This is a genomic window from Paenibacillus timonensis, from assembly GCF_022427145.1.
In the GTDB taxonomy this organism is placed as follows: Bacteria; Bacillota; Bacilli; order Paenibacillales; family Paenibacillaceae; genus Fontibacillus; species Fontibacillus timonensis.
The window spans coordinates 1-43,767 of the sequence record NZ_JAKSXN010000048.1 but is presented as its reverse complement, the minus strand read 5'-3'; the positions used below and the strand labels follow the sequence as shown (position 1 = coordinate 43,767).

At 56.6% G+C, this 43,767-nt stretch carries 34 protein-coding genes; 15 read left to right on the top strand and 19 right to left on the bottom strand.

Translation table 11 applies throughout. The features are described from left to right. Positions 1–276 precede the first annotated feature (276 nt). Positions 277–1,521 (top strand): phosphodiester glycosidase family protein, encoded by a 1,245-nt coding sequence (locus MJ257_RS18015; protein WP_240270535.1) that lies wholly within the window; start codon positions 277–279, stop codon positions 1,519–1,521. Between the two features lie 131 nt (positions 1,522–1,652). On the opposite strand, the gene MJ257_RS18010 is transcribed toward MJ257_RS18015, so the two are convergent. From MJ257_RS18010 to MJ257_RS17980, 7 genes are all read right to left on the bottom strand, one after another. Next, positions 1,653–2,846, bottom strand: coding sequence for a sugar ABC transporter permease (locus MJ257_RS18010; protein WP_240270534.1), 1,194 nt, complete (start codon positions 2,844–2,846; stop codon positions 1,653–1,655). Between the two features lie 2 nt (positions 2,847–2,848). Beyond that, the gene (locus MJ257_RS18005) at positions 2,849–4,360 is read right to left on the bottom strand and encodes a xylose ABC transporter ATP-binding protein (RefSeq protein WP_240270533.1); all 1,512 of its coding nucleotides are present in this window, start codon (positions 4,358–4,360) and stop codon (positions 2,849–2,851) included. Between the two features lie 137 nt (positions 4,361–4,497). After that, on the bottom strand, positions 4,498–5,604 hold the full coding sequence (gene xylF / locus MJ257_RS18000) for a D-xylose ABC transporter substrate-binding protein (protein WP_240270532.1): 1,107 nt from the start codon (positions 5,602–5,604) through the stop codon (positions 4,498–4,500). Between the two features lie 232 nt (positions 5,605–5,836). After that, a complete protein-coding gene (locus tag MJ257_RS17995; protein ID WP_240270531.1) occupies positions 5,837–7,402 on the bottom strand; it encodes a helix-turn-helix domain-containing protein in 1,566 nt (521 codons plus the stop codon). A 23-nt stretch (positions 7,403–7,425) separates the two neighbouring features. Continuing rightward, positions 7,426–8,865 carry a sensor histidine kinase gene (locus MJ257_RS17990; protein ID WP_240270530.1) on the bottom strand — a complete coding sequence of 480 codons (1,440 nt, stop codon included), beginning with the start codon at positions 8,863–8,865 and terminating at the stop codon, positions 7,426–7,428. After that, on the bottom strand, positions 8,862–9,845 hold the full coding sequence (locus MJ257_RS17985; protein ID WP_240270529.1) for a sugar-binding protein: 984 nt from the start codon (positions 9,843–9,845) through the stop codon (positions 8,862–8,864). Before MJ257_RS17985 ends, MJ257_RS17990 begins: the two co-directional genes overlap by 4 nt. A 413-nt stretch (positions 9,846–10,258) precedes the next feature. Continuing rightward, positions 10,259–11,242, bottom strand: a complete 984-nt coding sequence (locus MJ257_RS17980; protein WP_270406683.1) for a Gfo/Idh/MocA family protein — start codon at positions 11,240–11,242, stop codon at positions 10,259–10,261. Between the two features lie 226 nt (positions 11,243–11,468). Between MJ257_RS17980 and MJ257_RS17975 the strand changes: the two genes are divergently transcribed. After that, complete coding sequence (locus MJ257_RS17975; RefSeq protein WP_240270527.1) at positions 11,469–12,227, top strand: SGNH/GDSL hydrolase family protein; 759 nt, start codon at positions 11,469–11,471, stop codon at positions 12,225–12,227. A 36-nt stretch (positions 12,228–12,263) separates the two neighbouring features. Here MJ257_RS17975 and MJ257_RS17970 read toward each other — a convergent pair whose 3' ends face one another. After that, the gene (locus tag MJ257_RS17970) at positions 12,264–12,770 is read right to left on the bottom strand and encodes a CYTH domain-containing protein (RefSeq protein WP_240270526.1); all 507 of its coding nucleotides are present in this window, start codon (positions 12,768–12,770) and stop codon (positions 12,264–12,266) included. Positions 12,771–12,895: 125 nt separating this feature from the next. Here MJ257_RS17970 and MJ257_RS17965 point away from each other — a divergent pair, with 125 nt between their 5' ends. Continuing rightward, positions 12,896–14,686, top strand: coding sequence for a methyl-accepting chemotaxis protein (locus MJ257_RS17965; protein WP_240270525.1), 1,791 nt, complete (start codon positions 12,896–12,898; stop codon positions 14,684–14,686). An 89-nt stretch (positions 14,687–14,775) separates the two neighbouring features. Here the strand turns inward: MJ257_RS17965 and MJ257_RS24840 are convergent, their stop codons facing one another. Together MJ257_RS24840 and MJ257_RS17960 are read right to left on the bottom strand one after the other, a co-directional pair. Beyond that, a complete protein-coding gene (locus tag MJ257_RS24840; RefSeq protein ID WP_270406679.1) occupies positions 14,776–14,904 on the bottom strand; it encodes a hypothetical protein in 129 nt (42 codons plus the stop codon). Positions 14,905–14,955: 51 nt separating this feature from the next. Further along, on the bottom strand, positions 14,956–15,915 hold the full coding sequence (locus MJ257_RS17960) for an alpha/beta fold hydrolase (RefSeq protein WP_240270524.1): 960 nt from the start codon (positions 15,913–15,915) through the stop codon (positions 14,956–14,958). A gap of 201 nt (positions 15,916–16,116) precedes the next feature. Between MJ257_RS17960 and MJ257_RS17955 the strand changes: the two genes are divergently transcribed. Together MJ257_RS17955 and MJ257_RS17950 are read left to right on the top strand one after the other, a co-directional pair. After that, positions 16,117–16,899 carry a Cof-type HAD-IIB family hydrolase gene (locus MJ257_RS17955; RefSeq protein WP_240270523.1) on the top strand — a complete coding sequence of 261 codons (783 nt, stop codon included), beginning with the start codon at positions 16,117–16,119 and terminating at the stop codon, positions 16,897–16,899. A 189-nt stretch (positions 16,900–17,088) separates the two neighbouring features. Beyond that, a complete protein-coding gene (locus MJ257_RS17950) occupies positions 17,089–18,021 on the top strand; it encodes an S-layer homology domain-containing protein (RefSeq protein ID WP_240270522.1) in 933 nt (310 codons plus the stop codon). A 77-nt stretch (positions 18,022–18,098) separates the two neighbouring features. Here MJ257_RS17950 and MJ257_RS17945 read toward each other — a convergent pair whose 3' ends face one another. Both MJ257_RS17945 and MJ257_RS17940 read right to left on the bottom strand, forming a co-directional pair. Then, complete coding sequence (locus MJ257_RS17945) at positions 18,099–19,466, bottom strand: MATE family efflux transporter (RefSeq protein WP_240270521.1); 1,368 nt, start codon at positions 19,464–19,466, stop codon at positions 18,099–18,101. Between the two features lie 5 nt (positions 19,467–19,471). Continuing rightward, on the bottom strand, positions 19,472–20,404 hold the full coding sequence (locus MJ257_RS17940) for an aldo/keto reductase (RefSeq protein WP_240270520.1): 933 nt from the start codon (positions 20,402–20,404) through the stop codon (positions 19,472–19,474). A 192-nt stretch (positions 20,405–20,596) separates the two neighbouring features. Between MJ257_RS17940 and MJ257_RS17935 the strand changes: the two genes are divergently transcribed. From MJ257_RS17935 to MJ257_RS17925, 3 genes are all read left to right on the top strand, one after another. Further along, on the top strand, positions 20,597–21,160 hold the full coding sequence (locus tag MJ257_RS17935) for a TetR-like C-terminal domain-containing protein (RefSeq protein ID WP_240270519.1): 564 nt from the start codon (positions 20,597–20,599) through the stop codon (positions 21,158–21,160). 179 nt (positions 21,161–21,339) lie between these two features. Then, complete coding sequence (locus MJ257_RS17930; protein ID WP_240270518.1) at positions 21,340–22,707, top strand: oleate hydratase; 1,368 nt, start codon at positions 21,340–21,342, stop codon at positions 22,705–22,707. Beyond that, entirely contained in the window at positions 22,704–23,045 is a 342-nt protein-coding gene (locus tag MJ257_RS17925; RefSeq protein WP_240270517.1) for an oleate hydratase, read from the top strand. The genes MJ257_RS17930 and MJ257_RS17925 overlap by 4 nt, the downstream gene beginning before the upstream one ends. Before the next feature lie 409 nt (positions 23,046–23,454). Here MJ257_RS17925 and MJ257_RS17920 read toward each other — a convergent pair whose 3' ends face one another. Next, the gene (locus MJ257_RS17920; RefSeq protein WP_240270516.1) at positions 23,455–26,208 is read right to left on the bottom strand and encodes a glycoside hydrolase family 2 protein; all 2,754 of its coding nucleotides are present in this window, start codon (positions 26,206–26,208) and stop codon (positions 23,455–23,457) included. A 199-nt stretch (positions 26,209–26,407) separates the two neighbouring features. Here MJ257_RS17920 and MJ257_RS17915 point away from each other — a divergent pair, with 199 nt between their 5' ends. Beyond that, the gene (locus tag MJ257_RS17915) at positions 26,408–27,337 is read left to right on the top strand and encodes an ArsR/SmtB family transcription factor (protein WP_240270515.1); all 930 of its coding nucleotides are present in this window, start codon (positions 26,408–26,410) and stop codon (positions 27,335–27,337) included. 156 nt (positions 27,338–27,493) lie between these two features. Here MJ257_RS17915 and alr read toward each other — a convergent pair whose 3' ends face one another. Then, positions 27,494–28,672, bottom strand: coding sequence for an alanine racemase (gene alr / locus MJ257_RS17910; protein ID WP_240270514.1), 1,179 nt, complete (start codon positions 28,670–28,672; stop codon positions 27,494–27,496). A 65-nt stretch (positions 28,673–28,737) separates the two neighbouring features. Between alr and MJ257_RS17905 the strand changes: the two genes are divergently transcribed. Then, on the top strand, positions 28,738–29,985 hold the full coding sequence (locus tag MJ257_RS17905) for a PucR family transcriptional regulator (RefSeq protein ID WP_240270513.1): 1,248 nt from the start codon (positions 28,738–28,740) through the stop codon (positions 29,983–29,985). 165 nt (positions 29,986–30,150) lie between these two features. Further along, positions 30,151–31,284, top strand: a complete 1,134-nt coding sequence (gene ald, locus MJ257_RS17900) for an alanine dehydrogenase (protein ID WP_240270512.1) — start codon at positions 30,151–30,153, stop codon at positions 31,282–31,284. 152 nt (positions 31,285–31,436) lie between these two features. On the opposite strand, the gene MJ257_RS17895 is transcribed toward ald, so the two are convergent. The 5 genes from MJ257_RS17895 to MJ257_RS17875 form a co-directional block, all read right to left on the bottom strand. Further along, positions 31,437–32,381: a D-alanine--D-alanine ligase gene (locus tag MJ257_RS17895; RefSeq protein WP_240270511.1), complete on the bottom strand. Its 945-nt coding sequence runs from the start codon at positions 32,379–32,381 to the stop codon at positions 31,437–31,439. A 63-nt stretch (positions 32,382–32,444) separates the two neighbouring features. Continuing rightward, on the bottom strand, positions 32,445–33,929 hold the full coding sequence (locus MJ257_RS17890; protein WP_240270537.1) for an aminotransferase-like domain-containing protein: 1,485 nt from the start codon (positions 33,927–33,929) through the stop codon (positions 32,445–32,447). A gap of 112 nt (positions 33,930–34,041) precedes the next feature. Further along, positions 34,042–35,922: a molecular chaperone HtpG gene (gene htpG, locus MJ257_RS17885; protein WP_240270510.1), complete on the bottom strand. Its 1,881-nt coding sequence runs from the start codon at positions 35,920–35,922 to the stop codon at positions 34,042–34,044. A 121-nt stretch (positions 35,923–36,043) separates the two neighbouring features. Beyond that, a complete protein-coding gene (locus MJ257_RS17880; RefSeq protein ID WP_240270509.1) occupies positions 36,044–37,222 on the bottom strand; it encodes a PstS family phosphate ABC transporter substrate-binding protein in 1,179 nt (392 codons plus the stop codon). Beyond that, the gene (locus MJ257_RS17875) at positions 37,219–38,508 is read right to left on the bottom strand and encodes an ATP-binding protein (RefSeq protein ID WP_240270508.1); all 1,290 of its coding nucleotides are present in this window, start codon (positions 38,506–38,508) and stop codon (positions 37,219–37,221) included. Before MJ257_RS17875 ends, MJ257_RS17880 begins: the two co-directional genes overlap by 4 nt. A 207-nt stretch (positions 38,509–38,715) precedes the next feature. On the opposite strand from MJ257_RS17875, the gene MJ257_RS17870 reads away from it, so the two are divergent. From MJ257_RS17870 to MJ257_RS17855, 4 genes are all read left to right on the top strand, one after another. Then, positions 38,716–39,366 (top strand): YitT family protein, encoded by a 651-nt coding sequence (locus MJ257_RS17870; protein WP_240270536.1) that lies wholly within the window; start codon positions 38,716–38,718, stop codon positions 39,364–39,366. 126 nt (positions 39,367–39,492) lie between these two features. Beyond that, positions 39,493–41,229 (top strand): cellulase family glycosylhydrolase, encoded by a 1,737-nt coding sequence (locus MJ257_RS17865; RefSeq protein WP_240270507.1) that lies wholly within the window; start codon positions 39,493–39,495, stop codon positions 41,227–41,229. 125 nt (positions 41,230–41,354) lie between these two features. Next, positions 41,355–42,179, top strand: coding sequence for a methyltransferase domain-containing protein (locus MJ257_RS17860; protein WP_240270506.1), 825 nt, complete (start codon positions 41,355–41,357; stop codon positions 42,177–42,179). Positions 42,180–42,667: 488 nt separating this feature from the next. Then, positions 42,668–43,570: a transposase gene (locus MJ257_RS17855; protein WP_240270505.1), complete on the top strand. Its 903-nt coding sequence runs from the start codon at positions 42,668–42,670 to the stop codon at positions 43,568–43,570. Positions 43,571–43,767 lie beyond the last annotated feature (197 nt).

Genomic DNA, 43,767 nt, shown 5'->3' with positions numbered 1-43,767 from the left:
ATTAGGGCGAGGATGTTGCACCACTCCCCCTGCCCCAAATGTTTGCGAAAAATCGAATAGATTTCGGCATTTCCGGCCTTTTTAGCGGAATGTATATGAAAATTCATATAGATTTACACACTAGCGAGAGGTTTGCCCGAAATCTATATGAAAAACCGAATAGAATGCGGAGTTTTAGTCGCTGGATCCAATTTGTATATGAAAAATCGAATATATTTCCGATATTACATAAAGAAACCACCATCATTACCCTACATAAAAGGAGAAACCATCTTGATGAACCGAACTAGAACCACTAGCACAGGCACCTGCACCAGTAATCGCACTAGAACGCCCCTTCGCACCCTCGCGAAACGCCTGCTCCCTTTGGGGCTCGCCCTCGTTTGCCTGATCTCCGGCGGCAACTGGCCCACCGCCTCCACCCCCGCCTCTGCCGCAGGCACGGCGCCCGCCAAGAACGTCGTCCTGCTGGATCCCGCCAGCGGACATGCCTTCGTGCCCGGCCGGGCCTTGAACGGACTGGACGGCATCCAGGTCCAGTGGGATGCGTCCCGGCAGCAGCTAACGATCGCGCAAGGCGACACCGCCGCCGCGATCTTGCGGGTCGGCTCCGCCAAAGCCGAGGTCAATGGCGAGCCGATCACATTAGCCGATGCGCCGTTTAACGAAGCCGGCGCCGCCTACGTCCCGCTGCAGTTCATCAGCGCGACGTTCCAGCTCCCGGCGGAATGGGACAAATCCGCCGGCGCAGTCCGCCTCGGCCAAGGCGACGCCCGCTTGACCCTGCCGTACGCAAACCGCGGCGCGGCCAGCAGCGCCGGCGTCGGGAAAGCGATCGTCAGCGCGCGCAAGACGTTCAAAGCAGGCGGACGCTCCTTTTCCGTGCAGATGGTCACCATCTCGCTGATGGATCCGAAGGTCCGCCTGAAGGTTGCGCTGGCCGGGGACACGGTCGGCAAGGTCGAGGAGCTGAGCAGTCTCGCAAAGCGCCATAAGGCCGTCGTCGCCGTGAACGGCACGTTCTTCAACGCTTATACGGATGACGCGTACAAAGCTCCCTACGGCTACATCGTCAGCGGCGGCGAGCTGAAGATGAAAGCTTCCGGCGACAAGCGCGCTATTTTCACCTATGACTCCAACCTGCTTGCAAGCTTGATTCCCGGCGCAGACTTCAACGACGCGTTTGCCGCAGGCACGATGGAAGGCGCGCTTCAAGCCGGGCCGCGCCTCGTAGTGAATGGCAAAGTTGCGGTCGACGTCAAGGCGGAGGGCTTCAAGGATCCGAAGATTCTCACCGGAGGCGGTGCCCGCAGCGCCTTAGGGCTCACGCGCGACCATAAGCTGATCCTGCTGACCTCCGGCGGCGCAACGATCCCGCAGCTGGCGGAAATCATGAAGCAAGCTGGCGCGTACCAGGAGATGAACCTCGACGGCGGTGCCTCCAGCGGCCTTTACTATAACGGCAAATACCTGACTCAGCCGGGCCGCAAAATCAGCAACGCGCTAGTTGTCACCTACTAATAAGCAAACAAATACGCCAATCAACAGCCAACGAATGATCGTCAGCAAACCGAAACGGCACTTCCGAGGAGATCCTCCCGACTGGGAACGGTCTCCAAAGAAGTGCCGTCTGTTTTTTTCGAAAACTCTTCTTATCTCAACCCTTTGCGCCGATTCGAAATGTCCAGCCAAACGGCGAAGACGAGGATCGAACCTTTCACCACGTATTGCCAGAACGACTCCAGCCCCATCAGCGACATCCCGTTGTCGAGCGAAGTCATGACAAGCGCGCCGATCAGGGCGCCCAGCACCGTACCCGCGCCGCCCATCAGCGACGTTCCGCCGATGACGCAGGCCGCGATGGCGTCCATTTCCGCCATGTTCCCGGCGGTGATCGTCGCCGAGGCGAGGCGCGACGTCAGGACGATCGAAGCGATCGAAGCGAGCAGGCCGCTGAGCAGGAAGACGCTCATCGTTTTGCGGCGGATGTTGATGCCGGACAGGCGGGCCGCTTCCAAGTTGCCGCCGATCGCGTAAATGTGCCGGCCGAAAGTCGTTTTCGTGGACAGGAAGAAGAAAATGGCCGCCAGCGCGATGACGAAAATGATAGGGAAAGGAATCCCCTTATAGGCATTCATGACGAACACGAAGGCGACGACCAGCAGAGAGAGCGCGGCCATCTTGATCACGTCCACGGCGAACGGCGCCACTTCGAAGCCGTATTTCTGCCGGGAGCGGCGCTTGCGCAGCGTGCTCCAGACAATCAGGCCGATGGCTAACACGCCGAGGATAATGCCGAACCCTTGGGCGAAATACGCATTGCCCAGCAGCGCCAACACCTTGTCGGAGACCGGAATCGTCATCGATTCGGTCACGCCCATGAGCGTGCCGCGGAATACCAGCATGCCCCCCAGCGTCACGATAAAGGCGGGGATCATTTTATAAGCGACCAGCCAGCCTTGCAGCAAGCCGAGTACAGCACCGGCCGCCAGCGTACCGATAATGACGACAATCGCCGGCAGCTCCAGCCAATTGCTGAAGATCGCGGCAATCCCGCCGGTCAAACCGACGATCGAACCGACCGACAGGTCGATGTGTCCCGCGACGATGACCAGCACCATGCCGATCGCCAGAATCGAGGTCACGGACATTTGCGTAAAGAGGTTGGACAGGTTCCGCGCCGTCAAAAATGTCGGGTCGAGCAGGCCGAACAGTACCCAAATCAACACCAGCGCCCCCACCATCGTGTAGGCCCGCACGTCCATTTTGCCGAACAAGTTGCCCCACAGCGTCGACTTTGCGGCCGAGCCGTCCGTTTGTTTTCCCATTTCCTTTTGAAGCTCCATGTTTATTTCCCTCCCGTAGCGGCTTGCATGATATTTTCTTGGGTCGCTTCTCGCCAGTCGAACTCCCGGACGAATTTGCCTTCGCTCATCACTAGAATCCGGTCGCTCATGCCGAGCACCTCCGGGAGCTCCGACGAAATCATGATGATGGCCACGCCCTGGTCGACCAGCTGATTCATCAGATGATAAATCTCGTATTTCGCCCCGACGTCAATGCCGCGGGTTGGTTCGTCCATGATCAGGATTTTCGGGTCGGACATCAGCCATTTGCCGATGACGACCTTCTGCTGGTTCCCGCCGGACAACGTGCCGACAGGGGTTTCCAGAGACGCGGTTTTCGTCTTCAAATCATGCACATATTTAAGGCCCCAGCGGATTTCCTCGTTGTCATTAATCAAGCCAAGCTTCGAAACTTTGGCCATCGTGGCCATCGTCGTATTCGTCTTGACGTCCATCCCCATGACGAGCCCTTGGCGCTTCCGGTCCTCGCTGACGAGGGCAAGCCCGGAGCGGATTGCGTCGGCGACGGAGCGGATACGCACCGGTTTGCCGTCAACAGAAACCTCCCCCGTCGCCCGTCCGCCGTAAGCGCCGAACAGGCTGCTGACCAGCTCGGTCCGACCGGCGCCCATCAACCCGGCGATGCCGAGGATTTCGCCTTTGCGCACCCGGAAGTTGACGTCCTTGATCACCTTCTGGTTCCGCTTCTCCGGGTGCCACACGTTATAGTTTTTAACCTCCAGCACGGTATCCGATGGGTGATGCTCCACCCGCGGGTACCGTTCGGTCAGCTCCCGCCCGACCATCAGCGACACGACCTGGTCGTCATCTGTTTCCTTGCGGTCCAGCGTCGCCACCGTATGCCCGTCGCGAAGCACCGTAATCGAGTCGGCCAGAGCAAACACCTCCGGCATTTTGTGCGAGATATAAACGCAAGACACGCCTTCACTCCGCAGTTGGTTCAGGATGCCCATGAGGATCGCCACTTCGCTTTCCGTCAAAGCGGCCGTCGGCTCATCCAGAATCAGGATCTGCGTATGCTTGGACAATGCCTTGGCGATCTCCACCAGCTGCTGCTGGCCGATGCCGAGACTGCCGATTTTCGTTTCGGGGGAAATATGCAGCCCGACCCGCTTCAGCCACTGGGCCGCATTGTGATACAGCTCATCCCATTGGATCACGCCGCGTTTGGTCGGTTCCGCCCCGAGGAAAATGTTCTCGCCTACCGTCATCTCCTTCACGAGCGCCAGCTCCTGGTGGATGATGGCGATGCCGGCCTTTTCCGCATCGGTAATATTGTGGAACTGCTTCTTCTCGCCGCCGATGACGATGTCTCCGCTATAAGTGCCGGCCGGGTACAACCCGCTCAGCACTTTCATCAGCGTTGACTTGCCCGCCCCGTTCTCGCCGCAGAGCGCGTGGATTTCCCCTTTGCGCACCTTGAAGTTCACGCGGTCGAGGGCCTTCACGCCCGGAAACTCTTTGCTGATATTCACCATTTCCAATACATGCATAGGCTTTGCTCTCCTTCTTTAGCCTAAGGATCGGCGGAAAGGGTGAAACCAAGGAGACGCCGAACGCTCCCTGGTTTTCGCCGCTTCTGCCCGTTTCTATGTCCAGTTCTTCTCTATCCGCTTTATGCTACATGCTTTTATTGCTTAGGCCATTGATCCTTCGGCACGTTTTTGTACACGTCCTCCAGCTTGTGGAACCCGTCTTCGATCACGACGTTCAGGCTGTCCTTGTCGACCGGAATCGGATCAAGCAGCACGGAAGGCACGTCGATTTTGCCGTTGTTGACGGTTTTGTCGGCTTTGACTTCTTCGCCTTTGGCGGCCGAGACGGCCATTTCCGCAGCGGTGTTGGCGATCGATTTGATCGGTTTGTAAACGGTCATCAACTGAGTGCCTTCGGCGATCCGTTGAACGGCCGCCAAGTCGGCGTCCTGCCCGGATACCGGGATTTTGCCGGCCATGCCTTGGGCGGTCAACGCCTGGATGACCCCGCCGGCCGTGCCGTCGTTCGCAGCGACGACGCCTTGCACGTCATTCTTGTTGGCGGTCAGCGCGTTTTCCATGTTCTTCAGCGCTTCTTCCGGCTTCCAGTCCTTGGAGAATTGGTCATATACGATCTTGATGTCGCCTTTCTCCTCCAGCGGCTTCAATACGCTCATCGCGCCTTCTTTGAACATGTGCGCGTTGTTGTCGGTGTCCGCGCCGCCGATGTAAACGATATTGCCCTTCGGCGCGGCATCGATTACGGCGCGGGCCTGGAACTCGCCGACCCGGACGTTGTCGAAGGAAATGTAGTAGTCGACGTCGGAGTTTTTGATCAGCCGGTCATACGCGATGACCTTAATGCCTTCTTTATGCGCTTTTTCCACGATCGGCGCGGTTGCCTCCGCGTTGTGCGCGATGACTACCAGGACGTCAACGCCTTGAGAAATCAGTTGTTCCGCTTGGCTCAGCTGCGTCGCGTCGTCACCGTTGGCCGCAAGCACCTTCACCTCGCCGCCGAGTTCTTCGACTTTGGCGGTGAATATATCCCGGTCCTTCTGCCACCGTTCCTCCTTCAAAGTGTCCATCGACATCCCGATGACGATTTTGCCGTCGTCCTTGCCGGCCGCCGAGCTGCCCGCATTGTTTTTCGCGTTGCCGCTGTTCGAGCTGCCGTCCGATACAACCCCGCAGCCTGCCAGGGAGGAAGCCAACAAAATGGCCGCCAAGCTTAACCGTACAAAATGACTGTGTTTTTTCACTATGCCTACGCCCCTTCTTTAAATGATCATGAATGATTGCGCTTACAAATCTATCTTAGCATCACGCGCTCCCCCGCGGCCCGGTCATTGCCTGCACTTCTTTGCGCTCTGCCTTCACTCCCTTGCTGCGGAATGTAAAGGCTTTCAACGCCGCCGCTTTCACTGGATTTTTTTGTGCAGAAAAAACAAAAAAGTCCTTGTCTGGGACAAGGACTTAAAGAACGCACAAGCTTTATTCGTTTTGCTGGCGATACTCGCTGGGGGTGATGCCGACGGATTTCTTGAACACCCGGCTGAAGTAATTCGGGTCCTTGTAGCCCACCTCATAGCAGATCTCCTTCAAGCTTAAGGAACGCTCGGCGATCAGCCGCTTCGCCTCCTCGATCCGCAGGCGGGTTAAATAATCACTGAAATTTTCTCCCGTCTGCAGCTTGAACAACTTGCTGAAATAGTACGGACTGAGATTGACGTATTCCGCGGTTTGCTCCATCGAGATCTCTTCCTTGAAGCGCTGGCTGACGAACAGGATGGCCCGCTGCAGCACATGCGAACGGCTGCGTTCCTTCCGCTCCCGCAGTCCGTCGATCCAGCCGCCAAGCCGGCGCAACGCGCTCGCGCGCAGCGTCCCCGGATCCTCGCAGGCGCTTAAGTCCTCGATCAGGTCGGGGCCGTCTCCCGCTTCCACGCCGCGGCTCAAATACAGGAGCAGCCCGATCACGTCGCCCCGCAGGCGCGGATAATGCCGCGGCTCGGCCGCCTCCAGGCGTTCGAACAGCAGGGCGAAATGTTCGGTGACTTCGGGCTTGTCGTGCCGCAGCAACGCATCGAGCAGCTTCTTCTCCTCGTCCAGCGGAATCGCCGGGCGCCCTGAGCTTTCGGCGATATCGTCGTAATGCCGGACGCTGACGATATCCTGCTCATCCGCGCAGACGCGCACGGCTTCCCGGTACGAGCGGCTCAGCCCGTCCCAACCCTCTCGGACCCCGCCGATGCCGACGGATAGCGGCAGTCCGAACCGCTCCTCCACCTGGCTGCGCAGCCGTTCGCCCCATTCCAGGGCGATGACCCGCTGCGTATAGCCCGGCCGCCCTGGCGGAAACGGGATAAACAATGCCATCTGATGGCCAACGACCGGACTGACAATGCAGGACAATCCCGGCTTCACCCATTGCTTGACGGCGTCGTAAATCTCCTTCTTGGCCACCTGGAAGCTGGCCCATTCCTTCGGCGTGTGTTTCGCGAACGACAGCACCATCGCGTAACCCTTCCGCCATTGAAGATTCAGCATCCCCGCCAGTTGGTCGGCCTCGACCTCCTGCGCGTATTCCAGCATCAGCATCAGCGACAGCTCGTTCTCCGCCAGCGGCAGCAGCTGGGACAATTTCTCCTGAAGAGCCAGTTGCTCGTCCCGGGCACGCTTCGCCTCTTCGGTTTCGGCGATCAGGCTCTTCAGCACGTCCAGCACTTCTTCCCGCCGCGCCGGCTTCAGCAGATAATCCCGCACGCCAAGCGCCAGCCCCTCCTTCGCATAGGCGAAATAATCGTGGGCGGTGATCATCACGACCTTGGCTCCCGGCTGCCGGGCCATAATTTCCCGCACGGCCTCCAAACCCTGAATCCCCGGCATTTTGATATCCATAAAGATAAAATCAGGCCGTCCTTCCTCCGCCAGCTGAATCGCCCGCCGCCCGTTCTCTGCATGAAGAAAACGGAACGTATCCGGCATCGCATGCCTGATCATCATTTCAAGGCCTTCCCGCTCCAACGCTTCGTCGTCCGCAATCAACAAAGTATACACCTTGGCTTCCTCCATTCCCCGTTCTATTCCATGCCCGTGCGAAGAGGCAGCGTAAACCTGACGGCCGTTCCGGCCCCTTCCTCGCTGTCGATGGCGATGTCTTCCTGTCCGTCGAAAAATAAATGCAGCCGCTTGAACACATTATGCGTGCCCAGGCCCGTCGATTGCCCTTTGCCGCCAAACCGCGGCGCCTCCTCGCGCACCGATTGCAGCAGCTTGTTCACCGTCTCGCGGCTCATGCCGACGCCGTTGTCGCGGATCTCGATCTCGACCTGATCCTCCTTGCCGAGACGAATCGCCAGCTCCAGCACGGCCCCTTCCTCCATCTGCTCAATCCCGTGCACGAAGGCGTTCTCCAGAATCGGCTGCAGAGTCAAGCAAGGGATCCTCCCGTCCAGCGCGCGCTCGTCGATGTTGATTACGAAGGCGATCCGATCGCGGAACCGCGCCTTCTGGATGTTCATATATTCGGTGACATGGGCCACCTCCTCGCGCAGCGGTACCGCCTGGTCGAGCTTCTGCAGGTTGTAGCGCAGCAACCGCGACACGGAAACGGCCAGATCGCTCGTTTTCGAAGCCCCTTCAAGGTAAGCCAACTTCGAGATGGAGTTCAAGGTATTAAAAAGAAAATGCGGGTTGATCTGGCTTTGCAGCGTCTTTAGCTCCAGCTCCTTGACCAGCCGGTCCTTCTCCAGGTTATTGATGTTCTCGGCCATCAGCTGTTGGATGTTGTCGATCATCCCGTTAAACGCCCGGCATAAAATGCTAATCTCATCGTTGCTGTCGCTCTCCGGCGCTTTGGTGTCCATCCGCCCCTTGGAAATTTGCTTGGCGGTGGCGACCAGCCGGCGAATCGGCCCGGTAATGCTGCGCGACAGCCAAATGGCGAGCAAAATGCTAAAGGCCGCCGCGGTTACCACCAGCAGAATGCCCAGCTTGTTCAACTTGCCGGTCGTAAACATCATATCCTCGTAGATCGGCTTGTATTGCTCCAGCTCCAAGTCGACCAGTTCCTGGGCTTCCTCGCGGATAAAGCGCTGGGTCTGCTCCGCTTCGATGTAAGCCCCGGCCATCGTATCGGAATCCTCGTAGCTGATCTTCTCGATCATCGCCTCGGCCTGCTCCAGGAACGTATCGATGAGGTTGCGGTAATTGGCCAGGGCCAGATCGCTCCCGCCGATCGTCCGAAGCCCGTCCAGATCGGACCTCAAGGTCTTGACGGCGTTCAAGTGCTTCACGACTTCGGGCAAACTTTCGGTGTCCATCTGCATGATGAAACGGTTCATCGACCGCATGTTTTCCCCCACTTCGTAGGAGATCTCCTTGTACAGCAAAATGCGCTTCATCATCAAGTGGTAGCTTTCCTGTACGTTTTTTCCGCTTTGGAAAAGAAAAAAGGACACCGAGCTCATCACCAGCACCAAAAGGGGAATGAACAGAAACAGCTTGCGGCGGATGCTCATAAGCTTTCGCCCTCCTCCACATTACGCGAATCCAGTACTTTCACTTCCGTGAAGTACTCCTTCTTAAGCGGTTTCCCCTCGAAGTGCTCATAAAGCAGTCGAACGGCCGTATCTCCCATCAAAAAAGGCTGCTGTGCGACCGTCGCCTCGATCTCTCCCTTGCGGATCGCCTCCAGCGTTTCCTTCTGATTGTCAAAGCCGATGATCGTCAGGTCGTCGCGGTTTTTGGCGGCCTGCAGCACGCCGAGGGCATCGGTCGCGCTCGTGCCGACCATAATGTTGATCTCCGGATGATTTCGGAGCATGTTGGCCGCTTGCTGGATCGCCTCCATATGAGAGATGTTCGAGCTGCGGACGTCGACGATCTCCAGCCCCTCGTGCTCGGCGACGATTCTTTTCAGCCCGTCCAATCGCTGCAGCTGGTTGGCAGCCTGATCGCTGCCGATGATCACGCCGATCTTCCCGGTGCCGCCGGTCGTCTCCACGATAAGGCGTCCCAGGCGTTCACCGGCAGCCAAATTGTCGGTGCCGACATAAGCGAGCCGCCGGCTGTCCGGCGCGTCGGTGTCGATCGTCACGACGGGAATCCCGCGTCGGACCGCCTTGTCGATCACCGGCGTGAACCGCTCTTCGTTCAGCCCCTGCACGATGATCGCGTCGACGCGGGCGGCGACCGCTTTTTCCAGCAGGTTCAGCTGCTCTTCCATGTTGTTGCGCACCGGGCCCGTGAACTCGATGTCGATGCCGTATTTTTCCGCCGCCTCCGCCGCGCCTTTCTCCACCATTTCCCAATAAGGGTGGTAACGCTCCTGCTCGATCAATACGATATGATAACGCGACTCGCCGCTCGCGGGCTGCCCTTGCAGCTCTTTGACGATGCTGCCGATTTTCCCGGAATAGCGGGCAAAGCCGATAAATAAATAGACCAAAACGACGATGCAAATCATCATGCCGGCCAGCCATTTTTTGTCCTTCATCATCCTGTTCACCTCTTCGATTATCCTATCTCAAGGGTGTAAACGGTTGCAATGAGAATTTTAGGGAGATGCCAGGACAGGCAAATTTCAGGGTTTACTCTGCAGGCCGCTTTGCACGATTATCCCTTTCGTTCAGGGGCATCCGTGGCATGGGAGGGGAGATCGGATCGTGTAAAATGCCAAGCAATCAAGCCCTTCCAACCCACCAATCTAGTCTGCTCCGCTCAACCTGAGCAAAGGGGATAATGGTGCAAAGCGCCCCAAAAAAGTATCGACCGGCCCCCCGCTCGCTTCAGTCGACAGGATCAAACGCAAAAACCCAACCCGGATCGTCCGGCTTGGGTTTTCGGATATCTTTAATGATGCGTTGCTTCCGGGAATCGGATCGCCTGCTCGTCCAGGCAAAGCACGATGTCTTAGTCTACGTCCGCCTCGTACCGAAGCCCGAACTGGCGTCTTGCATCCTCCATCAGCTCGGCGACGGCCAGCGAACGGGCATGCGTATTGATCTGGCTCTCCCGCTGTCCGCTTTGGACCAGCTCAATGAACTCCAGCGCTTCGTAATACATCGACTCCTGCGGCTGGGAGCGCGTCAACTCCTCGGTCGTCCCGTCGCGGTACAGGATTTTGGCCTCATAAGGCTGGTTAATCCGATCGATCACGATCGTCCCGTTCTCCCCCTGGATTTCCGTCGGCAGATAGGAATCGGTGATTTTCGAATACATGATCACGCCGTCCATATCCGGGTACCGCGCGATCAGGCTGCCCTCTCCATCCACGCCTGAAGACAACATCACGGCGGAGGCCTGCACGGATTCCGGTTTACCGAAAAGCGTCACCATCGGGTAGATGCAGTAGATGCCGAGATCCATTAAGGCACCGTTGGAAAACGCGGGATTAAAGGCGTTCAGCACCTTGCCCTGCTTAAACGCGTCAAACCGCGAAGAATACTGGCAGTAACTTGAAAAATAACGCCGTACCCGGCCAATTTTGTACAAATTGTCATGGACTGCCCGGAAGTTCGGCATCAGCGTGGATTTGAGCGCCTCCATCAGCAGCACGTCGTTGCGGCGCGCCGCTTCGATCATCCGCCGGACCTCGGCCGCGTTGGAAGCCATCGGCTTCTCGCATAACACATGCTTGCCATGATCCATCAGCAGGATCGCCTGCTCCGCGTGTAGTGAGTTCGGGCTGGCGATGTATACGGCATCGATATCGGTGCTGGACGCTAAGGCCACTAAATCGGTATACACCTTGGGGTCGCCAAACTTGGCCGCGAACTCCCTGCCCTTTTGCTCGGTCCGGGAGTAAACCGCCGTGAAGGCAAATTGCTCCGTTTCCAAAGCCGCCTGAATAAAACGCTCCGTGATCCAGTTCGTTCCAATCGTGGCGAAACGTATCAAAGTGATTTCCTCCCTTTGTTATGATCGCTTTACCCGTATTCTCTCATTCCCTGTCACCCTTGTCCACTTTCGAACGCTAAAACAAATTCCTTCCGATCGGAACAACTTACTTGCACTAGGCGCGAGAACTAATCTACAATAGATGTAACGAAATGAAACGTCATGAAATCCATTCATTTTACCTTGAAACTTTAAGGTTTCGAGGCTTGAGAGAGGTGAGACTGTGATCTACGACAGCAAGTTTTTTTCCAAAAATGAAATCAAGTACATGGTCAGCGGGGACTCCATTTCCAAAGGCGTCATTTATGACGAACAACGCCATAAATACGTCGTGTTGGAGAACAATTACGTTTCGCTCTTGCAGCAGAAACTGAAGGGCGCGGTTCACAATACCGCCCGTTTCGGCAACACGTTGATGAAGGGGCTCACGAACCTCAAAAAGGACGTGGAGAAGGATAAACCCCACGTCGTGCTGATCGAATACGGCGGCAACGACTGCGATTTCAACTGGAACGAGATTGCTGAACGTCCCGACGGAGAACACAGCCCGAAAACCGACTTTAATTTGTTCGAAAAAATGCTGACCGAAGCGATCCAATTCGTCAAAAGCCAGCAAATCGTCCCGGTCCTGATGAGCTTGCCGCCGCTGAACGCCGACAAGTATTTTCAATGGGTCAGCCGAAACGACCCGGAGGCGGAGAAGAATATCCTGAAGTGGCTTGGAAGCGTCACGAAGATTTATTGGTGGCAGGAACGGTACAATTCGACGATCCTGAAGGTGTCGGAGATGACCAAGACCAAATTCATCGACGTGCGCGGCGCGTTTCTGGAGCATCCCGACTACACGAAATTTCTATGTTCGGACGGCATTCACCCGAACGAAGACGGCCACCGGATCATCTGCGACAAGGTACTAGAGTTCATTCGCAATAACTACCGCTTTTTGCTGCGTGACGGCAACGGCGGATTGGCGCTGGAATAGACGATACCCTGCATGAAACGAAGAGACCTGAGGATTTCAGGTCTCTTTTTTGCTGCGCTGCAAATCGCTCCACACTTTCTTGTTGCTGTATCGCTTGTCGGTGCTGATGTCCGGCCCGAACCAGTCCGGGGCCACAAAAGCCCGCGCTTCTTCTTCCGACCCGAACTCGACTTCCAGCACGATAAAATCGATCTGGTCGTAGACGTCGATTTCCACCGTATGCTTGTCCCAAGCGGCGGTCACCCGTCGTTTGGTCAGAGGAACCGCCTGATGAATCCCGGTGATCTGCGCATACAGCCCTTCCGAAATGGACACCTCCACTTCTTCCCGGGACAAGCCGAACCCTCGTTTGAACGTATGCGTATATCGAATCTCTCCGGTACGCAAATCCTCAATTCTGCGGACCCGCAGCTCCTGATCCTCATGCAGAGCCAAATACGTCTGGTCGATCGCATGTTCCGACCGGACGATAAGCTCCCCCTCCCGAATCAAATGCTCCGGATACGCCGGCAGCAGAAACTTGCGTTCAATTTCCAGCGGCATCAGAACAACCTCCTTGCTTTTCTTTTCAGTAAACTTTCAGTCGTCATTCATACTGGATTCAGTCGTCCCAGCTACAATGAGCTACATCATCCATTATACGAGTACATACCTAGGGGGACAATCACGTGAAGCTCATCCAGAACCTGAAGATTGCCATGAAAATCCGGCTGCTTGCCTACTGTTTTTTCGTTTTCCTGCTAATCATCGGCTTGGTCGGCATCCGGCAAATATCCAACGTCAACGCCAAGCTTGAGGAGTTAAACAACGCGCGGCTTGTGCCGATCGTAAACCTGGAGGATCTAAAATCCGATATGGAAGCGACAAGAACGCTGGCCAGCAGCTACATGGACGCCTCCGATGACGACGAACGCACGGCGCTGACGGAGGAAATCACGACTGCCCGCGCTCATATTGACGAAACCTTGTCCGGATACAAAAACGAGACCGCAAACGCGTTCGTTGAGCACGTATTTACCCAATACGAAGCCTATACCGCAGCGCTGGACAACTTTCTGACCACGTTTCTGAACGGGATGACCGGCCCTAACGGGCCGCAATCGGCTGCGAGTGGCGAAGTGACAGCGGATTCTTCTGCTTCGGAAACGGCCGGGGAGAGGCAGCAACAAGGGGGGCCGCCGGCGGAGGTGACCGCCCTCGACGAATCCAAGGCGGCGTTGATCGAAGCGATGGACGGCTGGATCAGCCAGCATATCAGCGAGGCGCGGCAGACCTATGAAGACAGCAAAGCCGTGTACCGTTCCACCTGGATCAGCATGTTGATTTTGCTGGTGGTCTCTGCCGCCATCACGCTGGTTTTGGCCACGATCATCATTCGCGGAGTCGTAGGTCCGATTCGGAAAGTGACCGCCAAGCTCAAAGAAATCTCGGAAAGCAACGGTGATTTGACCGGGCGAATCGGTTATCGCAGCAAGGATGAGCTCGGCGTGCTGAGTCAGAGCTTCGATGCCTTTATCGCTAAACTCCATGCGATCATCGGGGAAATCATCAACTTAACTGGCACGATTTATTCCGCAAGCCAAATGCTCAGCCGGGCTACCGGCGAAACGACCTCTTCGCTGGAGAACATCTCCGCCACCGTACAGCAGATCACGTCAGGCACGTCGGAGAATGCGGCCGTTGCCGAGGAGACGTCGGCAAGCCTGACCGGAATGGCCGCCTTCTCCGAGTCGACGGCCATCGCCAGCAACAACACCGCCGAATCGAGCCGGGCCGTTGGAGAGGCTGCCGCCAGCGGCGCGGACAAAATCACGGAAATCGAAGCGGCCATTACCGATATTGAATCGTCGACCCGCCTGGTGTCCTCGACGATCCGGCAGCTCAGCGATTCCTCCCAGCGAATCGCCGACATGACCACGATGATCACGGGGATTTCTGCGCAGACCCATTTGCTGGCCCTAAACGCGGCAATCGAAGCGGCCCGGGCTGGCGAAGCCGGTCGGGGCTTCTCCGTGGTAGCTGACGAAATCCGCAAGCTGGCCGATGAGAGCCGAGTCGCCGCCCAGGAAATCGCCGATGTCGTTGCAGACAACCAATTGAAATCGGCTGCCGCCGTAGCCTCCGCGGAAGAAGTGTCCGGGAAGGTGCAGGAAGGCGCGGAGAAAGCCGCCGGCGCCAAGCAAAGCATCCACGATATCCTTACCGGCGTGCAGGAGATTATCGGGCAGATCGCCCGCATCGACGAGGATAACGACCGGCAGGCGCAAAGTACCCGGGAAATGGAGAAAGCGATCGGCAGCATCGCCTCCGCCACCAGCGAGATCGCGGAGGGCACGGAGCAGATCAGCGCCGGCATTCAGCAGCAGCTTAGCACGATGAACGAAATCGACGGCACGGCGGACCAGTTGTCCCGGATGGCGCATAAGCTGCAGGACATGACCTCCGGCTTCACGGTGTGATCCTCGCTCTATCACGAAAGCGGAAAGCCGCCCAAGGAGTTGCAAACTCCTGGACGGCTTTTTCGTGCTTGTTCATTCGTTATCTTTCGTTAAGCTTGGTAACCGATCTCCCCGTTGACCACGGTCATGCGCACTTGCGCTTCCAGCAGGTGCTGCGGATCGCCTTCGATTTCCCGGTCGATGACCGTAAAATCGCCGGCTTGGCCGACCGCGATCACGTAACGTCGCTCCCTTCGCTTGCCTGTCTGCCTACTTTCCTTCCGCTGGCCCTACAAACCAAGCATAAACTGAACAATCTTGTCGGGCATGCCGGGCAGTCCTTCATGACCGAAGTCCGGGAAGATCTCCAGCTTCTTCGGCGAAGAAATCGCGTTGTAGGCGGCAAATTGGGTAGACGGCGGGCAAACCTCGTCCATCAATCCCACCCCCATCAGCACTTCCGCTTGAATGCGGCTTGCCAGATGGTGCACGTCGATATACCCCAGCTTGGCGAACAGTTCTTCCTCCCGCTCATGCTGCGGATCGAAGCGGCGGAAATACAGCCGCAGCTCCTCGTAAGCGTTCCGGGCCAAGTCCATCTCCCAAACCCGGCGGTAATCGGACAGGAACGGATAGACCGGGGCCGCCCGTCGAATGCGCGGCTCGAGCGCGGCGCAAGCCAGCGTGATCCCGCCGCCTTGCGACCATCCGGTCACGCCAACGCGGCTCTCGTCCACCTCGGGCAGATCCATGACGATGCCCGTCAATTGCACGGCATCCAGGAAAATATGGCGGAACAGCATATTTTGCGGATCCCCGTCCACCCCGCGGATGATATGGCCTTGCAGCGTATTTCCGATCGTCCCGCCGACATCCTCCGACTTGCCGCCTTGTCCGCGGCAATCCATGGCGAACACGTGGAAGCCCAACGAAGCGTATCCCAGCTTTTCGCTCCAGTCGCCGGCATTCGCGGAATAACCGTGAAACAGAACCACGGCCGGGGCGGGACCTTCGAATTTCGCCGGACGTACGTATTGAGCATGAATGCGCGCTCCCTTGACTCCGGTAAAATAAAGATGATAACATTCCACGCCCGGCAGCTGATAATCGGCTTTTTCGATTCGCACCTGCGGGTCAACGGCGCGCATCTCGCGCAGCGCGACTTCCCAGTAAGCATCGAAATCCGGAAGCTTCGGGTTGATTCCTTTGTACTTGCGTAATTCGTCCAAAGGCATGTCGATAACCGGCATTGATCTCTTCCTCTCTCCACAATAGGGTCTGATTTCACCGTCCGGCTAAGCTGCCGCAGCAGTCGCCGGGCCATCGCTCACAGTATAGCTTGACAACGCTTTCTGTACAAGAGGAATGGGTGATTATGACCGGTTTGCGCCTGCATGGTACACTATTTTTATAGATAGATCATAATAAACGAACGGATAGGAGTTTTTCAGATGAACCACAACTACAAAATCGTCTTTTTCGATATCGACGGCACGCTGGTGAACGAGGAGAAACAGGTTCCTCAGGACACGATTCAGGCGATCGCCGAATTGAAAGCGAGCGGCATCGAGCCGGTCATCGCGACCGGGCGGGCGCCGTATTTTTTTGAACCGATCGCGAAGCTGCTGCACATCGAATCCTTCGTCAGCCTGAACGGCGCTTACGTCGTATACCGGGGCGAGCCGCTGCTCCAGCGGACCCTGCCCCCGCAAAGCCTCAGGAAGCTGGTCGAGCTGGCTGCACGCCATCGGCATCCGCTGGTGTTTCAGGGTCATGAACGTTATTACGCCAACGCCGACGCCCATCCGTTTATCGTGGAATCCATCGATTCCCTGAAGGTGGAGCATCCGGGATTCGATCCCGAATTCTGGAGCAAATCGCCGGTATATCAAGCTTTCCTGCACTGTGAGGAGCAGGACGAAGCGCTGTACAAAGGGCAATTCGACGACCTGCGCCTCATCCGCTGGCACCCGAAGGCCATGGACGTGACGATCCGCGGCGGTTCCAAAGCCGTAGGTATCGCGGCCATGCTGGAACGCCTCGGCATCCCGCTTTCCGACGCGGTGGCTTTTGGGGACGGCTTGAACGATAAGGAGATGCTGCAGGAGGTCGGCTTAGGCATCGCCATGGGCAATTCCCATCCGGACCTGCTGCCTTATGCCGATTATGTCACTTCCGCCGTGGATGAGGGCGGCATCCGTCAAGGGCTGCGTTACGCGGGATTGATTTCCTAAGGGCTCTCGCAAAAAAATTGGATAAAAAGTGAAACATCCACAACCCTTCCTGCGTCAAAGGGTTAAACCAAACCGTATCCGGGAGGAGGGAAATGATACCTTATGCCTCGCCGGGCGCTGCTGAACAGCAGGGCGAACCCGGCGGATATGATGCGTTTAACTCACTATTGTTGCAGGAGGGACTTGCAAATGAAAACGAAAAAGACGTTATCCAAATTTCCGAAACTGACGCTGCTGATGGTCATCGTGTTCACGCTAATGTTCGGCGGCACCGCTTCGGCTTTTAGCGACATTAAAGGCGACAAGGAACAAAAGGCGATTGAAAATCTCGAGAAGCGAGGGATTATCAAAGGCGACTTTCACGGCCGTTACTACCCGGCCCAGAAGCTGACGGGCGCTTCCGCCGTCTCCCTGATCGTCCAAACGCTGGACCTGAATTTCGATACGATCCGGTTCATCCAAATGCCGAAAGCCAGCGATTATTACACCAAGGTCAACGATAATGCCTGGTATGCCCAAGCCTTCATCATCGCCAACTACTACGGGCTGGACATTCCCAAGGACATCAACCCGGCCGCCAAAGTGACGAAGGAGCAGTTCAGCCATTGGCTGTACAAAGCGCTGAGCACGAAAGGCGAATACGCATGGACCATGCAATATTTGTCCATCAACGACGAGAAACAAATCAACAAGGATTATATGAACAGCATTCAAGCGCTTCTGAAAGCCAAAATCGCCACCCTGGATAAGAAAGGGAACTTTGGGCCGAAACAGCCGGTTTCCCGCAGCGAAGCCGCCGGCATGCTCGACCGGACGCTGCAATTTATCAAAGACAACCAGCCTGTCGTCAATCCGGCTCCCGGCAGCCTGTACGATTTCGGTCTGAACACGGACAAAATCTCCAGCGACGTAACCAAGGTAACGATCACGGCAATGGCGCCGAACCCGGGCTACGGCTTGGAAGTTTCGAGCATCTCGTTTAAGGACGGCAAGGCCGTCATCGACTATCGCGTCGTGACCCCTCAGCCAGGGCAATTTTACCCGCAGGTCATTTCCGAGGTGAAGGCCGTGACGTACATTCCGGCAGGATACCAAGCGGTGCTTGGCGCCCAATCGAAATAAACGGCTCGATACGAAAAAAGAATGGAAGCGTTTGTCCGGCAGGCAGCCGGATGATCGCGGTCCATTCTTTTTTTCGTTCATCCTTGGGTCTCTGGAGTTCCAAACGTCCGAATCCAGCGATAGCGGTTGACCTTCACGACGGCCACGAAGCATTTCAGGATCTGGTCGGATTTGAGGCAGATAAACGTCAGCAGCGGCGACAGCTGGAACACCGCGGCGCAGAGAAAAGCCGAGGGCAGCACGATCAGCCACATGAAAATAAAATCGTTGTACAACACGAACCTCGTATCGCCCCCGCTTCGCACGATCCCCGTCAGCGCCGGCATTTGGTAAGCCGTGCCTACCGCCGTAATCGAGAGCACCGTCATAAACTGCAGGGCCAACGCCTTGGATTCAGGGGATATCGCGTAGAAGCCCAGCACCACGTCCTTGATCAGAAAGAGCACCGCTCCCGTCCCCAAACCGATGATCAAATAAAGCAACTGCAGCGTTTGGGCGTAAGGCTTGATTTTCTCCGGATGGCCGGCGCCGATCGTCTTCCCGATGATGACGGCCGTCGCGCTGGCGGAGGCGTACGTCACGACCGACACGATTTGGAACACCGTCGTTGCGATGCTGTTCGCGGCGATCGCCGCTTCCCCCATATGCCCCAAAATCCCGGACTGTACCGCCATAGCCAGCCCCCAGAGGGCATTGGACATCAGGATCGGCGAGCCGACGCTTAGGTATTGCTTGAACGTTCCCCGATCAAATTGGAAGAAATCCCGCAGGGCGAACTTTATTTTCTGATCCACCCGCTTCAGGTATCCCGCCACGATCGCGAGCTCGATGATCCGGGCCGTTAACGTCGCTGCAGCCGAGCCACGCACACCCCATGCAGGAAAGCCGAAATGCCCGTAGATCAGCAAATAGTTTAGGCAGACGTTGATGATTAACGTCGACAAAGAGAGGATAAATCCCACTCTGACCGTTTCCACGCTGCGCAGGGAAGCCAGCAGCAGGTTGGTCGCCGCAAAGAAGAGATAGGAAAAACCGATGATCCGTAAGTATTGAGCCCCTTCGGCGATCACGTTGTCCTCGTTCGTGAACAAGGACAGACACCCGTGGGGGAACAAGAACACGGCCAGCCACAGCAGCAAGGCGAGGGCCAGCGCGAGGCGCATCCCGATACTGGCAACCTTCTTGATGGCCTTCATGTCCCGGGCGCCCCAGGCCCGTGATGACAGGATCACCACACCTTCACCTACGCCCATGACGAGCATCTGCAGCAGGAACTGGAGCTGATTGGCGAGGGCCACCCCGGACAAAGCCGATTCGCTGTAACCGCCAAGCATGATATTATCCGAAAGGTTGACGCCAAAGGAAATGACGTTTTGCAGTGCAATAATCCAAGTCAGTCTGAAGAAGCTGCGGTAAAAAGCTTTATCCTGCACCATAAACTTCATGTGGTTTACCAGCCAAGCGATTTAAAACGGATGTCCCGTTCCCAGAGATCCTGCAGTTTGCGCAGCGATTCGTTCGGCAGCCCGGCGTCGCACGCGGCGACATTCTCGCGGAGCTGGGCGCTGTTCCGGACGCCGGGGATGACCGTCGCCACCTCCGGGTAAGCCAAAATAAAGCGCAATGCCGCCATCGTCATCGTCGTTTGGTCATCTTCAAGGAAGCGAATTTGCTTCAGCAGCTCCGCGCGGGCCTGAATGACTTCCGGAGACCAGCGGCTTCGGATGCCCGAGAACGAGCTGTTTCCGTCGTATTTGCCCGACAACCAGCCGGAATCGAGCGGTACCTTAATGATCAGCGCGACATCCTTCTCTTTGGCCGCCTGGAACGCCAGCGCCGTCTCCTGGTAAAAGATGTTGAACATCACTTCCATGACGCCAAGCCGGGCATGCTCCAACGCCTCCAGCATTTCGCGGCTGGAATCGACGGACACGCCGTACGCCAGGATTTTCCCCTCCGCTTTCAGATCCTCCAGCACCTGATAGTGGCCATATTTGCCGTCCAGGTGATCGAACGGCGGGTTATGGATCAAGACAGAGTCCAAATAGTCCGTTTGTAGCCGCATCAGGCTGCGTTCGATTGAATTCCGGATTTGCGCGGCCGAATAATCGGTCCCCTCCGGGGAATGGCCGAATTTCGTATTGATGACCGCTATGTCGCGTTTTCGTTCCAGCGCTTTGCCGAGCAGCACCTCGCTTTTGCCTTGGCCATAATTGGGAGCGGTATCAAAAAAGTTGACTCCAATGTCGAGCGCTTCATGCACCAGACGGATGGCCTCGTCGTCCTCCATCCCCTCCCAATCCTGCTTGTTGCCGAGCTGCCAAGCGCCAAAACCGATCTCCGACACCTGCTTGCCGGTCGTTCCGTACCTTCTGTACTTCATCCTCTCACGCTCCTGCGATGTTTGGATTTGGGGAACCGTGACTCCTGCCCCATATTCTAGCTCGAATCCCGATAAGTCGCAATGCAATTCCCTCCTGTCCCCTTCAGTAATATGGTATACTGGTTAAACTCAATTACCATATTTTCTCTTTTAATTCCTGATAATAACATCTTTCCGGGAGGGGGATAGGTCGTGTCGTACTCCCAAATCACCAAAAATGCGCTGGCCCGTTCTTTGAAAAAGCTGATGCTTACCGTTCCGCTGAACAAAATCACGATCCGGCAGATTACGGCGGACTGCGGCGTCACCCGGCACACCTTTTACAATCACTTTCGGGACATTTACGAATTGCTCGGCTGGGTATACCGGACGGAAGTCATCGAAGGCCTTGAGCCGTACCGCAATGTTGCCGGCTGGAAGCAAGGGTTTTTGAGCGTGCTGCGTTATACGCAGAAACAGAAGACCATGTGCCTGAACTCCTTTCATTCATTAGGGCGCGAGCATCTGGAAAAGTTTCTGTACGATGTGATTTACGGCGTTGCGATCGAAGTCGTGCGGGAGTTGGCGCAAGATCGGGATGTGAGCTTACGCGCCCAACAGGAGGTTGCCGATTTTTACACGCTGGCCGTCCGCGGGCAGGTGATCGAATGGCTGAATGCTGGGGCCAACACGGATCCGGTCGAAATCGCCGACAAGGTCGGTAAAATCCTCGACGGCAATCTGGCCCGCAGTTTGGAAAACTATCGGCACGGGTAAACCAGGTCCCCTTGCTTGCTTAAATTCACACGTTGCTCACAAACGACACAATGTTTCCCGCATGTGCAAACCATGGACATTTGCCTTCAAGTGTCCATGGTTTTGTTTTTTTTCGGCGGATATATTGGAAGCAGCTCATGAGCAGGGAACCTACTCTATTAGAGAAAGGAAGACGACTTATGGGAACGTATCAAAGAATTCATCCGCGGGTTCCGGAAGGCATCGCGGCGAAAAAGGCGTATTTGGTCGGCGGAGGCATCGGCTCTTTATCGGCCGCGGCTTTCCTGATCCGCGACGGGCACATGCCGGGGAAAAACATCCATATCCTGGAGGAGTCCGCCGTATACGGCGGTTCGATGGACGGCGCGGGCAACGCCAAAGACGGCTACAGCGCGCGCGGCGGACGCGAAATCGAAGAGCATTTCGAATGTTTTATGGAGCTGTTCGGCTTCATCCCGTCGTTGACCAATCCCGACCGGACCGTGTTGGACGAATTCCGCGAATTGAATCTGGCGGAGCCGATCGAATCGCATTGCCGGCTGGTGGAGAACGCCGGACAACAAGCGGATTTTTCCACGCTGGGGCTGTCGACGGCGCATGCTTTGCAGCTTGGCAAACTGGCGATGCTGACCGAAGAGAAGCTGGGGAGAACGACGATTGAGCAATTTTTCGACCTGAGTTTCCTGGAAACGAATTTCTGGTATTTCTGGCGCTCCATGTTTGCGTTCGAGAACTGGCACAGCGTCGTGGAAGTGAAGCGTTACATGGAACGTTTTATGCATCTGATTTCCGGCATGAACCGCTTGAAGGGCATTTTGCATACGGAATACAACCAATACGATTCGCTGATCCTTCCGCTGGTGAAATGGCTGGAAGCGCAGGGCGTCCGCTTCAACAAGGGGCATCAGGTCGTCGACCTGGAACTCGATGTGTCGGGCGGCGAAAAGATCGTCACCGCCATCCACCTAAAGGTAAACGGGGCGGCCAAGACGATTCCCGTCTCGCGGGGCGATCTGGTCATGGTCACGAACGGCTCGATGACGGAAAACTCCACGAAAGGCGACCTGAACCGGCCTGCCGTTTTAAATCGGTCCGTCGATGAACGCGGCTGCTGGAGCTTGTGGGAGAAGCTGGCCGTCAAATCTCCCGATTTCGGCCGGCCGGAGGTGTTTTGCGGGGATATCGACAAAACCAAATGGCTGTCCTTTACGATTACCCTCACCGATGACGAGATTGTATTCCCGCATTTGCTTGAGTTAACCGGCGATTTGCCGGGGATGGGCGGCGTCGTGACGATCAAGGATTCCAACTGGCTGATGTCGTGGACCGCGCCGAAGCAGCCGCATTTCCTCAACCAGCCGGACAACGTCAAAGTCCTGTGGGCCTATGGATTGTTCCCCGATGCGGTCGGCAACTACGTCGGCAAGAAGATGGCCGATTGCACCGGACGCGAGCTGCTGGAAGAGCTCTGCTACCATATGGGGTTGAAGGACCGCATACCGGAAATTCTGGCCCATACGACCAACGTTATTCCATTCCCTGTATGATGCCGTATATCACTTCGCAGTTCATGCCGCGCGTGGCTGGCGACCGTCCGCAGGTCGTGCCGCAGGGCAGCGTCAACCTCGCTTTCCTCGGGCAGTTTGCCGAGGTCCCGGACGACTGCGTGTTTACGGTGGAATATTCCGTCCGTACGGCGATGATGGCGGTATACCGGCTGCTGAAGCTGGAGAAGGAAGTGATCCCCGTGCACCCCAGCCGATACGACGTGCGCGTCCTGCTGACCGCGGTGCGGACCTGCCTCGGCAACAAGCCGATGCCGCTGGACAAATCGCTGGGCGAGTTACTGTCCGGCACGGAAATCGCCAAGCTGCTGAACGGGTAGGAGCCGGATAACAGAGATTAAGGTTCTACTAGAGCTAAAGCTCAGGGTGTGCCTTTCCCTTCTTTCGCCCAGGAGACACGAATAAGGGTAATTTATGCCCTTATTCGGCTCTGAGCGCTGCTGCTCGGAAAAATAAGGGAACTTTTTGCCTCTATTTTGTGACTTCCGCCCCCAAAATAGGCATTTCTAGCATTTCGCTCGAAAATAAGGGCGAAAATGTCCTCTATTTTCGGGCAATGCCGGTTTTTGGGGCAAATAAGGGCATTTTTTGCCCTTATTTGTTTAGGGCCCCGAAAATTGTAGACCACCCCATAGGGGTGGCCATTGTTCACAAGCCCGACGGCCTTTCATTTGGCCGGTAGCGGGGCCCATGTTAGCGGTGACGTACCGTTAATGGCCGTGTATCGTCTTAACGGCAGCGCACCTGAATGTCCAGCGGATAGCGCCCGGCGTTCCGGCCGTACAACGCCAGCCCGCCTTCCCCGGCACGCAGCTCCAGCCGGAAGCGGCGGTTACGATCCAATTTGGCGGCGATGCGCCCGGGTACCTTGATGCGGCACAGATACCCGTACGAACCGGCTTCGTCCAAGCGGTTATCGACCGGCTGGTAATGCCAGGACAATAATCCGCGGGCGTCCGCCGGATCGTCGGGAAGGTGTACGCTTCCCACAGGCTCGCCGTCGATACAAACCGTCACCTTGGACTCATGGCGCATTTCATCCGTCATGTAGTAGGTGTTCGGGTTGTATTCGACGTTGGCGGAGGCCCCATGCATGTAGCCGATCCCGTGATCGCTCGTTTTGACGCCTTCGAGGTTGCGGGCGAGCACCCTTTTGGCGCCGGCTTCGAAGGCGATTTCGATGTCGCCGATCAACGCCAGCTCCTCCCGTTCCGGCAGCCGAACCTCATACGTGAAGGCGCCTGCGCCCGCGCCGCTGACCTTCGTTCCTTGGATTGCCTCCCATTGCACCGCAAACGTCTGCTGCGCGAAGCCGCCCACCGGGACGCTCACCGTGCGGATGCCGCCGGTGGACTCGGGAACGCTGCCGTCGCCGCGCACGTCGAACGCGACGAAGTTGCGCGACACCGTCTCGCCACCCTCGGCGACCAGCCGCAAGGCCAGCACCGCAACAGCGTCTTGTTTAGGCATCGCGACCTCGAGCGGAGCCAGCTCCGCCACGCCGTAATCCTCCCAGGCGACGGCACGCTCGCCGCGGTCCGCTACAACGCGGACGCCTAGATCGTCGTGCCACAGCTCCCAAACGAGTGTGAGCGCGCGGCCGTGGTACCGGTCCGAAAAGCTGGACCGCAGCAGGGGCACGGACACCTTCGCCCCGGCGGCGGCCGTTTGCGAAGGAGGCGCGTCGATAACGATGAAGTCCGGCGCATGCAGGTCGACGAGCGTCATGCCCGGTACGAATTCGCCGTAGCCGAAGTCTTTTTCTGTTCCGTCCAGCCGGTAATACCCGTTGAATTCGTTCGTCACGTCCCGGAATTCCGTAAACACGAAACCGCACATTTTGTCATGGCGGCGGAATTCGTTCAGCATGTAATGGTAATGCCAAGCCAGGTCGCTGTCCCCCGCGCTGTGCTCGATGCCCCACACGTTGCCGCATTCGCTGTTCATCAGCGGCGCGTCCGTCTGCGTTCGACCGCCGATGTAGTTGAACGTCGACCCCGGATACGTGTTGGACACCACATTGTCGATATGCTCGCGCACCTTTTCATACCCGTTCACATAAAAATGCCACGTGTTCAAGTCCGTTTCGACATGGTCCCAGTTGCAGGCGGAATTGTCCTCCACGAGACGCGTCGGGTCCGTTTCTTTAGCCCAGCGGTAGATCCCTTGGACCCATTCCTGGGTCTCGGGCAAATAATTCATGTTGCCGAATTCATCCCCGGTCAAGCTGCCTGCCGCTTTCCCCGATTTCAACCCCCAGGTTTCATTAAACATGATCCAGGAAAAAATCGACGGGTGATTGTAGTCCCGCTCGATGACCTCGCGAGCTTCGCTTTCGTAAGCCGTTCGCGCCGATTCGCCGGGTTCACCCCAGAAGCAGGGCATATCCTGCATGATGAGCAGGCCAAGCTTATCCGCCCAATACAACTTGCGGGGTTCTTCCGGCTTGATGTGGATCCGCGCGAAGTTCAGCCCAAGGCGCTTCATCAAGAAAATTTCGTCCCGCATGTCCTCGTCGGTCGGATAGGTGAAATAGCCGGTGGGGTGAAAAGATTGGTCCAGCGTACCGTTCAGGTAAATCGGCTTTCCGTTCAACGTGATCCAGCGGTAATCCCGCTGCCCGAAACGGGCGGTGCTGATTTCGCGAATGCCGAAATACGTGGCGACCGCGTCCTCCCCGGAAGCCGCCGTCAGTCGCAGCTCCCCTTCGTACAGATGCGGCGTTTCCGGGCTCCACAGCCGGGGCTCTGCCACCTGAAACGAGGTATGGACCGTATTCTCGCCGGCGGCCAGCGTCAATTCTTCCGCATGCTCTACGGTCCCGTCTTGAAACCGCAGGGCGAGCGTAGCCGCCGAGGCTTCCTTGGCAACGATGCGGGCCGTCACTTCTACCCGGCCGTCGAGTGACGTGCGGAACTTCGCGTCCCGCACATAGACCATCGGCCGCGCCTCCAGCCAGACCGGCTGCCAAATGCCGCGAATCTCGCCGTACCCCTGCTTGCCGCGCGCTTGATTATCTCCGTCCGCATCCTCCGCGCGAACGAGGATCACATTTTCCCCTCCCGCGTTCCAACGGTCCGTCACCTCAAACTCGAAGTTGCCGTATCCGCCTTGGTGCGATCCGGCATGGACGCCGTTAACCCAAACGTCGCACCGATAATCGACGGCGCCAAAATGGAGGAAAATCCGCGACCCTGCCGCTTCCGGTCTCCAGGCGACGGTCCGCCGGTACCAACCGATGCCCGCTTCGTTTTTGCCGATGCCGGACAACGGGCTGGACCAGGAAAACGGCACCTCGATCCGTTCCGGAAAGTCCTTTGCTTCTCCATCCTCCCAGGACGTGCCGGCCCCTTCGCCGATCGGCTCGAACCGGAACGACCAGGTTCCGTTCAGATTGAGCCAATCCGTCCGCTGCCAATCCGGCCGGGGGTGCTCCGGGCGCGGAATCGCGGGCGCTCCCGCCGTTAACGATTGATTCGTCATCAAGTTTGCACACCTTTCATTTTCAACTGGATCCTGATTATTGGATTATTTCGCCCCCATGATAGCATATATATTATCTATTCACAATGTATATTATAAATTTACAATACACCATTTTTGATGTACACTGGCTACAGGTTTGATTCTAATACGTGTGTTGACTTAATTGGGGTTACCCGTTGAAGAAAGGAATATTAAGATGAGTGAATCGCACCGTCAGGACACCCAACGCTATCCGGCTTCCCGGATTCTCGACGTGGCCAAAGCGCTGTCCGGGGACGTTCGCGTCCGCATTCTCGAAGCGCTGGGCAGGCAGCCGATGAGCATCAGCCAGTTGGCCGAAGCGCTTGGCGTCGCCCAGCCGACCATATCCATCAACGTGCAGATTCTGGAGCAAGCCGAGCTGATCGTCTCCGCCCCGGGGGCCAACCGGGAGAAAATCTGCTCGGTTACCTGCCGCTCCATTCTCCTGGAACTCCCGACCCAGCCGGGGGAAGGGCTCCATCAGGTCGAGGAAATTCACATGCCCATCGGCATGTATTCCATCTGCTCAGTAAGCCCGCCTTGCGGCATGGTCGGGCGCGACGCGGGCCTGATCGGCTCCCAGGACGATCCCCGGGCGTTTTATATGCCGGAACGGACCGAGGCCGCGCTGTTATGGTTCGCCGAGGCGGGGTACGTCGAATATTATTTTGCCAATCCGCTGCCGCCGAGCGTAGAACTGGAGGAGCTCTGCATTCGGGCGGAGGTTTGCTCCGAAGCCCCGGGATTCCGGGAAGATTGGCCTTCCGACATTACGGTCAGCGTGAACGGCTTGCCGGTGGGCACCTGGACCAGCCCCGGCGATTTCGGCGAGCGCCAAGGCAAACTGACGCCCGAGAAGTGGAAAGGCGGCACCCAATACGGGCAGCTTACCGAATGGCGCGTGACCCGGGAAGGCAGCTTCGTTAACGGCGTTTCCGCCGGGCCTACCGCGATCCCCGGGCTGGGCTTGGCGTTCAACAAGCCGATCCGCGTCCGATTCGAGGTCTGCGAGGATGCCGCCAATCAACGGGGGCTCAACCTGTTCGGCAGCGGCTTTGGCGATTACCCGCAGGACATCGTGTTATCTTTCACCCGCCGTTCTTGATCGTTTTCCAGCACAAAACCCCTGCTCTGACAAACAGAGCAGGGGTTTTGTGTTAGGTAACATAACGCGAAGGGGTTATATCGCGACTGAAACGAGTAAAAACTCTTTACGAAACCCAAAACTTGGATTATGATGCCAAAGGTATGGTACCTTTTGTCACACGAATTTCGAAGCGTCATGATAGACGCGCGGCACTCTTGAACCGATTAAACAAACGACTTCATAATTGATCGTGCCCATCCAGGCGGCCACTTCGTCGATCGAGATCGATGCCTCCACCCCATTGCCGCCGAAGATCACGACCTCGTCGCCCGCGCGGATGCCTTCCGCCTCGGTCACGTCCAGCATCGCCTGATCCATGCAGATCCGGCCGATAATCGGGACCCGCTGCCGGCGCACCAGCGCGTAGCCGCAATTGGACAGCGCCCGCGACAAGCCGTCGGCATAACCGACCGGGATGGTAGCGGCGATCCGTTCCGTTGCCGCCCGGTACGTCCGGCCGTAACTGACGGTGCGGCCCGGCTCGATCCGCTGGAGCGAGGCGATTTTCGTCTTCAGCTGCATCGCCTGACGCAACGGGTATTCCGGCAGCCGCAACCGCGCGGATGGGTATAACCCGTACAATGCGATCCCGACCCGGATCATGTCGAGATGCATCCGCGGAAAGCGCATCGCCGCGGCGCTATTGCAACAATGCTTGATCGGGATGTGCAGGCCGTGGGCTTCCAGGGCGTCGATACAGGCGCTGAACCGGGCGAATTGCTCCAAGGTAAACGCCGGATCGGGACCGTCCGCATCGGCAAAATGCGTAAACAAGCCTTCCAGCGCGACGAAGGGCGCGGCGGCGGCGGCTTGTTCGGCCATCCCGATCACCGCTTCGGCGGAAGGCAAGCCGATTCGGGTCATCCCGGTATCGAATTTCAAATGAATGCGAGCCTCGCGCCGTTGTTTTTTCGCGCAAGCGATCGCTTCCCGTAGCACGTCCTCGGTATAAACCGTTAAGGTTATCCCGTGCCGGACGGCCGCTTCCACCCCACGCGGTGGCGTGTAGCCGAGCACGAGAATAGGCTGTGATATGCCGGCGGCCCGAAGCTGCAGCGCTTCGTCGACGAGGGCAACGCCCAGGTATTCGGCGCCAGCGCGGATCGCGGCTTGCGCCGCTTGTACGGCACCGTGCCCGTACCCGTTCGCTTTGACCACGGCCATCACCCGGCAGCCCTGGGCCGCTTGTTTGCGGAACAGGCCCGCATTATGGGCGATCGCATCCAGCGATACTTCCGCCCAGGTTTCGCGGTAACCGATGGATGAGGAATCCTTCGTTTGCGTTGTCGTCATCGCGTTTAACCTCTTTCCGTTATCAAATGATGGTTTTGAAAATACCATGTATCGGAGGTGCCCCTATGCGAGAAGATCAGGACGACCCGTTCGAACCTTACTCCGACAATCTGGAACTGCTCGCGGAGAAGATCAGCGACGCGCTGGGGCGTCCGGTCACGATCGAAGACGCGAACCACCGGTTGGTCGCCTACAGCTCGCATGTGCCGGAGACCGACGCGGCGCGTCTGGCCACCATCGTCGGCCGCCGCGTGCCCGATCAGGTCATCGGCAGCTTGTGGCGGGACGGCGTCATCCCTCGCCTGCTGGAGAGCGAAACGCCGATCCGTATCGCCGCGATCCGCGAGGTGGGGTTGAGCGAACGGGTCGCGACCGCCATCCGCTCGGGCACCCGGGTTGTCGGATTCATTTGGGTGCTGGAGACCGAAAGGCCCTTTTCGGATCGGGAAATGGCCTTATTAATGAAAGCCGCCCGAGCCGCCCGCACGAAAATGGCGCAATGGCAGCTCCAGCGCCATAAAGAAGATGAGGCGCATCGGGATTTTTTTTGGCAGCTGCTGACCGGGCATCTAACCAACGAAACCCTTATCCGGGATAAAGCCCACCGGATCGGAATCGCTCTTCCCTTGCATTTCCATGTGGTCATCCTGCAGTTTGCCGTCGAGGTCAAAGAAACCTGGCAACAGCAGGCGCAGGAGAAATTTGCCTCCGTCTGCAGCTACAGCCGGATCGTGCTGCGCGCCGTCGATAAGAACCAGCTGATTCTACTGTGCGCCCCGCTCGTGACAGGCACCTACGAGGGGATTGCCGGTCAGCTCGAACTTCTCCAGCGAAACTTGCGTTCCTTTTTCAAAGCGGATTATGACGGGCTGGCCAGCGGTTGTCTCTATAGCGAATACGGACGGCTGGAGGACAGCTACCGCGAAGCGTTGCTCCTGCTTCAGGTGAAACAGCGCTTCCCTCGGGAAACGGGAGACCTGGTGATGTACGGCGATCTCGGTTACTATCGCTATCTGCCGCTCATCTGGCAGGAAACGCGGAAGCGCGGCAACGTTAACGCCCAGTTGGCCAGGTTGCGTACGTACGATTTGGAACACCGCAGCGAGCTGCTGCATACGTTGGAAATTTTTTTGACGCACGACAGCAATGCCAAGACGGCCGCCGATGCGCTGCACATTCATGCGAATACGTTGAATTACCGGCTGAAGCGAATCGCCGAAATCGGCCGGATCGACCTGGCCAGCATGGAGCAAAAAGTAACGTTATACCTGGACCTGAAAGCCGAGCGTTTCGGCGGCAGCCGCGATTTGTGAAATTTCACAAACGCGGCGGTTTTTTTTCTTCGATCTCCACAAACAAAACCCGCCGTTCCTGTCCTATACTGATGTCAAATCCATTGACAGGTTTTGCCGATTTCTGGACAAAATAGGCTTTATGTCGGAATCGTCGTCAGCAAAATGGACGGAGGAGGAAACTTCATGATCGTTGGAGTGCCGAAAGAAATCAAAAACAATGAAAACCGGGTAGCCCTGACCCCTTCGGGCGCCTTCTCGCTGGTGAATGCGGGACATCAGGTGCTGATCGAATCGAACGCCGGGGCCGGCAGCGGCTTTGAAGATTCGGAATACGCGGCCGCCGGGGCTAAGGTGGTCGCGGGCGCGGCGGATGCCTGGTCTACCGATCTGGTGATGAAGGTAAAGGAGCCTCAACCGTCGGAGTACGGCTTTTTCCGCCAAGGTCTGATCCTGTTTACGTATTTGCATTTGGCGCCGGAGCCGGAGCTGACCCAAGCGTTAAAAGACCAGGGCGTGACGGCCATCGCTTACGAAACGGTCGAAGTGAACAAAACGTTGCCGCTGTTGACGCCGATGAGCGAAGTCGCCGGGCGGATGTCGGTGCAAATCGGGGCGCAGTTCCTGGAGAAGCCGCACGGAGGTAAAGGCATTCTGCTCGGCGGCGTGCCCGGCGTCAAGCGCGGAAGGGTAACGATCATCGGCGGTGGCGTTGTCGGGACGAATGCGGCCCGCGTGGCCATCGGCCTGGGCGCCGACGTAACGATCATCGATCTGAACGCGGAGCGTCTGCGGCAGATCGAGGACATCTTCGGCGCGAGCGTACAGACGCTGATGTCGAATCCGCAGCACATCGCCGAGGCGGTCGGCGAATCCGACCTGGTGATCGGCGCGGTGCTGATCCCCGGCGCCAAAGCGCCGAAGCTGGTCACGGAAAGCATGGTGAAGGCGATGCGCCCGGGTTCGGTCGTGGTGGACGTGGCCATCGATCAGGGCGGCATTTTTGAAACGGTGGACCGGATCACCACTCACTCCGATCCGACTTACGTGAAGCATGGCGTCGTCCATTACGCCGTTGCGAACATGCCGGGCGCGGTGCCGCGCACCTCGACGCAGGCGCTGGCCAACGCCACGCTGCCCTACGCGCTGGAGATCGCCTCGAAGGGCCTCTACACGGCGCTAAGCGAACGGGCCGCCCTCCGCAAGGGAGTCAACGTCGCCGGCGGCGCGATTACGTACGCCTCCGTCGCGCGGGACCTGCACTTCGAGTATGTGCCCGTCGAGCAAGCGCTGGAGCTGGCCGGCAACCTCGCCAACTAGGCGACTTGCGCAGCAACTGTGATCCAAGAGATCCGTCCCCTCGGGGCGAGTCTTTTTTGTGTCGGTTGCCTACTGGCGGGTCTTTTTTGGGAGTTGGCTGCGCTGCTGAGAATACCCCCCAAGCGGGAAATGTTGTACGAAATGCAACATTTTTACCGTTGCGCCGCCTCGGCAGTAACGCCCTTACCCCGCTCGGCAAGCGACAGCTCGATGATCCGGTCGAGGAGCTCGCCGTAACTCATGCCGGCGGCAGCGGCGCTGCGAGGCAGCAAGCTGTTTGCCGTCATCCCCGGCAGCGTATTTACCTCAAGCACGTAAGGAACGCCGTCTTTGAGGATCATGTCGACCCGAGCGTAAACGCGGCACTGAAGCAGCCGATAGCAGCCCAGCGCCGCTTCCCGCACCCGCGACTCCACCTCGGACGGCAACGTGATCGGCCGCTCCTCCGCCCCGCCGTCGCTGTACTTGGCTTCGTAATCGAACCACTCCGCCCCATTGGCCCGGATGCCCAGCACCGGAAGCAGTTCCCCGTTCAGGATCGGGCAGGTGATTTCCTGGCCGGACACCATGGACTCGACGAGCACGGATGCGTCCCAGCGGAGCGCCTCCTCCAGCGCGCCTCGCAACATCTCCGGCCGGTCGACGCGTTGTACGCCGATGCTCGAGCCTCCCGCGTTCGGCTTGACGAACAGCGGATAAGCTAGTCCCGCGAGCTCGGCTTCCCACGTTCCGTCAACGAACATGGCCCGCTCGAGATAGACCCCGTCCGGCGTCAAGATCCCTTCAACCTGCAACAGCCGCTTCGTCAGGTTCTTATCCATGCACAAGCTGCTGGATAACACGCCGCTCCCGGAATAGGGGATCCCCAACGTCTCCAGCACCCCTTGCACCGTACCATCCTCGCCAAACGCGCCATGCAGCGCGAGCAAAGCGAAGTCGATGCCCCGCACCCGGTCGATCAGCTCCTCCCGTTTCGTCACGTCAATCGGCACCACTTCATACTTGCTTGGATCCAGCCGCCCTACGATTTCCTTCCCCGTCATCAGCGACACCTCGCGCTCCGAGGAGACGCCGCCCATAATTACCCCTATTTTCATCCGATTCCTCTCCTTCAACCGTTGTTTGAGTCCAAGCACACTCAAGCGATCCGCAGCTTACTCTTATTCGTGAACAGCTTCTAACAGCTTCGCGGCCATTTCGCCGATCAGGCGAATCCCCTTTTCGATGTCTTCCTCGGACACACGCGAGAAACCGATCCGCATCGTGTTCCATCCTCCTCCGTCCACGTAAAACATATCTCCGGGCGTAAACAGCACGCCCTGATCCGCGCAAAGCTCCAACAGCTTCCACGTATCGAACCCGTCCGGAAACTCCAGGAACAGATGCAGCCCCCCGCTGCCCGACAGCCGGGAATACGGCACCTCACGCTCGCAGCAGGCTTTCGTCCATTCGTATTTTCGCCGATATTCGGCCCGGGCCCGTTTCAGATATTTCTCCAGGTTGCCGTTAAGCAAATATTGATATAGCAGCGACTGGTCCAGAGTAGACGTGTGTATGCTGCGCGCCCGTTTGACGCTTTCCAGCACCTCAATCAGCTCCCGGTCCGCCAGCACCCAGCCAACGCGTATCCCCGGGAACAGCACTTTCGAGAAACTTCCCAGGTATACCACTCCGTTCCCCTGCCCTGCCATCGCGATCAACGGCGCAACATGGGAACCGGAGTATCTCAACTCCTCATTAAAACCGTCCTCGATGACCGGCACCCGGTAGCGGCCAAGCAGCTCCAACAAGGCCATCCGCTTCTCGGCGGAAGTCACAATGCCGGTAGGGTTGTGATAGGAGGGCACCAAGAACGCACCGTCGAACGGCTGCATTTGAAGCTCCCGCTCCAGCGCGGCCAAGTCAAGGCCGTCCGGCTCCATCGGAATGCCGGTGATCTCGAACCCGTGCCGCCGCAAATTTTTGATGGCGGTCTGATGCGTCGGATTTTCGCAAAGCATGCGCCCGCCTGCGCCGCCGTCCCGCCCGATCGCCGACAGGACGATGTCCAGCCCCTCGGTGAATCCGCTGGTGATCAGCAGATCCTTGCCCGTCAGATCCACGCCCTTGCGTTCCATATATTTCAGCAAAAAATCAATGAGCGGTTTATATCCTTTGGCGTAACCATAGTTCAACAGAACGCGGCCTTCCACCGCCATCCGATCCAAAAAAGCGCGTTTCACGTTCTCCAAATCAAACAGCTGCTCGTCAGGGGCGATGCTCGTAAACAAAATTTTGCCTTTACCCGCCCGCAGGCCGGGCCTGCCGCGTTTCATATGGTCGAGCTCCACGGACAGCCGGGCTTGCCGATTCATCCGCTCGCGCCAATCCATCCGCCATTCGGGAACCGTATTGGGCCCCGGCGCGGCAACCTCGGCAACGAAGTTGCCTTTGCCGGTAACGGCATAAGCGAGCCCTTCTTCATTCAGAGCCTCGTACGCGGCAATAATGCTGCCCCGGCTGACGCCCAGCAGCTCCGCCAACTCCCGTGTCGACGGAAGCCGTTGGCCGGCCCGCAGTGCCCCTTGCATCATCAGCCGTTTGATATAATTACTCACCTGCACATAGACCGGCGTTTCGGCCACGAGCTTGAAATCATTAAACACCATGTATCGCCCCCATCCTCATGATGGCATATTCCAGGCCAAAAATAAAAGAACCACCCTCCCGCGTTTTTCGGAAGAAGGTGGTTCTCATCCTCTCGGGCTCCCGGCCCGCTTACACCATCACTTTGCAAATGTCGTTCGTAAATTCGACCGGATCGCTCACCGGCAGTCCTTCGATCAACAGCGCTTGATTGTACAGCAGGTTCGTGTACAAAGCCAGCTTCTCCTTGTCGCTGTCGTAAGCTTTCTTCAGCGACTGGAAGACATCGTGGTTCACGTTAAGCTCCAGCACCTTGTCGGCTTTGACCGACTGGCCGTCCGCGCCCGGCATCGAGTTCAGCACCTTTTCCATCTCGATCGTCAGCTCGCCTTCCGTCGACAAGCAGACCGGATGGGACTTCAAGCGTTTGGACGCTTTGACTTCCTTCACCTTGCCCGCAAGCAAGTCCTTCATCGCCGCGAACAATTCCTTGTTCTCGTCCGTATCGGCCTTCTCTTCGGACGTCTCGGCTTCGATGCCCAAATCGCCGCTCGACACCGACTTGAATTCCTTGTCCTTGTATTTCATGATCATCTTGATCGCGAACTCGTCGATATCGTCGGTGAAATACAGGATCTCGTACCCTTTATCAAGCACCAGCTCGGTTTGCGGCAGCTTCTCCAGCCGTTCCACCGATTCGCCGGCGGCATAATAAATATATTTCTGATCCTCCGGCATGCGGGAGACGTATTCGTCCAGCGTGACGAGCTTCTTCTCCTTGGACGAAGTGAACAGCAGCAGATCCTGCAGCACGTCTTTGTTCATGCCATAGTCGTTGTACACCCCAAACTTCAGCTGACGGCCAAACGACGCATAGAACTTCTCGTAGTTTTCGCGGTCATCCTTGAGCAGTGTTTGCAGTTGGCTCTTGATCTTGCTTTGGATGTTCTTCGCAATCGCCTTCAACTGGCGGTCATGCTGCAGCATTTCCCGCGAAATATTGAGCGAAAGGTCCTCGGAATCGACCATCCCTTTGACGAAACTGAAGTAGTCCGGCAGCAAATCGGCGCATTTGTTCATGATCAGCACGCCGTTCGAGTACAGCTCCAGCCCTTTTTCGTATTCCTTGGTGTAATAATCAAACGGCGTTTTCTCGGGAATGTACAAAATCGCGTTGTACACGACCGCGCCGTCCGCCTTAATATGGATATGCGAAACCGGCTTATCGAAACCGTAGCGTTTCTCCATGTAAAAGTTTTCGTAATCCTCGTCCGTCAGCTCGGATTTATTCTTGCGCCAGATCGGCACCATGCTGTTGACGGTTTGCTCTTCCGTATACGACTCGTATTCGCCTTCGCTGCCTTCCTTCGGCCGGCTGTTCGTGACGTCCATTTTGATCGGGTACCGGATGAAGTCGGAATATTTCTTCACGATCGATTTCAGCCGGTATTCCTCGAGGTATTCGTCGTATTGGTCGTCTTCGGTATTTTCCTTGATATGCAAAATAATATCCGTGCCGATCTCCGCTTTTTCGCACGGCTCGACCGTATATCCGTCAGCTCCCTTGGACTCCCACTTGTAAGCTTCGTCCGAGCCCAGCGCCCGGCTGACGACGGTAACCACGTCCGCGACCATGAATGCGGAATAGAAGCCGACGCCGAACTGCCCGATGATGTTGTGACCGTCCTTCAACTCGTTTTCGTTCTTGAACGCAAACGAGCCGCTATTGGCGATGATGCCAAGGTTGTTCTCCAGCTCGTCCTTCGTCATGCCGATGCCGGTATCGGAAATCGTCAAGGTGCGTGCCTCTTTGTCCGCCTTGATCTTGATGAAATAATCGTCCTTGTTGAATACCAGCTGATCATCGGTTAACGCCCGGTAATAAATTTTATCGATGGCATCGCTGGCGTTCGAGATCAGCTCGCGCAGGAAAATTTCTCGCTGCGTATAAATCGAGTTGATCATCATTTCCAGCAATCTTTTCGATTCGGCTTGAAACTGCTTTTTTGCCATGAAACAGATCTCCTTTCGCCGCATGGGGGAACTTGTCTAACCATATGTTAGCACTCTATATGACAGAGTGCTAATTCCTATTTTTTAGTTTATCGATCCTCCATAAGAGTGTCAATACGTTCTATGGGGAGACCGGCGTATAGCCCGTTTGCTCCACTATATACTGACCCTGCGGGGACAAAATCCACTCGATCAATTGCTCCACGTTGGGGTTGTCGCTTCCTGCCGTTACCGCGTAAAATTCCGCCGCAAACGGGTATTTGCCGCTAGCGATCGTCGTTCGGTCCGGCTTCACGCCGTCGATGTCCAGCAAGCGGATATTCCCGTTCTTGACCATCTCGGTGGCGTAAAACAGGAACGAATAACCCAGAGCGTTTTTGTAATTGCGGTAATCCGCGGTCCGCGAAATGATGCCGCCCATCCCGGAAGCGACATCCTCCTTGAGAGGTTCCGCCAGCTCACGACCGTCCATGACCCGCACCAGCATCGTCTGGCTTCCGCTGTCCTTCGGGCGCTGGAACGCGCGGATACGCGCATCGCCGCCCCCAACATCGTTCCAGCGGGTAATTTCTCCCGAGTAGATCCCGCGGATTTGTTCCGTCGTCAGACCCGTCACCGGATTCGACGCATTCACGAAAAAGACGAACGCCTCACGGCCGATCGGGGTGAGCTTCAATTCCTTGCCTTGCTTGCGGGCGGCGGCCTTTTGGCCCTCCGACGGCGCCGCAGCGAAGATTATGTCCGCCCGGCCTTCGATTAGATTTTTATATGCCTCGGGCGTTGTATTCACCATGACTTCGCTTTGGTAAAGGTCATATTCCTGGCGCGGATACACCGCCTGCGCAAACGCGGCATACAAGGGATAGAGTGCCGTTGCCCCGTCAAGACGCGGCAGATCCTTCGTCATCGTCAATTTGGACGGTTCCGGAAGCACCGCCAGCTTGCCCGTGTCTGCGAACGGCCGGTATGGCTCCATATTCACCTCATGATCGCTGACGACCGGAATGCTGTTATGGTACGCCTCGCGAAGCTCGTACACCACCGTCGTCAACCCGCCCAAGACAACGACGGAAAACAGCAATACATACAACTTGCGCCGGTGCCGTTCCGGCAAGAACATGAAGAAAGCCAGGAATACGACCATCACGGCCGATGCCGCCAGTACCAAAGGCGTATAGAACATCGCTCCGCCCGATAACGAGACGAACAAGCCGGCAAAAAAACCAAAAAACAGAATCACGCCGGATAAAAACACGCATAGCACAATTTTCACCACAAGCTCTCCGCTTTGTCTGCTCATCCTTCAACCCTCTCCCTTGCTTCTTCGTTTCGGGTGTAAATCGGCAAACTAATCGTAAACTTCGTCCCCGCTCCGGGTTCGCTTTCCACGTTTACCGTGCCGCCAAAAGAGAGGATCGCCTGATAGGAGAAGGTCATGCCCAGCCCTGTCCCGGAGGATTTGGTGGAAAAGTAGATCGATCCGAGACGTTTGGCCTGTTCATCAGTCATGCCGACCCCGTTATCCTGAATCGTTAAAATGACCCGACGCGACTCGATCTGCAGCCGCAAAGTAACCTTGCCCCGAGAATGCGGCACTTCGGCACAGGCTTCGACGGCGTTCTTGATGAAATTCACTAGCACCTGCTTCATTTTATCGGGATTGGCCAAAATCCATACCGGCTCCGGCGGATGGCTGATTTCGAGCAACACGTTATGCATGTTCGCATACGGGCTCATGACATCCTTCGTGATCCGCAGCATTTCCTCCAGGTCGGTAGGCTCTTGCTTATCGCCGATCGGCTTGGATATGGCCAGATACTCGGATAAGATGTATTCCGTGCGGGCGATTTCGCTCATGCAAATTTCAATGTAGCGTTCAATCCGCCCCCGATCCGCCGCTCCGTCGCGGATCAACGTAAGAAACCCTTTCACCGCGGTCAGCGGATTCCGTACCTCATGGACCAGCGAAGCCGCCACGTGACTGATGGCCCGAACCCGTTCGTTTTGCCCATAGCTGATGAACAACTCTTTATCGGTAACCGCTTTTCTGAACAAAGTAATCAGCAGCCAGCAGCCTACCAAGTTCTGCATCGGGATAACCAATAAATGAAAACTCAGATTGCGGATGACCGATTCCGGATTTTCCAGATAAACGAACAGAAGCGGCGTTACGGAAAAAAACACGCCCGCCAGCAATAAAATCAGCGACTTTTTTTCGGATTTCCGGTACATGCGGTACAGCAAGTAAGAACCTGGGAACGTCACCAGCATGATCACCATCGCAATGAACGTCCCGTCGCCCCCAATATATAAACGATACATAAGAAACTCCGCCAATAGGGCGAACCCCGTCTGAAGTCCCCCGAATATCAACCCGAAAAACATGATGGTATACCTGATGTCGTAAAAATAACCGTTAACCACGCTGGCCCCGAAGGTCATCGAAAGGAACAAACAAATCATGCTGGAAAACGCGATGAATTTCTGCGTGTAGTTCCGGGATTGATCGCGATAGTACACGCTAAACATGACGAACGGCATATGGGCAAAGAACAGCTGAAGAATAATATCCTTAAGAATGGTCATGCATGCTCACCCTTCATCGGCTGATTGGGTTTCACCCTGTTATGTACAACCCTTTTATTCCATATTTCTCCCCCTAAACCCTTTTTCTCCGGCAACAAAACATGGATTGGGCAGGTGTCCTTGGCATGCCCGCCTGCTCGGGCGCATAGGCTGTATAAGCAGGACTAGCCTGCCATTCCATCTTCTTGAAGGATGATTTTCGTGTCGATGAAACGTTCCCCCGTCCGGGCTTATTTTCTGCGCCGCTTATGGCAAAAGAGCTCCCATATCATCGCCGGCTCGCTGATCCAAGGCTTCGCCATGGGCGTATTCCTGTTCCCCCATTCGATCCCCTCCGGCGGCGGCGCAGGCATTGCCGTGCTGCTGAATTATTGGTTCGAGCTGCCGATGAGCCTTGGCTTATGGCTGACCAACATCTCGTTTCTCCTGTTTGCCGTCCATTACTTGGGGCGGATCAGCGCGATCGGGACCATCATGGTCATCACGGTAACTTCGGTATCCGTAAATTATTTTGAAGTGTACTTCCATACCCCCTTTGCCAACGTTTGGGTCAACCTGCTTGCCGGTTCCCTGTTTCTGGGCATCGGCATTTCCATTCTGTTCAAGGAACGGGTAACGAACGGCGGAATCGGCTTCGTTGCGCTCGCCATTGCCAAGCGGAAGCGGGTGAACCCCGGCTCGGCGTTATTCTGGATGAACGGCGGGATCTTTCTCCTTACGGCGCTCGTCATCGATTGGAAAATCATCATTCAAGCCCTGCTCTGCCAATGGCTGTCCACCCGGATCGTCAAATGGCTGCACACCCCTTCGGTCATCGGGAAGCGCCCCTTATATTTCCTGGCTTGGCGAAAGAAATGAGGTTTTATCCAATTTAGCCATGAAATTCCTCCTAGTTTTTCAGGTATTTTGAGATCGACGACCATGGTATTTTATTATCTGGTAAACGCTTTCAAAAGAAAACTGGAGGAGGTTCGAAACGAATTGATGAGGAAAAGCAAACGTAAATCCGCGCTCGCGCTGGCCTTAGCCGCTGCGCTGCTGGCAGCCTTATTTGCCGGCGTAGCGGCGCCGGGGGCCAAAGCCGCGGCGGCCGACCCGTCCACGAGCGCACCGTCCAAACGCTCCATGCAAGCGGTGGTTGAGGCGATGCAGCCGGGATGGAATCTGGGCAATACGTTGGACGCCACCGGCGACGACGAAACGTCCTGGGGCAATCCCCGGGTGACGAAGGAACTGATTCAAACGATTGCCGCTCAAGGCTACAAAAGCATCCGGATCCCGGTAACCTGGGACGTCCATCTCGGCGATGCCCCGAATTATCAAATTGAACCGGCTTATCTGGACCGGGTCCAGGAAGTCGTGGACTGGGCACTCGACGCCAAGCTGTACGTCATGATCAATATCCATCACGACTCCTGGCTTTGGGTTAGCCATATGGAGAAGAACCATGACGAGGTGTTGGCCCGCTATAACGCGCTGTGGGAACAAATCGCTGACCGGTTCAAGGATTATCCCTCCAAGCTGTTGTTCGAAAGCATCAACGAGCCGCGGTTTACCGACGGCGGGACAACGGACCGCGCCAAGCAATACGAGATGCTGCGCGAACTGACCACGTCCTTCCACTCGATCGTTCGGGAGTCGGGGAGCCAGAACGCCGTGCGCCCGCTAGTGTTGCCGACGCGGGAAACGTCTCCGGCGCAAGAGGATCTGGACCAGTTGTACGAGACGATCCGCAGCTTGAACGATCCGAATCTGATCGCAACGGTGCATTATTACGGCTTTTGGCCGTTTAGCGTCAATATCGCCGGGTATTACCGGTTTGAAAAAGATACCCAGCAGGACATCGTCACCACCTTTGACAACGTATACTACACGTTGGTTGCTAAAGGCATCCCCGTTATTCTTGGCGAGTACGGCCTGCTTGGTTTTGATCGGAGCACCGCCGTCATCGAGCAAGGTGAAAAGCTCAAATTTTTCGATTACCTGTTGAATGACGTGCAGTCGAAACGGATCACCCATATGCTGTGGGATAATGGCCAGCATTTCGGCCGGTTGACTTATAAATGGTCGGATGAGGAGCTGTACCAGCTCATGAAGGCGAGTTGGAAAAAACGCGTCGCGACCGCGGAAACCGATCTCGTGTATGTACGAAAAGGCGCGGAAATCAAGGATGTCAAGATCAAACTCCAATTGAACGACAATCCGCTCACCGCTTTGTTTGCGGACAGACAGAAGCTGAAGAAAGGCAGCGATTACGAGCTGAACGGCGAGGAACTGACGCTGAAGTCCGGGCTGTTGACCCGTTTGACGAAGCACTCGCACCTGGGCCTTCATGCCACGTTATCCGCCCGATTCAGCTACGGGCCCGACTGGCGGATGAAAGTGTGCGTCTATGACACCCCCATCCTGAGCGATGCGGCGGGCACGACCGATGCCTTCACCATCCCGATTCGGTTTAACGGGAACCAGTTGGCGACGATGGAGGCGTTTTACGCCGACGGCAGCTTCGCCGGTCCGCAAAACTGGACCTCGTACAAAGAGTTCGGCTATACGTTTATGCCGGACTTGGCGTCCGGACAAATCAAGCTGCTGCCGGAGTTCTTCAAAGAGGTGAAGGACGGCGAAGTGACGCTGAAGTTCCATTTCTGGAGCGGGGAGATCGTCAGCTATAAGCTGACCAAGACCGGTACCGCCGTGAAGGGCCAGGCCATCCCGCAATAAAGCGAGCACGGGCAAGAACGCCCGACTCAACCGACGGTTGAGTCGGGCGTTTTTTTCTAGGAACGGGTTATTGTGCGGTTGCGTGATCGCCCCCTACAATAGGGATACCAAGGAGCGTGAAGCAGATGAAAGAACAGTTGGCCCGCACGATCATCCGGTACCGAAAGGAAAAGGGATGGACCCAGGACGAGCTGGCCCAGAAACTAGGACTGTCCTTCCAGGCAGTCTCCAAATGGGAAAACGCCCAGACGATGCCCGATATCACCCTTTTGCCCCCGCTGGCCGGCATTCTGGGCGTCACGGTCGACAAGCTGCTAGGGTATGCCGCCCAAGCGGAGCCGGTGACGATCTACGAGGAGCAGTACCGGATTCCCGAGTATTACTGGGGGACGGAGCCGAATTCCTCTTGTTATCAAATCCTGCAATGGATGCCCCCAACCCGTCCGCTTAAGGTGCTCGACATCGGCTGCGGGGAAGGAAAAGACGCGGTTTTCCTGGCCCGCAACGGCTATGAGGTCACCGCGTTCGACGTGACCGATGCCGGCATTGAGAAGACCAAACGGCTAGCAGACCGTGCAGGGGTGCACGTCAACGTGTTTAAGGCCGACATCCGCGACTTCCGGCTCGATACGGAATTCGATATTTTGCATTCGAGCGGCGTACTGCACTATCTCCCGGCGGAGGAGAGAGCGGATGTATTCGCGAGTTATCAGCGTTTTACCCGGGATGGAGGTCTGCACGTGTTTAACGTGTTCGTGCAAAAACCTTTCATTGCCCCGCCGCCGGAAAAGGAACCTTTCGCCTACCCCTGGCATTCCGGCGAGCTTCTCGCGTTATACCGCGACTGGCTGATCCGGGACAGCGCGGAGGTCGTGTTCGACTGCAACTCCTCCGGCATCCCCCATCAGCACGCGATGGCAAAAATCGCCGCACAGAAGGTTGTCGATTAAGTTCATGGCGCGAGGACGGGAGAGCAGATGCCTCTCCCGCACCCTAATGCTGCTGTCTCACCTTGTTGCATCCTCTCCGTCTTCCTGCAACCTGATGCACGTGGCTTCACTCTACTGCTGTTGCGTCCTTGCGCGTCCTTGCGCGTCCTTGCGCGTCCTCGCGCATCCTTCCCTCCTCCCGTAACCTGCACCCGCTGCCTCACCCTGCCGCATCCTCCCTGTCTTCCACAGCCCTACTGCTGCTGTCTTTCTCTGTCGCATCTTCCCCGTCCTCCCCGCAACTTGCTGCAGTCTCGTCTTGCTGAATCCCTGCCACCCCCACAGTCCCCCTCCACTGCCCCCTTTGCACGATTATCCCTATTGATCAGGAAGTTAGGAATCGGTAAGAAAAAAACAATAAGCTAGACTTGAAATGAGAACATTTGTTTGGTATAATTTAACACAAAGGGAACGTATGTGCGCGTTTATTGCTTTGGGAGGGAAAAACTATGGAAGTAACTGCGGAATCAACTCTTCAACCAACCAGAAGCCGTTATTCTAGCGAGGAAGAGTGCATGGAGGCGTTGATCGCGATGAAGTGGCCGAACGGCTTTGTTTGTCCGCGCTGTGCTTATACGCGTTGCAGCCGCGTGACATCTCGGCGCATCCCCTTGTTCGAGTGCGGAAGGTGTGCACATCAAACGTCAGCTTTGGTCGGCACGATTTTTGAAGGAACGCGTCTGTCTCTGTTGAAGTGGTTCCAGGCGCTGGAGTTGTTCCTGCTTCCAGACGGCATCTCGGCGATGCGGCTGAGCCAGGTGATCCAGGTCACCTACAAGACCGCCTGGTTATTGCTCCACAAAATACGCCATGCCGTCGGGGAATTCGATGCCCGGGAGCTGTTAAGGGGGGACGTGAAGGTGAACAGCGATCAGTACGGATATGACCCAAACCGTTGCCAGCTTTCGCATCCCTACGCCTTGGCGGTCGTAGCGGGGTGTACAGTAACGGAGTCAGGCGAGCCCGAACAGGTGAAGATCCATTTGATACCGCAAAAAAGAGGAGACGGTAGAAGAGCAAGCCGACAACAGCTTGCTGCGTTCATCAATGATCACGTGGAGGTAAGTACTTCGACGCTTCCCTCGTTTCCCTTGACCTTCCGGTTGTATTTGCCTTTGCGTAAAGTGGTGCGGGAGGCATGGAAATCGTTGACGAGTACCTACGCAGCTCTGGGACATAAGTATCTGCAGGCGTACCTGAACGAGTACACCGTGCGCCGGCATCTACGCTTACAGCCGAAAAAAACGGCAATGTGCCGGAAGTTGCTGCAAATGTGTATGACGACTCCTGCGCTCTGTTACCGCCAACTGATCGCAGCCCATCCGAATCCCCCTCTTTCCATAGCAGCCTAATAAGGGGGTGTGTTTGCTGGGGGAAGCTTGCCGACTAGCATCTAATTACACCTAGCTGATCTATTAAAGCTCTTAATCCTAACTAATTGCTTAGATCCAATCTATTGCCCAAATCCAATCTATTGCTCAAATCCAATCTATTGCTCAAATCTAATCTATTGCTCAAATCTAATCTAATTGCTCAAATCCACACTAAT

Excerpts from the sequence above, each read along its gene's own strand:
- MJ257_RS18015 (WP_240270535.1), top strand. The coding sequence starts at position 277 with ATGAACCGAACTAGAACCACTAGCACAGGCACCTGCACCAGTAATCGC.
- MJ257_RS18010 (WP_240270534.1), bottom strand. The coding sequence starts at position 2,846 with ATGGAGCTTCAAAAGGAAATGGGAAAACAAACGGACGGCTCGGCCGCA.
- MJ257_RS18005 (WP_240270533.1), bottom strand. The coding sequence starts at position 4,360 with ATGCATGTATTGGAAATGGTGAATATCAGCAAAGAGTTTCCGGGCGTG.
- MJ257_RS17990 (WP_240270530.1), bottom strand. The coding sequence starts at position 8,865 with ATGAGCATCCGCCGCAAGCTGTTTCTGTTCATTCCCCTTTTGGTGCTG.
- MJ257_RS17985 (WP_240270529.1), bottom strand. The coding sequence starts at position 9,845 with ATGATGAAGGACAAAAAATGGCTGGCCGGCATGATGATTTGCATCGTC.
- MJ257_RS17970 (WP_240270526.1), bottom strand. The coding sequence starts at position 12,770 with ATGCCGCTGGAAATTGAACGCAAGTTTCTGCTGCCGGCGTATCCGGAG.
- MJ257_RS17960 (WP_240270524.1), bottom strand. The coding sequence starts at position 15,915 with ATGCCGGTTATCGACATGCCTTTGGACGAATTACGCAAGTACAAAGGA.
- MJ257_RS17955 (WP_240270523.1), top strand. The coding sequence starts at position 16,117 with ATGAACCACAACTACAAAATCGTCTTTTTCGATATCGACGGCACGCTG.
- MJ257_RS17950 (WP_240270522.1), top strand. The coding sequence starts at position 17,089 with ATGAAAACGAAAAAGACGTTATCCAAATTTCCGAAACTGACGCTGCTG.
- MJ257_RS17945 (WP_240270521.1), bottom strand. The coding sequence starts at position 19,466 with ATGAAGTTTATGGTGCAGGATAAAGCTTTTTACCGCAGCTTCTTCAGA.
- MJ257_RS17940 (WP_240270520.1), bottom strand. The coding sequence starts at position 20,404 with ATGAAGTACAGAAGGTACGGAACGACCGGCAAGCAGGTGTCGGAGATC.
- MJ257_RS17930 (WP_240270518.1), top strand. The coding sequence starts at position 21,340 with ATGGGAACGTATCAAAGAATTCATCCGCGGGTTCCGGAAGGCATCGCG.
- MJ257_RS17925 (WP_240270517.1), top strand. The coding sequence starts at position 22,704 with ATGATGCCGTATATCACTTCGCAGTTCATGCCGCGCGTGGCTGGCGAC.
- MJ257_RS17920 (WP_240270516.1), bottom strand. The coding sequence starts at position 26,208 with ATGACGAATCAATCGTTAACGGCGGGAGCGCCCGCGATTCCGCGCCCG.
- MJ257_RS17915 (WP_240270515.1), top strand. The coding sequence starts at position 26,408 with ATGAGTGAATCGCACCGTCAGGACACCCAACGCTATCCGGCTTCCCGG.
- alr (WP_240270514.1), bottom strand. The coding sequence starts at position 28,672 with ATGACGACAACGCAAACGAAGGATTCCTCATCCATCGGTTACCGCGAA.
- MJ257_RS17905 (WP_240270513.1), top strand. The coding sequence starts at position 28,738 with ATGCGAGAAGATCAGGACGACCCGTTCGAACCTTACTCCGACAATCTG.
- ald (WP_240270512.1), top strand. The coding sequence starts at position 30,151 with ATGATCGTTGGAGTGCCGAAAGAAATCAAAAACAATGAAAACCGGGTA.
- MJ257_RS17895 (WP_240270511.1), bottom strand. The coding sequence starts at position 32,381 with ATGAAAATAGGGGTAATTATGGGCGGCGTCTCCTCGGAGCGCGAGGTG.
- htpG (WP_240270510.1), bottom strand. The coding sequence starts at position 35,922 with ATGGCAAAAAAGCAGTTTCAAGCCGAATCGAAAAGATTGCTGGAAATG.
- MJ257_RS17880 (WP_240270509.1), bottom strand. The coding sequence starts at position 37,222 with ATGAGCAGACAAAGCGGAGAGCTTGTGGTGAAAATTGTGCTATGCGTG.
- MJ257_RS17875 (WP_240270508.1), bottom strand. The coding sequence starts at position 38,508 with ATGACCATTCTTAAGGATATTATTCTTCAGCTGTTCTTTGCCCATATG.
- MJ257_RS17870 (WP_240270536.1), top strand. The coding sequence starts at position 38,716 with ATGAAACGTTCCCCCGTCCGGGCTTATTTTCTGCGCCGCTTATGGCAA.
- MJ257_RS17865 (WP_240270507.1), top strand. The coding sequence starts at position 39,493 with ATGAGGAAAAGCAAACGTAAATCCGCGCTCGCGCTGGCCTTAGCCGCT.
- MJ257_RS17860 (WP_240270506.1), top strand. The coding sequence starts at position 41,355 with ATGAAAGAACAGTTGGCCCGCACGATCATCCGGTACCGAAAGGAAAAG.
- MJ257_RS17855 (WP_240270505.1), top strand. The coding sequence starts at position 42,668 with ATGGAAGTAACTGCGGAATCAACTCTTCAACCAACCAGAAGCCGTTAT.